General features: G+C 39.3%; 51 protein-coding genes, 2 rRNA genes and 1 pseudogene (2 of these 54 only partly in view). 7 read left to right on the top strand and 47 right to left on the bottom strand.

Going from position 1 to position 57,671, the window contains the following annotated elements:
- From IGI79_RS02640 to IGI79_RS02605, 8 genes are all read right to left on the bottom strand, one after another.
- Positions 1-370 carry the 5' end (the start) of a WxL domain-containing protein gene (locus IGI79_RS02640; RefSeq protein ID WP_438845689.1) on the bottom strand. 446 nt of this gene lie to the left of the window's left edge, so 370 of the gene's 816 nt are visible here — the first part of the coding sequence; its start codon is at positions 368-370; its stop codon lies beyond the left edge, outside the window.
- Positions 371-388: 18 nt separating this feature from the next.
- Positions 389-742, bottom strand: a complete 354-nt coding sequence (locus tag IGI79_RS02635) for an LPXTG cell wall anchor domain-containing protein (protein ID WP_438845688.1) — start codon at positions 740-742, stop codon at positions 389-391.
- 249 nt (positions 743-991) lie between these two features.
- Entirely contained in the window at positions 992-2,470 is a 1,479-nt protein-coding gene (locus IGI79_RS02630) for a helix-turn-helix domain-containing protein (protein WP_438845687.1), read from the bottom strand.
- Between the two features lie 561 nt (positions 2,471-3,031).
- Complete coding sequence (locus tag IGI79_RS02625; RefSeq protein WP_438845686.1) at positions 3,032-5,362, bottom strand: WxL domain-containing protein; 2,331 nt, start codon at positions 5,360-5,362, stop codon at positions 3,032-3,034.
- 23 nt (positions 5,363-5,385) lie between these two features.
- Positions 5,386-6,441 carry a DUF916 and DUF3324 domain-containing protein gene (locus IGI79_RS02620; RefSeq protein ID WP_019723491.1) on the bottom strand — a complete coding sequence of 352 codons (1,056 nt, stop codon included), beginning with the start codon at positions 6,439-6,441 and terminating at the stop codon, positions 5,386-5,388.
- Positions 6,442-6,527: 86 nt separating this feature from the next.
- Positions 6,528-7,379, bottom strand: a complete 852-nt coding sequence (locus IGI79_RS02615) for a WxL domain-containing protein (protein ID WP_066025195.1) — start codon at positions 7,377-7,379, stop codon at positions 6,528-6,530.
- 31 nt (positions 7,380-7,410) lie between these two features.
- Complete coding sequence (locus IGI79_RS02610; RefSeq protein ID WP_019723489.1) at positions 7,411-7,728, bottom strand: hypothetical protein; 318 nt, start codon at positions 7,726-7,728, stop codon at positions 7,411-7,413.
- A gap of 270 nt (positions 7,729-7,998) precedes the next feature.
- Positions 7,999-9,486 carry a helix-turn-helix domain-containing protein gene (locus tag IGI79_RS02605; protein WP_019723488.1) on the bottom strand — a complete coding sequence of 496 codons (1,488 nt, stop codon included), beginning with the start codon at positions 9,484-9,486 and terminating at the stop codon, positions 7,999-8,001.
- A gap of 215 nt (positions 9,487-9,701) precedes the next feature.
- Between IGI79_RS02605 and IGI79_RS02600 the strand changes: the two genes are divergently transcribed.
- Positions 9,702-11,072: an aldehyde dehydrogenase gene (locus tag IGI79_RS02600; RefSeq protein WP_438845685.1), complete on the top strand. Its 1,371-nt coding sequence runs from the start codon at positions 9,702-9,704 to the stop codon at positions 11,070-11,072.
- A 221-nt stretch (positions 11,073-11,293) separates the two neighbouring features.
- On the opposite strand, the gene IGI79_RS02595 is transcribed toward IGI79_RS02600, so the two are convergent.
- The 19 genes from IGI79_RS02595 to pfkB form a co-directional block, all read right to left on the bottom strand.
- A complete protein-coding gene (locus IGI79_RS02595) occupies positions 11,294-11,881 on the bottom strand; it encodes a hypothetical protein (protein WP_195273868.1) in 588 nt (195 codons plus the stop codon).
- A 117-nt stretch (positions 11,882-11,998) separates the two neighbouring features.
- Positions 11,999-12,364 (bottom strand): LPXTG cell wall anchor domain-containing protein, encoded by a 366-nt coding sequence (locus tag IGI79_RS02590; RefSeq protein ID WP_195273870.1) that lies wholly within the window; start codon positions 12,362-12,364, stop codon positions 11,999-12,001.
- Between the two features lie 38 nt (positions 12,365-12,402).
- Entirely contained in the window at positions 12,403-12,906 is a 504-nt protein-coding gene (locus IGI79_RS02585) for a hypothetical protein (RefSeq protein ID WP_258082380.1), read from the bottom strand.
- 57 nt (positions 12,907-12,963) lie between these two features.
- Positions 12,964-15,036, bottom strand: coding sequence for a BspA family leucine-rich repeat surface protein (locus tag IGI79_RS02580; RefSeq protein ID WP_195273873.1), 2,073 nt, complete (start codon positions 15,034-15,036; stop codon positions 12,964-12,966).
- A gap of 624 nt (positions 15,037-15,660) precedes the next feature.
- Positions 15,661-16,467: a tyrosine-protein phosphatase gene (locus tag IGI79_RS02575; RefSeq protein ID WP_438845684.1), complete on the bottom strand. Its 807-nt coding sequence runs from the start codon at positions 16,465-16,467 to the stop codon at positions 15,661-15,663.
- Positions 16,468-17,436 carry a dimethylarginine dimethylaminohydrolase family protein gene (locus tag IGI79_RS02570; protein ID WP_438845683.1) on the bottom strand — a complete coding sequence of 323 codons (969 nt, stop codon included), beginning with the start codon at positions 17,434-17,436 and terminating at the stop codon, positions 16,468-16,470.
- A 32-nt stretch (positions 17,437-17,468) separates the two neighbouring features.
- Positions 17,469-17,753 carry a hypothetical protein gene (locus IGI79_RS02565; protein WP_019723651.1) on the bottom strand — a complete coding sequence of 95 codons (285 nt, stop codon included), beginning with the start codon at positions 17,751-17,753 and terminating at the stop codon, positions 17,469-17,471.
- Positions 17,754-18,034: 281 nt separating this feature from the next.
- A complete protein-coding gene (locus IGI79_RS02560; RefSeq protein ID WP_438845682.1) occupies positions 18,035-19,465 on the bottom strand; it encodes a glycoside hydrolase family 1 protein in 1,431 nt (476 codons plus the stop codon).
- 176 nt (positions 19,466-19,641) lie between these two features.
- Positions 19,642-20,043, bottom strand: a complete 402-nt coding sequence (locus tag IGI79_RS02555) for a PTS sugar transporter subunit IIA (protein ID WP_438845681.1) — start codon at positions 20,041-20,043, stop codon at positions 19,642-19,644.
- A gap of 13 nt (positions 20,044-20,056) precedes the next feature.
- Complete coding sequence (locus IGI79_RS02550; protein WP_019723647.1) at positions 20,057-20,866, bottom strand: PTS system mannose/fructose/sorbose family transporter subunit IID; 810 nt, start codon at positions 20,864-20,866, stop codon at positions 20,057-20,059.
- Complete coding sequence (locus tag IGI79_RS02545; protein ID WP_104775560.1) at positions 20,853-21,743, bottom strand: PTS mannose/fructose/sorbose/N-acetylgalactosamine transporter subunit IIC; 891 nt, start codon at positions 21,741-21,743, stop codon at positions 20,853-20,855. The genes IGI79_RS02550 and IGI79_RS02545 overlap by 14 nt, the downstream gene beginning before the upstream one ends.
- 13 nt (positions 21,744-21,756) lie before the next feature.
- Entirely contained in the window at positions 21,757-22,236 is a 480-nt protein-coding gene (locus IGI79_RS02540) for a PTS system mannose/fructose/N-acetylgalactosamine-transporter subunit IIB (RefSeq protein WP_019724290.1), read from the bottom strand.
- A gap of 57 nt (positions 22,237-22,293) precedes the next feature.
- On the bottom strand, positions 22,294-23,271 hold the full coding sequence (lacD, locus tag IGI79_RS02535) for a tagatose-bisphosphate aldolase (protein WP_104775580.1): 978 nt from the start codon (positions 23,269-23,271) through the stop codon (positions 22,294-22,296).
- Between the two features lie 20 nt (positions 23,272-23,291).
- Positions 23,292-24,470: an SIS domain-containing protein gene (locus IGI79_RS02530; protein ID WP_066025205.1), complete on the bottom strand. Its 1,179-nt coding sequence runs from the start codon at positions 24,468-24,470 to the stop codon at positions 23,292-23,294.
- Between the two features lies 1 nt (position 24,471).
- Positions 24,472-25,215: a GntR family transcriptional regulator gene (locus IGI79_RS02525; protein WP_023519107.1), complete on the bottom strand. Its 744-nt coding sequence runs from the start codon at positions 25,213-25,215 to the stop codon at positions 24,472-24,474.
- 375 nt (positions 25,216-25,590) lie between these two features.
- The gene (gene lacD, locus IGI79_RS02520) at positions 25,591-26,574 is read right to left on the bottom strand and encodes a tagatose-bisphosphate aldolase (RefSeq protein ID WP_104775558.1); all 984 of its coding nucleotides are present in this window, start codon (positions 26,572-26,574) and stop codon (positions 25,591-25,593) included.
- Positions 26,571-27,026 carry a fructose PTS transporter subunit IIA gene (locus tag IGI79_RS02515; RefSeq protein WP_019723852.1) on the bottom strand — a complete coding sequence of 152 codons (456 nt, stop codon included), beginning with the start codon at positions 27,024-27,026 and terminating at the stop codon, positions 26,571-26,573. The genes lacD (IGI79_RS02520) and IGI79_RS02515 overlap by 4 nt, the downstream gene beginning before the upstream one ends.
- A gap of 19 nt (positions 27,027-27,045) precedes the next feature.
- A complete protein-coding gene (locus IGI79_RS02510; protein WP_438845680.1) occupies positions 27,046-28,437 on the bottom strand; it encodes a PTS fructose transporter subunit IIC in 1,392 nt (463 codons plus the stop codon).
- Positions 28,437-29,369 (bottom strand): 1-phosphofructokinase, encoded by a 933-nt coding sequence (gene pfkB, locus IGI79_RS02505; protein WP_019723854.1) that lies wholly within the window; start codon positions 29,367-29,369, stop codon positions 28,437-28,439. Before pfkB ends, IGI79_RS02510 begins: the two co-directional genes overlap by 1 nt.
- A gap of 155 nt (positions 29,370-29,524) precedes the next feature.
- Between pfkB and IGI79_RS02500 the strand changes: the two genes are divergently transcribed.
- Positions 29,525-30,277 carry a MurR/RpiR family transcriptional regulator gene (locus tag IGI79_RS02500; protein ID WP_104775557.1) on the top strand — a complete coding sequence of 251 codons (753 nt, stop codon included), beginning with the start codon at positions 29,525-29,527 and terminating at the stop codon, positions 30,275-30,277.
- Between the two features lie 129 nt (positions 30,278-30,406).
- Here IGI79_RS02500 and IGI79_RS02495 read toward each other — a convergent pair whose 3' ends face one another.
- From IGI79_RS02495 to IGI79_RS02415, 17 genes and pseudogenes are all read right to left on the bottom strand, one after another.
- Entirely contained in the window at positions 30,407-30,673 is a 267-nt protein-coding gene (locus IGI79_RS02495; RefSeq protein ID WP_019723856.1) for a hypothetical protein, read from the bottom strand.
- 383 nt (positions 30,674-31,056) lie between these two features.
- Entirely contained in the window at positions 31,057-31,338 is a 282-nt protein-coding gene (locus IGI79_RS02490) for a hypothetical protein (protein WP_010736319.1), read from the bottom strand.
- Positions 31,339-31,627: 289 nt separating this feature from the next.
- Positions 31,628-33,007, bottom strand: a complete 1,380-nt coding sequence (locus tag IGI79_RS02485) for an FAD-dependent oxidoreductase (protein WP_104775556.1) — start codon at positions 33,005-33,007, stop codon at positions 31,628-31,630.
- 120 nt (positions 33,008-33,127) lie between these two features.
- A complete protein-coding gene (locus IGI79_RS02480; protein WP_104775555.1) occupies positions 33,128-34,300 on the bottom strand; it encodes a pyridoxal phosphate-dependent aminotransferase in 1,173 nt (390 codons plus the stop codon).
- A 35-nt stretch (positions 34,301-34,335) separates the two neighbouring features.
- Positions 34,336-35,430 carry an amidohydrolase gene (locus IGI79_RS02475; protein WP_023519101.1) on the bottom strand — a complete coding sequence of 365 codons (1,095 nt, stop codon included), beginning with the start codon at positions 35,428-35,430 and terminating at the stop codon, positions 34,336-34,338.
- Entirely contained in the window at positions 35,390-36,739 is a 1,350-nt protein-coding gene (locus tag IGI79_RS02470; RefSeq protein ID WP_023519100.1) for an aspartate kinase, read from the bottom strand. Before IGI79_RS02470 ends, IGI79_RS02475 begins: the two co-directional genes overlap by 41 nt.
- Positions 36,736-37,731, bottom strand: coding sequence for an aspartate-semialdehyde dehydrogenase (locus IGI79_RS02465; protein WP_023519099.1), 996 nt, complete (start codon positions 37,729-37,731; stop codon positions 36,736-36,738). Before IGI79_RS02465 ends, IGI79_RS02470 begins: the two co-directional genes overlap by 4 nt.
- A gap of 20 nt (positions 37,732-37,751) precedes the next feature.
- Positions 37,752-38,447, bottom strand: coding sequence for a 2,3,4,5-tetrahydropyridine-2,6-dicarboxylate N-acetyltransferase (gene dapD, locus IGI79_RS02460; RefSeq protein ID WP_019723553.1), 696 nt, complete (start codon positions 38,445-38,447; stop codon positions 37,752-37,754).
- A 1-nt stretch (position 38,448) separates the two neighbouring features.
- Positions 38,449-39,168, bottom strand: a complete 720-nt coding sequence (gene dapB, locus IGI79_RS02455; RefSeq protein WP_019723554.1) for a 4-hydroxy-tetrahydrodipicolinate reductase — start codon at positions 39,166-39,168, stop codon at positions 38,449-38,451.
- Complete coding sequence (gene dapA / locus IGI79_RS02450; RefSeq protein WP_019723555.1) at positions 39,165-40,046, bottom strand: 4-hydroxy-tetrahydrodipicolinate synthase; 882 nt, start codon at positions 40,044-40,046, stop codon at positions 39,165-39,167. Before dapA ends, dapB begins: the two co-directional genes overlap by 4 nt.
- Positions 40,043-40,849, bottom strand: a complete 807-nt coding sequence (gene dapF / locus IGI79_RS02445) for a diaminopimelate epimerase (RefSeq protein ID WP_019723556.1) — start codon at positions 40,847-40,849, stop codon at positions 40,043-40,045. Before dapF ends, dapA begins: the two co-directional genes overlap by 4 nt.
- Positions 40,836-42,092 carry a diaminopimelate decarboxylase gene (gene lysA / locus IGI79_RS02440; RefSeq protein ID WP_019723557.1) on the bottom strand — a complete coding sequence of 419 codons (1,257 nt, stop codon included), beginning with the start codon at positions 42,090-42,092 and terminating at the stop codon, positions 40,836-40,838. Before lysA ends, dapF begins: the two co-directional genes overlap by 14 nt.
- Positions 42,093-42,366: 274 nt before the next feature.
- Positions 42,367-43,008 carry a PAQR family membrane homeostasis protein TrhA gene (gene trhA / locus IGI79_RS02435; protein ID WP_010736330.1) on the bottom strand — a complete coding sequence of 214 codons (642 nt, stop codon included), beginning with the start codon at positions 43,006-43,008 and terminating at the stop codon, positions 42,367-42,369.
- Positions 43,009-43,099: 91 nt separating this feature from the next.
- Positions 43,100-43,944 (bottom strand): annotated as a pseudogene (locus tag IGI79_RS02430) (class C sortase).
- A gap of 39 nt (positions 43,945-43,983) precedes the next feature.
- Positions 43,984-45,852, bottom strand: a complete 1,869-nt coding sequence (locus IGI79_RS02425; RefSeq protein WP_438845679.1) for a SpaH/EbpB family LPXTG-anchored major pilin — start codon at positions 45,850-45,852, stop codon at positions 43,984-43,986.
- Positions 45,849-47,201 (bottom strand): isopeptide-forming domain-containing fimbrial protein, encoded by a 1,353-nt coding sequence (locus IGI79_RS02420; protein ID WP_023519095.1) that lies wholly within the window; start codon positions 47,199-47,201, stop codon positions 45,849-45,851. Before IGI79_RS02420 ends, IGI79_RS02425 begins: the two co-directional genes overlap by 4 nt.
- Positions 47,198-50,644 (bottom strand): vWA domain-containing protein, encoded by a 3,447-nt coding sequence (locus tag IGI79_RS02415; protein WP_065096266.1) that lies wholly within the window; start codon positions 50,642-50,644, stop codon positions 47,198-47,200. The genes IGI79_RS02420 and IGI79_RS02415 overlap by 4 nt, the downstream gene beginning before the upstream one ends.
- 354 nt (positions 50,645-50,998) lie before the next feature.
- On the opposite strand from IGI79_RS02415, the gene IGI79_RS02410 reads away from it, so the two are divergent.
- Entirely contained in the window at positions 50,999-52,495 is a 1,497-nt protein-coding gene (locus IGI79_RS02410; RefSeq protein WP_104775553.1) for a helix-turn-helix domain-containing protein, read from the top strand.
- Between the two features lie 62 nt (positions 52,496-52,557).
- Here the strand turns inward: IGI79_RS02410 and efp are convergent, their stop codons facing one another.
- Entirely contained in the window at positions 52,558-53,118 is a 561-nt protein-coding gene (gene efp / locus IGI79_RS02405; RefSeq protein ID WP_104775552.1) for an elongation factor P, read from the bottom strand.
- 375 nt (positions 53,119-53,493) lie between these two features.
- Here efp and IGI79_RS02400 point away from each other — a divergent pair, with 375 nt between their 5' ends.
- The 4 genes from IGI79_RS02400 (at position 53,494) to IGI79_RS02385 (ending at position 56,986) form a co-directional block, all read left to right on the top strand.
- Positions 53,494-54,411, top strand: coding sequence for a PLP-dependent cysteine synthase family protein (locus IGI79_RS02400; RefSeq protein WP_104775551.1), 918 nt, complete (start codon positions 53,494-53,496; stop codon positions 54,409-54,411).
- 48 nt (positions 54,412-54,459) lie between these two features.
- A complete protein-coding gene (locus tag IGI79_RS02395; protein ID WP_104775550.1) occupies positions 54,460-55,608 on the top strand; it encodes a cystathionine gamma-synthase in 1,149 nt (382 codons plus the stop codon).
- Between the two features lie 151 nt (positions 55,609-55,759).
- Complete coding sequence (locus IGI79_RS02390; RefSeq protein WP_010736339.1) at positions 55,760-56,218, top strand: S-ribosylhomocysteine lyase; 459 nt, start codon at positions 55,760-55,762, stop codon at positions 56,216-56,218.
- Between the two features lie 297 nt (positions 56,219-56,515).
- Positions 56,516-56,986: a glutathione peroxidase gene (locus IGI79_RS02385; RefSeq protein ID WP_104775549.1), complete on the top strand. Its 471-nt coding sequence runs from the start codon at positions 56,516-56,518 to the stop codon at positions 56,984-56,986.
- A gap of 224 nt (positions 56,987-57,210) precedes the next feature.
- Here IGI79_RS02385 and rrf read toward each other — a convergent pair.
- Both rrf and IGI79_RS02375 read right to left on the bottom strand, forming a co-directional pair.
- Positions 57,211-57,326: ribosomal RNA gene (gene rrf / locus IGI79_RS02380) — 5S ribosomal RNA — on the bottom strand.
- An 89-nt stretch (positions 57,327-57,415) separates the two neighbouring features.
- A 23S ribosomal RNA gene (locus IGI79_RS02375) occupies positions 57,416-57,671 on the bottom strand (it continues 2,659 nt past the right edge of the window).

Here is a 57,671-nt window from a genome sequence, read left to right as displayed (position 1 = left end):
TGACATACGGAACTTTGTTTTCTTCACCAGTTGTTCCCTTTTTTTGTTGTTTTTCTGCAATCATGTTGTACGTTTGATCTTGATTCGAGATGACTTGTGAACCGAAATTCATCGTGACAGCTTTCATGATCGATAAAGGCCCAGTTGTTCCTGGCACTTCAGGCTCAATCTCGACATCTGGTTCTTTTACTGGTGGAACAACGACTAGCTCTTCATCTTCATTTGGTGTAAATTCAATCGTTCCATTAGTTGTTACATTACGTACTTCTTTTGATGTGTCTGTGGAACCATCTTCTGCAAATACAGTCATACCTCCGGCAAAAACTGTTGATGATAAGGCTGCAATTGTTGCTAATCTAACTAATTTCATTTATACACGTCCTACTTTCTATGATTGTTTTTTCTTTTTGTGTTTCCAAAACCAAAAACTAAGTGTCATTATCACAAGAAAAACCCCTAAAATTATCCAACTACTCATTTGTTGTGCATTCGTTTTTGGCAATCTTCTGTGACTGGCATCTCTCTCCTCTGACGGTTGTTGAGCGATTTCTTTTGGGAAATCTGGTTTGATTTCAACTTCTGGAGCTGGTACTGGATCTCCAGGCATTTCATACATGCCTGTAAAACCGACTGTCCCCTCTGTTTCAACCGATCGAACCTCTGTCCCGTATACAACCAAAGGTGCATAACATTGAATAAGTAACATACTCAGGCTTAGTATGTATTTTTTTTTACGATTCATTTCCCTCCTCCTATAACCTTTCTTACATAATAGTAATTATCATTACTTTCTGCATAAATAAGATTAACGTAGCGCAAAAAGAAAAGAAATTCATATTTTTCACTAACTAGTGAAGTGGCTTGTTCCCACTTTCACTATGTGATTTTGATAGATTCGCTCTTTTATTTGCACAACAAAAAATCGATGAAGAACCGCGGAGATCAGTTAATCTCTTTAGTTACTTCATCGATTAATGTCGTTTTTTGCTTATTACAGCATACTATTGAGTAACGGATTCAACTGAGTAAAAATGTTGACCCAATCATTTCTATTAGGGACTCGATTGATCAACAAATAGTCCTTGTTCAACTGGTAATCCAATAAATAAGGACGATAATTCGTTACGATCAAATCAACATGCTCAACATTCAAACGTTCTTCTGTCAATTCATGTAACGGAACAAACAGCACATGATGCTGCTTCGACAACAGTTGATTGGCTTGGACTTTGATCAACTGAACGAGTAAATGATTACCTTCCAAAAGAAACAACACTGTTTTCTTGGGTGAATAATAAGAGAACAAGATTTCTGTATACATCGTTAAACTTGCTATGATATCTTCTAAATATTTCTCTGAGAAAGACAGCAATGGTTGATTTTTTTGAATAAATTGTCGATTTTTCTCATAGGCTAAACCATAGAGATCTTTGATGATAATAATTTCTTCACTTAATAATTTATTCAGTATTGGTGCCATTTCATTATTGATTTTCCTCCCCAGAAAAAAGGCAGAAAGAAAGGTGGATAATATAGGATTAGTCTTCCGGTCGATGTTGAATAATTGGAAGTAAGATTCAATCACTAGATCTATTTCAGACCACTGATTATACTTTTCCAAAAAGACAGTCTCGTGCTCGATATTATCAATCGTTCGTTTGCTGATTATAATCAGAAAAAGCCAAATGATTTCATCTTGGTGGATCGAAATACCATACTCCTTTTTGATCAGTGGAATCAATTCAGACATCAATAAAAAATCTGTCTCATTGCTAAAATCAATCTCTTTTATCTTACGAGGTAAAGAGATGATATGCCCATTCTTATTTCTGATCATCGTGATATACAAACAGTAATAAAATCCTGTGACCATGATCCCTGTTCCTATCTCATACTTACCAAGACGCTCACCTAGCTTATTTAAAAACATCTGGTGGATACTTTCTGGAGGATAGACCGTATACGGTGTTGGTTCTCCTTCATAAAAAAAATCAAAAAAAAACTTGCGGATATTCTCTTCTTTTCCCACAAGATCCACTGGTTTTAAGCTAAGTGAAAGCTGATATTCTTTTAAAAGCTCTTTGATTTGAGCGACTGATCGTAGCATCGTACTTTCTGAATAATTATAGCGATCAGCTAATTCTCCGACAGATACTAGCTCTCCATAAAAAATGTCACTGATAATTTCAAACCAAATCTCCGATTGTAACAATGCTTCTTTGTCTTCATGATACAGTCGTCGATTTTTTTCTTTAAAAAAATAGCCCGTCGTGTTTGACTCAAAAATCGCACTCTTCTCAAAATAGGTTTTCAGTTCACTGACATCTTTTAGAATCGTGCGTTTAGAAACACCTAGTTGCTGCGACAGGCCAACGATTGTAAATATATTTTGTTGCTCGATTACATTTAAGATACGCATCCACCTCTCCGTAATCGTGTTCGTGATAAACTTTAGCTGTAATTCTCGCATTTTAGCACCCCATTTGTTTTTTATATCTATTCTTAAAAAAAATAGATTGTAAACATGTATAACAAAAATGATGGAGAAATACTAATAATAAATAAGTGAAAAATTGAAAAAATAACTGGATTAAATTTAAAAGCAAAAGCTATTTATAACTTTCGTACTCTTATTCCTATTTTTTAATAAACTACTGCATATCCATAACAAAAAACTTAGACCAACAGACTGGATTTATGACCTTTCGCTCAGTGGTTATCAACTTTTTATTTTTTAAGAACACGCTTTATTCATTAATTTTTAGTGTGCTTTCTTTTCTTATAGATGATTCTCTAACTTTTACAATCCCACACACAAAAAATTCCAATCACTTCAAACACTATGAATATTGGGGGAGTTTCCACCTATTTTATGCCTTCAAGATCCTTTATACAAAAAAAACGATCAACAAATAATTTAAACTCTGTTTAAAATAACAGAAAAATTATTTGTTGATCATTTAATTAATTTTCTTAAAAATCAAACTGATTTTATTGATTTTATTTTGTGAAGGCAAAAAGAGTATATTCCCTATTGGTCAGGTACACTGCTCAATTCCCAGACAAGTTTTGTCGAATAACTTGTCGTTTCTGGATTCACACCTGCCGGCACATGTAAACCTACGCTTTCTCCCATAGTCTCCAAATCACCAAAGCGATAGATCCATGTTCCAGTACCGGTTCCGCCTGCTGCTTTCAGTAGCACACTCCTTGTATTCGTAATGAGTTCCTGACGCTCATTTTGCTGGATTGTTGGAGCGATACCTCCTTGTGCTGTCGCAAGTGCTTGATTGTCCAAATTGATCGTAGCTCCTATCAATTCATTACCGGTTGGATTGACAAATTGCCCACTCTGAGTAACGGCTAGTTGCCAACCATTTCGTAAATGTTCTGGGCGACGGTCGCTTATTTGAACATAGTTTGGGCGCTCTTCTTCCGTTGCTTCCACCCCTTGGTCGTTTAAGAGACGCTGAGGTTTCGCATAGTACAAACGATCTTGCGTTGATATAAATTGTTGACCAAAATCAAAGCTGGAAACAAAATCAATACTCAAAGCACCTTGTTCTTCTGGCAATTCTGGCGGGTTCTCTGGATGAACTTCCTGATCTGGATTGATCGGATCAACTGGATGAACAGGATCATAGGAATCAATTTCTTCTTCGTAAACATAAGTAACTGTTTGTTCTGTTTTCATAAACACACCAGAAGTATTGTGTGGTACTTCATTCAATACCCATCCTGCTATTTCCTTTGGTTGTGTCACATAACTTTCACCAATCGGACCAGTGAGCGTTTCTGTTTCGGCTAATTCGTTGTGGTACACATCTACATGTCTGACTGTTACTGTTCCTTCTATGACAGGAGGTGGAACCCAGCCTGAACCAGATCCGTTAAAAACTAACCCTGTATATTCGGAATTATGAAATGTTTGTAAATATCGTTCCGTGAAATCATCGGGATCTGCTTGACCACGGATGACCTGTTCACCATCAACACCGCCAAGCTCTACATCAACTTGATGCCACGAATTAATCGCATTCGTTCTATAGTTAGTCATGGAAAAACGATTCGCTTTTATCAAGATTCGGCTAGTAGCAGCTAATTGTACCGGTTTGATATTCCTTGAAACAATCTCTCCCTGAATAGCGTTACTGTAACCAATATCCAATACGCCACCTGCGCGAATGGAAATGGCAGGCACATTTGCGAATCTAGTATTCGTTACACTAGTAGAACCGACCAACCTAACATTTTTTCCAGAAATCATAGGCTGTGTTCCACTAAAAGCATCAACAATACACATTTGAATGATCACTAATCCATCTCCGGTGTGGCTAATAATTGGATTGCTACGACTACTCGCTAAACGTTGGACATATAAGCCGGTTACAGTCAACGTCGCATTTCCACTCATCTCCATATTTGTGGAAGAATCCTGAAATCCTAGATGTCCGCCAGTTGCAGGTGCTTTACTAAGATGAATGGATGAATTTCTTGTATTCAAAGAATCTCCTAAAATCGAGCTAGAAAAAATGATATTTCCCGATTGATAGATCTCTGTCGTCCTAAAATTATTCCATGCACTCCTAAACTGACTCCAATTTCTTACATTACTAGTTGAGCGATTTTGTGGATCTCTTGTTTCTTCCAGTATTCGTTGCTCTTCCTCACTTATAAGTGATTCAGGAATCGTATGGTATGCTTCTTGAACGCTGATTGGTTGGATAATGTTTTCTTCTTTATGTGCTATTTTTTCGATCGTTGATTCTTGCGTTTCCGATTCGTTCTCAGGTACAGTATCTTCTTCATTTACTACATCTACAGTTGATTCAGCAATTTCTATGTGTGATTCTTCAACGACAACATAAAAATGATCCGCATCATAATCTAAGGTGATAAAGTACGCACCGGCAGTTACAAAAGCAACTTGCAACGTGAAAGTTGTTTGTTCCTGCGCTGTATGCACATGCCAATAGTCACCGTGAGAATGTACCAATCTTATGCCTTCTGCCAGTTGGTCTTCTAAAATTTCCCCTTCTGGTGGAAGACGTAGTAAGACATGATCGGCAGGTAATTTACTCGTAAAGGTCAGAAGAAATGCTTGATCCACAGTGGAGGAAAACGTCTGTGCTTCAAAAGAAAATTGTTGAATTTCTGGTATTTCTGGTAGACTTTCGTTCAATTGACTGAGATTACCCAAATAGTCTTTTTCCAATAATCTCTCGTGGGATAATTCTTCAGATGCTTGCTGGACAATGCTTTTTTGTACCGCATAGACTGTCCCAGTAGATGACAGAAGTACTTGAATTAACATGATAGATGTACTCAAAAGAGCGAGTTGTTTTCTTAAATTTAATCCCATTCACCCTTGCTCCTTCTCACGAATCATACAGTCTTGTGATTCGTTCTTTTTTGTTTTAAATATAGCCAAACAGTTAGCACTAGTAATAAAAGAATCACTATGATCCCCCCAATCATCCACCAGTTGATACTCGTATCGATCGTGACATCTGCACGATTCAATGCTTGGGCTTCATCCGCTTCGATAATAAATGTTTCTTCCCATGACCATTCTTCTTTTCCTGCAGTTGCCCTTAGCTTTAAAAGATATTCGCCACTTTGAAATCGATCCCCTTCTAGTGAAATTGGAAAATTAAAATTCGAATTTGGCGCCATTTGCATTTGTTCTTGTTGTGCTTCATAAAGAGGCTCCTCTTCGCCTACTTTATGAACCGTTGCTTCCACTGCTAACTGATTGACAAATGTCGGCATGAAATTTTGCAGATTCGCACTAATGACGTTCCGGTAGTTCAATTGATCTGCAAAGACATCGAGCAATGCCAAATCTGGCTGCACCGAGGAACGATCGTTACTAGCTAAAACGGCTACTACATAGACAAATTCATTTTGGATAGCTACACCTTCTTGTTCGATTGGTGTTTGTTCCTCTTCCGGTGTCACTTCCTCGATTCTTAATCCGCCAGCTAAAAAACCTTCAACCGATTCTGCTGGCATATGTAGTTCTAAAGTGATTGTTTTTGTTTCTTTTCCTGCAAGTATGATCGGCTCAGGTGTCTCGATCAGCGTATCCATTCCATACTTTAAAGAAGAATCCGCTTCATCGGCATTTTTCCCATATTCGACGACCCCCAAGACATTTGTAAATGCCGTATGCGGTGTGATCTGAATAATGGCTTCTTCTTCTCGAATATTTTGTAATTTCAAGCGAAGGGTGTGCGTACTTCCAGGTTGCCCTTGTATGTCAAAATAGTTCAGTTTTCCTTCAACTTGGCTTTCTGGAAACTCCGGTGTCACATAGAAATTCAATTCTCCTTCTTCGGCACCTACGGAGGGCGAAAACCAAAGCAAAGATAAAAGCAACAACAGAGTAATCGACCATTTCTTTTTTGTTTTAGCTAGTATACGAATCGTATTTGGCATTCATTTGCTTCCTTTCTTTCATAAAAGTAGCGCTACAAAACGATGTAACGCTACCTCTCACCTTGCACAATAAATATTGTTGTTCCTTAAACTGTTTCAGTCTCTTCATCTGGTTCATTATCTGGTAATGCAGATAACTCCCAAGTTAATGTTGAACGGTACGTCGCCGCATCTTTCGCTGTTGAACCCGGAACAGATAAGACAATTGACTCATTTCTAACTGCTGCATCACCTTCAGCCTCATGTTGCGCCATCAAATCTTCTTGATTCCCCCAAACCACAGAAGAAGTTCCAGCTCCTTTTGTTTCAGCCGCTTGCATCACTGGCACAGCACCTACTCCTGGAAGTAAAGTTAAGCCATTCGCATGGGCAACTGGTGCATTTGATTGGTTGTTTCCACGATAGTCGATTCTTGGATCGTTCAATGAAATTTGGGCTCCTGTCAATGTTCCGTTTTGAGTTCCTGATGTGAAGTCACTTAAACTAACACTCAAATCCCAGCCAGCATTCGTTCCACGAGTGTCTTGGACTTGTGCAAAACTGACATAAGGTACTTTGTTCTCGTCGCCTTCTGTTCCTTCAAGCTGTTGCATTTCTGCTAACATGCTATATTCACGATCTTGGTTTGAAATCACTTGTGAACCGAAGTTCATTGTTGGTACATAAGCAATCGTCAATGGTCCTTTGTTGTCTCCATCTGGTCCTGGAGCCGGTGGGATTTCTACCCCTGGATTATCTTCCGGTGGAGAAACTTCCGTATCATCTCCTTCGCCGTCTTCGTCAACTGCAGTAAAGCCAATCTCTGCATCTGTGATTGCATTTCGTACTTCTTTGCTTTCAACTTTTTCTTCTTCTGTCTCTTCCGCAAAAATTGTTACGCCTCCAGCTAAAATCGACGTTGTTAATGCTGCAACAGTTGCTAAATGGATAAATTTCATGTGATAATTTCCTACTTTCATTTTCTATTTTTTATTTTTTTGACGTCCGCCAGTATAAGAGAAAGCCTACTATACCTAGACCAAGCCACCGATAAACATCCTTTATCACTGTGTTGGTTTTTGGCAAATTCGTATGGTTATCTACATTCTGATCATTTTCAATATCGATAGGTCTTGCAATGTAATCAGGTGAAGGATCAGGTGCCCCGATTGGCTGATAAATGCCACTAAAACTGACTGAACCTTCCGTTGTTGATTCTTTGACTTCTGAACCATACATAGTATGTGGTGCATGGATAAGTACCACGAACATACTTATAATAAGCAAGTGTGGCTTGATTTTTTTCATATCCCTCCCCCTTAAATTTACTATCAAAAACGATTGATTCCATGAATCGACAAGTTGTAAGAAGATAAGTTGCTATCTCTTTCTTACATGTTATAGATTACCTTGACTAAAAATTAAATAAAAATCGCAATTTTCATAAAAACGTGAAATTTGGAAAAAACACTTACTAAAATAAAAAAAAAGACATTAGCTTTTCGCTATGTCCTAAACTTGAATAAATACTATTAATTTTTTTGATTTATGCACTCATAGACTCTTGCTAAAAAACAACTAGTATATTTCACTCGTCATTCTATCTATAAAGGGGTTTATTTGATCAAGTACTCGTTCCCAATCTTTGCTGTCAGGGATCGGATTCATCAAAATCGGCTCTTTTTTCAATACATAGTCAAATAGATAGGGTCGATAATTGGTAACTACAAGATCAACATGTTCAGACTCTAGTCGCTCTTTTGTCAATCCTTTGAGTGGCATAAATATCACCTGATGCTGATTTCCTAACATTCGTGTTGCTTTTAGACGAATCGACTGGACAACTAAATAATCCCCTTCAATCAAAAATAAAATAGTTCTTACTGGCTGATAATAGTGAATCAGTAAATCAATATAAAGCGTAAAACTGTTGACGATATCCTCAAAATAGGAATCAGCTAATCCTAATCTTTTCTGATTCTTTCTTAAAAACCTGTCATTTTCTAGATAAGTTTCACTATAATTCTTTTTAACCATTTCACGTTCTTCAAACAACTCTTTATTTAGTTCCGGACAAATCGCTTCATTGATTCGCCGAGCGACAAGATAAGCACTCAAAAAAGCTTCTAAAAGTTCACGATTCCAACTATCATATTTATCGGAAGAAAAATAATTCTTTGCGACATTGCTGATTTCAGGCCATTGATTGAAACGCTCATAAAAAAGCTTTTCATGTTGTATCTCATCGATTGGTCGATTACACAAAATATAAAGATGGATCCACGAAACTTCCTCTTTAGGTAAACAAACACCATATTCTTTCTCTATCAGTGGTACCAAAGAGTAAAGCAATTGAAAATCATTTTCTTTTTGATTGATCTCTTTGATCCAATTCGGTAAAGAAATAAAGTGGTTTTGCTGTACTCTGACCATCGTGATATACAAGACATAATAAAAGGCAGTGACCGTCATCCCACTTCCTAATTCAATCTCTTCGAAGTGACTTTTCAGTTCTTGAAGAATCATCTGATGTAAGCCTTCGGGTGGCCGGATAGTATGGGGATTGTGTTCTCCGCCATAATAAAAATCAAAAAAGAATTTTCTAATACTGCCTTCATCCCCAACGATCGTCACAGGATTTAAGTTTAGCGTCAGTCCATAATCATTCAACGAAGATTGAAGTTGAGCCAAAAAACGACGTAAGGTACTTTCTGCATAGTTATAGTCATAGGCTAAGTCACCCACATTTCTCAATTCCCCATAAAAGATATTTCCAATGATCTCAAATAGCACTTCATTTTCTAACAATTGCTCTTTTCTTTCTTTATAAAGCAAGCGATCCACTTCTTCGAAACGGTGGCCATTTCTTCCAGAATGAAACGATGCACTTTTTCCAAAGTGATCTTTTAACGCTTGGATATCTTTGATCAGCGTTCTTTGTGTAATATTTAACTGTTCTGAAAGATGAATAAGGGTAAACGCATGTTCACGTTCAATCAGATTAAGTATTCGTACCCAACGCACGGTCACTGGATTCGTAATGAAGCCTATCTGGAATTCTCTCATAATATGGACTCCTCTTCATTGATATGGATGGCGAAAAAATGTTCACTGTTATTATTTTTATAGCAGAGTTCAGCGAAAAATACTAGTCAAACAACATACGACAAGCAAATCGAGAATGTCGAACCAAAAACAAAACAATTTGACAAGTACAAATTTATACCCGTATGATTGACCTATATCAACGGTTGCCAAACCAATCATAAAGGAGAATTCAAGTGATCAATCAACTTTTAAGAGAGCAACAACACTTTTTTGAAACAGGACAAACAAAATCGATCGACTTTCGTTTGGCACAATTAGCGAAATTGAAACAAGGGATGAGAGAAATCGAGATTGAATTAACACAAGCTTTGTTCAAAGATCTGCGAAAACCAGCACATGAAGCATACGTGACTGAAATTGGGGTCGTCTATCAAAGCATTTCTATGATGATCAAAAAATTGAAGAAATACGCCAAACGTCAACCCGTTCATACACCGATCTATATGTGGGGAAAAAGCTATCTGGATTATGAGCCTTACGGACAAGTTTTGATCATCGCACCTTTCAATTACCCTTTTCATTTAGCTATTGAACCACTGATTGGGGCGATTGCTGCGGGGAATACGGTTATCTTGAAGCCCAGTGAATTAGCGCCTAATGTGTCCAACGTTTTGACAAAGCTGGTCCGTTCGATTTTTCCCAAAGAATACATCACCACTGTTGAAGGTGGTGTGGATGTAACGACTGAATTACTTGCACAAAGATTCGACTATATTTTCTTCACTGGTAGCGTTCCTGTCGGAAAGATCGTGATGCAAGCTGCTGCCAAACACTTGACTCCTGTCACTTTAGAATTAGGCGGAAAAAGTCCCGCAGTCGTGGATGATACCGCAAATCTAAAAGTAGCAGCAAAGCGCATCGTTTGGGGAAAATTGCAGAACAACGGACAAACTTGTATTGCACCAGATTATGTTTTAGTATCCCGCAAGCGAAAAGAAGCATTGATCAAAGAAATGATTATTGCTATCAAAGAATTTTATGGTTCTGATATCAGAAATAACACCGATTATGGTCGGATCATCAATGATCGGCATTTTATGCGACTCAACAAGTTGTTGGAAACGGATCAGTCATTCGTCGTCGCTGGTGGTGAAACGAATCGGGAGGACTTATTCATTGAACCGACTTTGATCGATCTCCCTTCCCATGAAGCAGCAAGTATGCAAGAAGAAATCTTTGGTCCGATTTTACCAATCTTGTCATTCGATACGGTCACTGATGCAATCGCTCAAATCAAATACTATGACAAACCATTGGCATTGTATCTTTTTACAACCTCTACTATGAATAAAGAGAGAATCATGTCTGAGATTTCATCAGGTAATGTCACCGTCAATGATGTCCTCAAGCATGTTGCCAACCATCATTTGCCTTTCGGTGGAGTTGGAGAATCTGGTATTGGTAACTATCATGGCAAGTATAGTTTCTTGACCTTCTCTCATCAAAAAGGAGTGTATGAAAATAGAACGAAATTCAATGTTCCTGGACTATTCCCACCTTATAATGAGCGTACATTGAAATTACTGAAGCGAATACTCAAATAGAAATCCTATAGTTATAGAGCAAACAAAAAGAGCAAGTAATGGCTATCTTCCATTCGCTTGCTCTTTTATGCTGTATTCTTAGGTTTAAAAAAGTGCCTTTTTCATCCGTCCGTTATCTCAACTTCAATAGGATACAACTTCTATAAATAAATCTTCCCCCAGAAGTATTATCTATCCCCTTCGATAAGATGACAGATTCATTGCTACACGTCAAACTAGTTTTATGGTGTTGGTACTACTGCTTGGAATTGTAAAACCATGTCAAATGTCGGTGTGATCACATCTGCAATATTTGAGTTAGGGATCGCTGTTCCTACAAATCCGAACTCTTTAGTAGGTGCTGTTCCACCTTCAGCTACATTCTTCGTTAATGACATGAAGGATGCTGGCGCACTTAGAGCTGATCCACTTGTAACAATTCGTACGTTGTCGGATTGATCTTCTACATCTAACTCTAACACACTTAAGCTAGATAAGTTAGTCGGGTTAGCTAAACTTGTGATATTGATATTTACATCCCAAGCCGAGTTGTTTGTAACACTGTAAACGGGTGATTGGACCTCTGTATGACCAGAAGCACCAGTTGTGAAGAAGACTGCTGATGTTGGTACAGTCACGTTGATCATTTCATCTGGATTTGTCGGTGGGTTTACCCCTGGATCAACGGTATTATCTAAACCAACACGTCCTGTAACTGGAATATTTCCATTTGGTTCTCCGTTAAAAGTTGTCGCAGCGACAGAAGATGCCCCTCCTAATAATGCTCCGATCATTGCTGCAGTTCCTACTAATCTCATTTGCTTTTTCATTCTTTCATCCTCTTTCCTTTGATTTGTTTTCTATCATGCGCCAAAACACATCATGCGCATAATGTAACAGCTTCTTATTCATTGAATTGCTTATTGTAGCTAATCCCGTCTGTTGAATTATTTTTTTATTGCATCACTATCACGCTTCGAAAAAAGTAATAAGATACTTATCAGCATTAAAATAGCACCTACATATTTTATCCAATTAGATAAAATGCTACCTGTTTTTGGTAGATTTACTCCGGCTTTTAAAGGCCGAGACATTCGATTAGGAAATCTTGACGTATCTACAACTAAAATATCCTTTTTATTTCCTTCATTTTCTGGCGTAACAGATTCTGCTGGTGGACTTTGATGACCGATTTTCCCTTCTACTCGTTTAAAAAAGGCTTGGTTTTCAGCACTATAAGTAATTTCTGCTAAGCTACCCCCCACAAATAATACAAACCCTACGACGATTAGAAGCTGTTTCATTATGCGCATGATGATGTTTCCCTCCTTGTTAACCATTCATACAGTTCTCAATTTTGAACAATAATCGAGAGTTCTGCTTCTGTGATTCCTTGTCTCTCATTGGTCTCTGGATCATAAATATTGACGCGAGCAATCGCGACGTATTCCCCTTTTTCAAGTGGCTTATCCAACTTTGCCCCAACTATTTGTTGGTTTGGATGAATCGATCCTGATGAATAAATCACTTCATCACTATCTGCTAGTGTGATATCCACAGCAATTGGATATACATTTGTTCCTGGGTTCACGATTTCGATCGATCCTGTTGCTTCGCCGTTTTCAAAAGTCGCTGTAGGTGCGATTTGCAACGTAAAATAATTGGCATCGGCAATTTCCTGGGCACGCTCTGCTATCTCGATGTCACTTGCGTCTCTTAATCCTGGTAAGAGATCTGCACTTACCATTGGTACTGGTTCCTCTGCTCTAGTTGAAAGGTATAAAAAGACGCCCCCGATGATCAAAAGAAACACCCCCAACACAATCCATTTCTTTTGATTATTTTTCTTTTCCACTGACTCTCCCCCTTCCCTCCGGAAATCATTTGTTTTGTTTTTCATTTCTAAATTACTTTATGGATTAGGAATGAATCGTAAAACCATCGTGAAGGTTGGCTCCACCTGCATGATATCTGCTGGAAGACGATTCGCAGTTCCTGTGAAAGTAAAAGTATTCCATGCTTCTGTACCTACTTCAAACAACCGATTTTCTTGAGCAACTGGTGCCCCTTCACGAATAAATGGGCTGGCTTGTCCCTCTCCAAGCACATTCAACTCATTGACGATCTCCATTTTATTTAAATCGGTTGCTGTGACGACATTGACGTAAATATTGAATGGTGACTCGTTATGGATATCATATTCTGGAGAAATGATTTCCTCGTGATTTGAACTCGCCGTCGTGCTAAATACTGCCGATAACGGGAGTCGCACAGTCATCAATGGTTCTAACTCTTCAAATGCTGCAACGATCCGTGCTTCTTCTATCCCCATCGTAAATATGGTCGTGGCATCATTCACTTGATCGATCGTCCCATCTCCACGTTCGATACGCCAATGAGAAAAACGCCACCCTGCATCCGGTATTGCGCTGATTTCCAATGTTTCACCAATCAAAAGCCTCGTTGGATTCTCAGGAGTAACGTTACCTGCCCCTTCACTCTCAATCGTCAATAAGAATGATCTCGGCTGCCAAACCCACGTATCCGCCATCGTGCGGCCATCATAATTTGCCATCAACGCTGCGCTGGTAAAGATAAATTCACCTTCTGGTTTAGTTGCCGTTCCTTGCCCGATATTCTGCCAGTTTGCATGATGCGTCGCAGTTTCTGATAACCCTGGCAAACTTGCGTTACTGTGAAAAGAGAACGCTTCTCCAAGTGTTAGTTGTTCTAATGCCGTCTGTGAAAACATCCAATGCATAGTCGTCACATTTCCTGTATCAAAACTCGAGAGATCAAGTTCCCTTAAACTTCGATTGTCAAAAAACATATAATCCATACGAGTAACATTTCTTGTATCAAAATGGGTGACATCTACTTCCTTTAATTTCGGCATAAACATGAACAAACCACCCATACTAATGACATTACTCGTGTTAAAATTAGTCACGTCGATTTCTGTCAGTTCGTTCATTCCCAGAAACATGCCGGTCATAGATGTCACGTTGCTCGTATCAAAATTGGTGACATCTAGTTCAACTAGATTTCTCATATAACTAAACATATTATTCATTTCCAACACATTCTGAGTATCAAAGTGGCTGATATCTAGTTCTTGTAAATTTCCCATAAACCCAAACATCCAGGTCATATCCGTTACATTACTCGTGTCAAAACTTGAGAGATCTAATTTCACCAAACTCTCCATTCGATAAAACAGACTGTTCATATTCGTTACATTTCTTGTATCAAAATGACTCACATCTATTTCTCTTAAATTGCGCATCTGGGTAAACATACGTTCCATATTTGTTACTTGACTCGTATCTAAATACTCCATTCCTTCAATTGTTTGGACATTTCGTAAATTCTCAAAAAATCCTTGGTTATGTTCCCCCTGCTCAGCATTCGATAAGACACTATTTCTTGTTCCAATCAAACTTCCCCGTAATTCGATCCTGCCCGTGATGACGATGCTGTTGATCATTTGTTGATTCGCGGACGAATGATTAAAATAATCCTTCGCTTCATAGCGACCACCAACATTATTTTCCTCATCGAAGATGCCAGAACCTAGAGTCAGTGTCCCAGAAGTATCGACTGTCCATGGAATCGTTCCTAGTTGACCAGATTCAACGACTGCAGGATCAAACCCTTCAGTCTCATTAACAAACTCTTCTACATCGCTTTGTTCAATAGTCAACTCAGGCGCTTCTATAAGTTCAGTACTTATCTCCGCTCCCTCATAGGGCCAATCATTTTCAATTTCTTCAAATTGAGAAAACTCTGCTGTTCCGTTTTCTTGCGGAATATCATTAAAATAGAACACATCCTCTTTTAAGACCAATTCCTCATTGCTATGTGCTTCTGGTGATTCCTCCGATTCTACGTGAACCGCGATTACTTGCCCAATTGGCAAAAGCATCATCATCATCACAACATTGAAAATCAAAAGTTGTTTTTTCCACAAACCTTTCTTTCTCATGTAGCCACCCACCCTAACTCTATATAAGTGAAAGAATTTGTCATTAATAGCTTATAGTCTACTCAACAAAACAATATATCTTAATCACGTATCTAACCTCTCAGCTATTAATAAAAAAGCTCTTTCTTTCTCAATAATATATCACCTCATTTATTTTTAATCCATTTATTATTTTTCTCTAATTTAGAAAAAATACTGTACTCATGCATGTTTCCTTGATATAAAAGAATGATTAAGTGAAAATAAAATAACATTTAAAAAATATAATAATATCTCAAACCCTTAATCATAATAAACTAATAACAAAAATTCCATCACACTAAAAAACAAAAAAACACATCTTTATAATCATTGATACAATGTTATGAATAAACTGACATCCACTTCAATCCCCCTAAAAAAAAATTTATTCTGCAAAGCAAACTAAAAAAATTGGTTTTATCATCAATTACTAATAAAACGAATCACTTTTCACCTGTTCTTTTGATTATCGGAAGACAAAAAAAACTGACCTAATTTCTTAGATCAGCAAGTCTATCGATACAGTTGATTATAAATGGTTGGTTTCTTACAATTTTTAAAAAAATCAATGTTTAAATTTTTGAAGTAATGAAAAATAGCAACTCAACCTTTAAGAAATTGATTATTCATTGCCTGTAAACTTAATTGGTCGATAGCTAAGGCTTGTTTCAAATAGGTTTGAATCGACCCATATTCCTGTTCTACCACTTGATAAAAACGGTCCAAGTAACTGCTGTCCACATTCAACGCAACATCTAAAGCAGCTAGATTTCCCTCATTCAAGTGGACTTTTTTTGCTTGCGCCAAAATCAACGCATTTTCTTTTTTACGTAGTTCATTCGTACGTAAATAATCGACATAGATTGCCTTGCGAGGAACGTCTAATGACTCTAATATTAGCAAGGCTGCGATTCCCGTTCGATCTTTCCCAGCAAAACAATGGAATAAAAGACTTTCCTCTTGATCCAAAGTAAGTACTTCTTGGAAGAAACGAGCATACCCTTTCTGCGAAGTCGGATTCAATGCGATATCTTCATATATTTTTGTCATATAGTTCGTGGCTTTTTTAGGTGAGCCGATTTTCACAAAATCTTCCAGCCCAGCGCCTTCGTCTGCCACATCTTTCATGATGTCGATATGGATATATTTCGTCTGTGGAACAGTTTTATCTGGTCGAGCCTGAATTTCATCTTCGCCGCGTAAATCAACGATTTTACTTAAACGATAGGTGGTTTCTAAATGTCTAGCATCTTCTTCTGTCAAACTAGATAGTTCACCTGAACGCAAGAAAACATTTGTTAAAACTTCTTTGCCATTTCTATTTTTGATGCCACCGATATCGCGAAAATTTGTGATTTTTACCATTTCTGCAATGACCTTCCTTTTCCCATATTTTAGGATCGTTTCCACTTAGTTCCTCAGAAGCGGTTGCGTACTGCATCTGAAAGAACCACCAAAGATCCTTGTCAATTTATAGTCAATATACTCGACTGTGATTCCTCGTTTCTCTAATTCTTCACCAATAAAAGTAAATTCTGGATCTGTGATATACGTTGTCTCGTTGATCGGTAGTCCGTTCGTCGCCAATCGAGAGGCTTGTGCTAAAGACACCTCTACCCGATCCCAATGGCTTAACTGTTCTGGGATACCATTGAGGAACGCTTCTTCACACACGATCATCAATCCATCTTTGACAAGGCTTAATGCACAATCTAAATGCAAGATCGTCGGATGAAGTGGCACTTCGATCACTTCATAGCCAAATCGTTTGACTAGATTTCTTAACCATTCAATACCACGAGTATTGGATGCTAACCCTGAGTTACCTGCAAAAATCGTTTTTCCTAATACTAAAACGTCTCCACCTTCTAAGAAAGGCCCTTGTTCTGAATCGATGCCTTGCGAAATATCCGGTTTAGGAATAGAAAAATACAAGCAGTCATTCTCATTTGATTCATTCATGAGTAGCTCACGAATGGGTAGGATCTCATTTCTACGATGTGGAAGTTTCAATGAACCTTCAATCAATAGATCACCGATCGTAAAAAAGGGATCTCGGGTGAAAAAGTTACTGTAGCCATACTCTAGTCCTAGTTCTTTTTCAAAAGAAGTCAACTTTCTTGGTAAAAGGACTTCTACCTCATGTTTTTCTAGTACTTTTTGTAAATTCTTCCGTTCGACTTCCCAAGCTTTTTGTTGTTCTGGGAAAGCTTCACTAAAGTCTTTGCCTATCACTTCAGGCCCACTAAATAATTCATGGTTTTCTTCTGTCAAGAAATCGACACCGGTTAATTCTTTCGTAGGAAAGCCAAATTCAGACTGTGCTAAAACGACTCGTTTTAGCGGTGCAAACTCGCTTTTCACAAAAATATGATCCATCGTTTCTGCTCCTCCTCGATTTGTTCGAAGCTTTACAGGAAATAACATGCGAAACCAACCAAAAATATTAAAACAATCAAAGCAATCATTGGTTCGACCCATGTTTTTTTCGAAGAAAGAAAGACATTTTTCTTATTTTTTACAAATCCCCAACCAAACTCTCTAGGGAGTTGTACTTCTAATATCATCCCACCTGATAAAGGAAAGAGTGCCACTTTATATCTGGATTTTGCAAACAAAAACAATGACATAAAATAAAGACCGAACTGGATGATTTTGATCAATCGAATGATTTGGATATTTTTGATTTTTCTCACTATTTCTCTCCTTCTATCCTAGCGGTTATCGTCTAACAATAACACCCTTTCTCTTTTTCTTAGGATATTTTTTAATTATTTGGTTAAAAGAACGTCCTATTCTGTTACCTCTACTCCCCAACCTCCACTATCTGCCAGAAGCAACTTTTTTTACTATAACATGAGTTGACTTCGTCTAGATCAAACCGATCATAATCGTTGGTTTTGGACTCATAACCTACAAAATCTCTCACTAAATAGCCCACATCCAGTCGATTGGAGGTGGGCTATTTTCTACCGAATTATTTCATTTCTACGCTTTCACCATTTGTCGCAATCACTTTTTGATACCAGTAAAATGATTTTTTAGGCGAGCGAGCCAGCGCTCCGTTGCCCTCGTCATCTCGATCGACATAGATAAAGCCGTATCGTTTACTCATTTCACCAGTTCCTGCACTGATCAAATCAATACAGCCCCAAGAAGTATAACCAATCAAGTCCACGCCATCATCGATTGCTTTCCCCATTTCTTGGATATGTTGAGCGAGATAATCGATCCGGTAGTCATCGTGGATCGAGCCATCTGGTTCAATTTTATCGACAGCCCCGAGTCCATTTTCTACGACCATCACTGGGATTTCATAGCGAGAATAGATTTGATTCAAGGTATATCGCAGCCCGACCGCATCAACTTGCCAGCCCCATTCGCTTGTTTCAAGATACTCATTAGCCACCCCGCCAAATAAATTGCCGCCACTTTTATCTGACCGAGTATTTAAATCATCTGCAATACACGTACTCATGTAATAACTGAACGTATAATAATCGACAACGCCTTCCTTCAAGAGTGCCAAATCCTCTTCTGTGATGTCCACTTCGATTTTTTCTTTTTCAAAGTAGCGTTTCATGTAATAAGGATAGGCTCCTTTGACTTGGACATCGCCACAGAAATAATTTAACCGGTCATTCATTTGTTGCGTCTTCAATACATCTAATGGATGACATGTTTTAGGATACATCGTGATATACGCCAACATACAGCCGATCTGAAAATCAGGATTGATTTTATGTCCAGCAATCACCGTTCGAGCAGAAGCAAGAAAGACATTGTGTAAGGCTTGATATTTTTCTGTTTCCGTATAAGTTCGATTAAATAATCCATTGATTTGTTTGCCATGTTCTAAGACACCAAAATTGATTTCATTGAAGGTCAACCAGTATTTCACTTTGCTTTTGTAGCGTTCAAAAAGTGTCGTTGCGTAACGTTCGTAATACTCGATCGTTCGTTTGTCTAAAAATCCGTCATACGTTTTTCCCAAATGAAACGGTAACTCAAAATGTGAGATCGTCACGATCGGTTCGATCCCATATTTATGTAGCTCATCAAACACTGCATCATAAAATTTCAAGCCTTCTTCATTTGGCTGCTCTTCGTCACCATTAGGAAAAATCCGTGTCCACGCAATCGATAAACGATAGGCTTTAAAGCCCATTTCCGCAAATAATGCGATATCTTCTTTGTAGCGATGATAAAAATCAATCGCTGTATGGCTCGGATAGTAATGATTGGTTTCATCGATCACCAAATCAAAGGTACGTCGTTTCCCCATCTCACGATTGCCTGCACGATTGTGATCGCTGATCGAATCTCCTTTGCCATTGACAGCCCATGCTCCTTCACATTGATTTGCCGCTGTTGCGCCACCCCATAAAAAATTCTTCGGAAAACTCATCAGTCATTGCCCCTTTTCAGTTTGATATGATAGCCTTACTGTTATTTTATTATTGAGTATAAAAAAAGACCCAATCAACCACCCAAAAAGGCCGTTGATCAGGTCTAGCTTAACTGAATAATCACTATCCTATCTAAAAAGATACTATTTTTTGTAAACGTTGTCAAACATTGATTTTATTCGTCTTCCTCAGCCAATACAGCAATCACTTGATTCACATCCAGAATATTCTCTGCACCAGAACGAACATATTCAGGCGGTGTTCCGACCATTTGACTATTGATAAACTCGATGACCATTGGCATATTCATGCCTGCATATAATTCGATTGCTTCGCCTTCCATGATCAATTGGACAATACTATTGGCTGGCGTCCCGCCCATCAAATCACAAAAGACAACATAGTCTTCCAATGAAGAAACCACCGCAAGAAATTTTTCTTTGAAATCCTCTGTTCCTTCTTCTGGCAATAAAGGTACTGTATGAATATGAGCTTGCGGTCCCATGATCATTTCGGTACTTGCCTTTAATCCTTCACAAAGTTGTCCGTGACTGACAAGAACTAACTGTTTGCTCATTTTCAACACTCTCCTATTTTGAGATCACACCTAAAGCGGATAAAACGACACAGATGATCAAGACGATAAAAATCGCTCTTGTGGATGTCATATTCTTTTTGCCTAATAACCAATAGACACCGCCAACGATCGCGGCTGGTAATAATTTAGGTAGAATCATGTCAATATTATTTTGCATGTTCATCGTCACATCACCAATGCTCGGCGCCCAGGAAACTTTCACATTCACCATTGTAGCAACTAATGCACCGACCATAAACACCCCTAACAAGGTTGCGGCATCTGTGAGGGCTGTTAATCGTGATTGCATCGTGGTCACTAAAGAAATCCCTTCTTTGTAAGCAAATTGCAATTGTTTCCATCGAAAGACCATGACTGCGATTTGGGCAACGATCCAGATAAAAATACCCGCGGGGTTCCCATTGATCGCCATATTGGCTGCTAGTGCCCCAAAAATGGTCGGAATCAATGCGGCGAAAATGGAATCGCCAATCGCGGCGAAAGGTCCCATCAATCCAGCCTTCATCCCAGAAACAGTTTCTTTTGAGGCAATACCTTCTTTTTCTTCGATCGCTAAATCGATTCCAGTAATGATCGTATTGAAAAAGTTTGAGGTATTGAAAAACTGTGTATGAGTCTTCATGATTTCTTTTAATTCTGGCGTATCATCCCCATAGATTTTTCGGAGTTGTGGCAAAATCGTATAGAGATAACCTGAACCTTGCATCCGCTCATAATTCCAGCCTAATTGAAAGGTCAACAAGCTCCTGCGGTTGATTTGTGTAAAGTCTTCTTTCGTTAACTTATAATTAGATTTCGTCATCTTCGATTTCTCCTTCCTCAGAGGTTGTATGAGAACTAGCGACTTGCTGGTTCTCCGTTCGTTGATTGTTTTTATAGCTGATCGCTGCTAAAGAGAAACCGATCATTGCTACTGCCAACATCGGTAGTGAATTGAAGGCTGCCGGTAAATCTTTGACGACACTTGCGACACTCGTGCCAAGCAACTGGACATTTGAGAACAACGTTGCTAATAAGGCAGTGATCGTAAAACCTAAAATCAGATAAGGAAAATGTTTCTTGACTGGTAAATAGCGTAGTAAAATAGCAAAACCAACTGCTGGTAAAACGGCTCCTGCGACAGATAAGCCATCTCCTAACCATTTCAAATCGCCATTTAGCACAGCAACGACGTTTTCAACGAGTCCGCCACCAAATGCTAAGGCTAAAAAGACGGGGATCAAACGTGACAAGGACCAAGGAAGAGCACCTAATAAATAATTGCGTTCAATTGCTTTATAATTCATTGTTTCGACATGTTGGTCGATACGATGAGCGAAGTACGTATTCGCAAATCGAGCTAAAATATCCAATTGGATCATTAAACTAGCGACAGGAACTGCAATAGCCGCAATTGCCTGTTCTGGATTCATCCCTAATGAGATAGAAAAAGCAGTTGCTAGTATCGTTCCGGAGTTTGCATCGATCCTTGAAGCACCGCCAAATGTCCCAACACCTAGAACGGTCAATTGCATACTACCACCGATGATCAATCCAGCTTGTAAATCCCCCATGACTAATCCGGTGAACAAACCGGCAAAAACGGGGGCACTCATTGAGGAATAAATTTGTAGTTCATCTAAAATCTGATAACCTGCATATAAAGATAATAATAAGATTTGCCACCATTGAATGGACATCTACTTAACCCCCTTATTTATTCAAAAGACTCATAAAATCTTCTGACTTATCACTTGGTACCATTTGTGCGGTCAAATGGACCCCACGCGCATGTAACTGTTTGAAATCCTCAATATCCTTTTCCACCACATTGATCGATTTGGTGATTGATCTGGTTTCATTTGTCTGAGACATATTCCCTACATTGACTTCCTTGATCGGCACGCCTCGTTCAACAAGTTTCAATAATCGATCAGGTTTTTTTGCGACGATCAGTAAGCGTTGGGAGTCATATTTCCCAGCGAGAATATTCTCTGCGGCTTTTTCAATCGGTAAGACACTTAACTTTACTCCTGCTGGTGTGGCTAATTTCAAGCCACTTTTTTCTACTGTATTCATTGCGACCTCATCATCTACAACTAATATCCGAGTAATCGACAACTTCGTTACCCAAAGATTCGCGACTTGTCCATGGATCAAACGTCCATCGATTCTTACACCAATAATTGCCATTGTTCATTCTCCTTTACAAATAAATTGTTCATTCTCAAACTAAAGGTAACGCTTACATTATTCGCCTGTTTTTTGATACCAAGGTGTCGCTGTCTGATTGATTACTTGATTCAAGTTCTCAATATTCTGTCTACCTTGTGTCCGTAACCATTTGACGGCTCCTTCTTTCCCAGCATCTACATAAGCTTTGACGCCATCTTTCCAAGTCGCTCTTCCGCACAAGACACCATTGAAAGTGGAACCTGACTCATGAGCAAAGACTAACGTTTGTTGGAATAGTTCAGAAGATACACCAGCACTCAAGAAAATAAATGGTAAATGCGTCGCCTCGCTTTGCGCCTTGAAAAAGTCAGCTGCTTCTTTTCGACTATAGACGATTTCCTTGTCACCAAAACCTTCGACAAAGTTCATATTGACTGGTACTTCGACTTTCAAAACATCTACTTGGTAACGAGGCTTTGAAAATTCTCTCATCATTTCAACCACTTTATGCGGTTTGACCTTTGCATACTCAGATGAAGCGCTATCATTTATTCCTGCATCATAAGAAAGCAGTTCTAAATAAAACGGTCGATCCTCTCCTGCACATTCACTTCCTAGACGTTCAATAAAGACGTGTTTCAAATGATTGATTTTTGGATCTTCATCAACGTCATAATAAAGTAAAAATTTCACTGCATCTGCTTGTTCTTCTTTTAATCTCAAGGAAGACCAGTCTCCTAATAGATCCGGTAACCGTCCAGGAGTCGATACGTCATATCCCGTTTTTTCATACGCCAAGAGCAAACCAGCGGATTGATCACGTACTTTGGCAGCGGGTAAACCATATTCAGGATCTAATAAAATAGCTGAAGCATAGGGCGTCAACTCACTAGAAACCAACGCTTTGAACTCAATCAATTGTTCATCTGTGGGTGTTTCTCCTAAAGCCGACAGCATTTTCTTCAATGCTCCCCGCTGATCGATTGCTAATGCACTGATGATGCCGTCTTTTGTTGCTAATTGTTCCATCGCTTTTTTCTTATTTGGTGTCATCATTTTTATTGACCTCCTTGTTATTCATGTTGGTACTCATGGATCGTCACACCTTTGACTACTCGATTCACCGTTCCTGTCGGTGAAGGTGTGTCAGGCGTATTACCAACTTTGATCGACATCTGAAGAGCAATGATTTGTGCGGTCAAAATCATCACTACGGATAGATAGGCATCAGGTAATTCTAGCGCGACTGGTTCTAGGAAAAAGTTTGCTCCAGAAAAGTCTCTTTGCGTCGATTGAGCAATGGCTAACACCTTTGCAGCAATCGCATTGCCATTGATTTCTTCCAAAATATCTAAATCATAGTTGCGTGTGTACGCTTGGTTCGTCACAAACCCGATCACTAAAGTTTGCTCATTGACAAAGGATTTTGGTCCATGACGAAAGCCCATCGAAGAATCAAAGATCGTCGCGATTTTTCCAGCAGTCAACTCTAAGATTTTCAACTGTGCTTCCCTTGTGGCACCAGCCAAGCTACCTGAGCCAAGATATGCGACCCGATTGAATGGTACTGCTAACACTTGGATCAGTTCTTGCTCTCTTTTCAGAACATCTTTGCCGATATGACTCAAGGAAGTGACATACTTTTGTTTTGTTTCTTGGCTCGCTTGATCAAACAGCCAAAGGGCACTCAATAACATACAAGTAAAACTACCTGTCATGGCAAAACCAGCATCATTTGCTTTTTTTGGCATCAACAACAAGAAATGTTGCGATTGTTCACGTGCGACTTGTGCTAATTGTCCTTCTTCTGCACACGTAATCGCTAAATGGAACAACGTATCCACGACTTGATCGGCGATTTTGACCGCTGCCAGACTTTCCGGACTATTGCCACTTCTAGCAAACGAAATCAATAACGTGGGTTGATCAGGAAACAAATACTCTCTTGGAGCAGCAACAATATCGGTCGTACCAAAACTATGAAAAGCAAATCGTTTGGTATCTCCATGCTCATTCAAATAAGGAACAAGCGTATCGCCTACATATTGAGAAGAGCCTGCACCGGTAAAGATGACTTGGATTTGTTGCTTGTTTGCCTGTTTTTCAAGTGCATCAAAGAAAAGGGCTAATTCATTTTTCTTCTCTTCTAAGATTTCCACAACCTCTTCCCACAGATCTGGTTGTTGTTTGATTTCTTCTGTAGTGATCCTTGCACCTATTTTTTCTAATTCATCCTTCGACAGTTCAAACATATTATTTTCCTCCTAGATTACTCCGAACATGACGGATCTTATAATGGAATTGGTCTGCTCTTGCGACACTATCTGTGTATTCGATGATCTCGTTTTTGCTATTGAAGGTCGTCCGTTTCAAATGTAAAATTGGTGCCCCATCGCATATATGCAGTAATTCGGCATCATTTGCGTAAACAATGCTGGCATAGAATTCTTCTTCTGCCACTTGGACATGTTGATCAAAATCTTCCAGAAAAACATCATACAAAGGCTTGCTTTCCAAAATCGGCAAATCAAGGCCAAGAAACAGTTTTGCTGGTAAATAAGACCGTTCAACCATCAAAGGGACATCATCCGCTAAACGTAGTCGCTTGATTTTGAAGATTGCTTCTCCTAGATTGAGATTCAATCGTTCAGCCAACTGCTTTGTCGCTGCTTGTTTTTCAAAAGCTAAAATAATCGTTTTCGGTGTACGCCCCAATGCCAACATTTCTTCTGTGAAGCTGTAAGCACCTGCTAAACTCGCTGCTTGATGCGATAAGTCACTGACAAACGTTCCTTTTCCATGTTTTTTATAAATATAGCCAAGTGTTTCTAATTCCTGCAATGCCAATCGAACCGTCGTCCGACTCACACCATAGTACAGACATAACTCCCTCTCAGACAGCAATTTATCGTGAGGGATCATTTCTGCCTCAATTCGTTTCTTTAGTACATCAACTAGTTGATAATATAACGGTTTCCCTTTACGAGAATTTTCCATTTCTTTACCCCTTCCAACTGGTTATAACCACAAGACAATCGTAAAGTAATAATAACTACCTGTCAACATAAAAATTACTTAAAAACCGCTATATAACAACGTTTTCATTAACTATATATAAAAACATTTTAAATACCTCGAAAATACCACTTAAAATAAAAAAACAGCATAAACCTCATAAAAAGCAGCATAAGGCTTAGCCTTAAAAAGCTTGTTTATCCTAGAAAATTTATAAAATAATGAACAAATCCAACGGTTCTTTTTCTTGCATTCCGCTAAATTCCAATGAAAAATAACAAAAAAAAGAAACACTTCATTACCCACGTCTAGGCGCTCAAAGTGTTTCTCTTTTGCTATTTCAAGATGACTAACCAACTAGCGACTAATCTTATTTTGCCAAGAAGAAGCTGTCTTCCTCAATACTCCATTTAATTCCTCAATGTTGTTTCTCCCTTGTTCAGCTAGCCATTTTATTGCCGCCTGTCTTCCTTGATCCACAAAAGGTGCCACACCATCTGCCCATGTAGCTCGCCCACATAAAACGCCATTGAACGAAGAGCCAGCGCTTTTGGCAAAATGCAACGTTTCTTGGAATCCTTCGGCACTGACACCTGCACTCAGAAAAATAAACGGTAAGTCAGTGGCTTGGCTTTGCTCGATAAACAAAGCGGATGCTTCTTGCTTGGAATAAATGATTTCTTTTCCAAAACCTTCAACATAAGTCATATTGACAGGTACTTCTACCTTCAAGACATCTACGTTGAACCTCGGCTCTGAGAAAATCTTCATCATTTCAATGACTTTTTTCGGTTTGATCATGGCATATTCTTTGGAGGTCGTATCTGGGATCGTTGCATCATAAGATAGCAATTCTAAAAAGAAAGGAAGATCTTCCGCCAGACATTCTGAACCGATTCTTTCTACATATGCCTGTTTCCGTTCATTGATTTCTTCGCTTTCGTCTACATCATAGTAAAGCAAGAATTTGCAGCCATCTGCTCCAGCTTCCTTTAGTCTTTTGGCTGACCAAAAAGCTAAGGTATCTGGCAAACGTCCAGGCATCGTTGTATCATATCCTGTTTTCTCATAAGCCAACAATAGTCCAGCTGTCTTGGCGCGTTTTTCGGCAGCGGGCAACCCATATTCTGGATCTAAAAGAATCGAAGAAGCAAAAGGTGTCAATTCTTCGGACACGAGTTCTTTGAAATGGATCAAATCATCCACTTTGACCTCCTCTTGATGTCTCGCCATCATTTTTTTCAATGCGCCTCTTTGGTCAATCGCTAAAGCCCCGATGATCCCGTCTGGATTACTCATGTTTACTAATGCTTGGTATTTCCCCTCTGATACTTTCCTCATTTTTTCAACATCCCTTCTAACTTAGAATCAATCAAGCCAACAATTTCTTCTTGAGTGGAAGCAGTGATAAATGCTTGTTTAAAGCCTTCATCCATCAACATTCGTGCCATTTGTGAAAGAAGCGCCAAATGACTGGTTCCTGCTTCTGCAGCTGGAATAAACAACGCAATCACATACTTGATCGGTTGACCGTCTAAACTATCCCAGTTGACTGCATTCGTTAATTTCAAAATAATGATCGTTGGTTCTTCTATACTTTCACTTTTCGCATGAGGGATCGCAAAGCCATCCATCATACCAGTCGTTCCTTCTGCTTCGCGTTGTTTCAAGCCGATTTCGACCGCCTGTTCATTGGTCGCTTTTCCTACCTCAACGATTTTTGTTGAAAGAAACGCAAACACCGCGTCACGAGTATTCGCCGCCACATTGGTATAAACAAATAAATTTTCCATCAAATGAATCCTCTCCCTTTCACACACTCAGTGACTTTCTTTTTTGTACCAAGCCTAGTAGTACTCCCCCTACAATAGAACCAGCAAGAATCGCAAGAACCCACAGTAAGCCATGCGTCACTACTGGTAAAACGAGAAATCCGCCATGGGGTGCTGGTACTTGCACGCGAAAGAAATAGGTCAATACAGCGGCGATCGACGAACCAAGCATCATGATTGGCAAAACACGAAGCGGATCTTTTGCCGCAAAAGGAATAGCACCTTCCGTAATATGTGTTGAGCCTAGAATGAAATTCACTAGACCAGCATTCTTTTCGTTTGGCTCGAAGTATTTCCCAAAAAGCAAGACCGCAAAGCCAGTAATCAACGGCGGAGCAATACAGGCTGCAGAAACTCCCGCCATAAAGCTAGTATTTCCTTGTGCTAACAGGGCAGTTCCAGTAACGTAGGCTGCTTTATTGATCGGCCCACCCATATCGAATGCGCACATACAACCGACGATCACCCCTAATACTAAAGGACTTGAGTTTTCAAACCCTGCTAGAAAATCCATCATTTCTTCATTGATACTAGCCATCGGTCCTGAAATGACTGTCATGATCAATCCAGTAATCAACACCCCTAGTACGGGATATAAGAAAATTGCTTTTAAACCATCTAGTGTTTTAGGCAAAGGTTGTAACGCTTTTATTAATCCCAACACCACATATCCTGCCAAGAAACCTGAGATAATCCCACCTAAAAAACCTGTACCACCATCTGAGGCAATCAATCCGCCGACAAACCCAACAACCAATCCAGGACGTTTTGCAATTCCTTCAGCAATAAACGCGGAAAGGACCGGCACCATCATACTCATCGCAAAACCACCGATTCGATTCAAACTCGCAGCAAATTCATTGTATTGCGCATTGGCAGGATCGGCAGAATAAATTCCCCATAAAAAAGAAATGGCGATCAAGACTCCCCCACTGACCACAAAAGGCAACATGTGGGAAACACCATTCATCAAGTTCTTATAGATGCTGTGACCAACACTCTGTTGTGCATGTTGTTTTTCCTTATCTCCTTCTGCCATTTCGATTTTTTCAGAAATCACTCCTTCACCGTTCAAAGCCGCAGCAATCAATTGATCGGCTTCTTTGATCCCTTTCGAAACAGAAACATCAATGATCCTTTTCCCGGCAAATCTTTCAGGCTGAACATCTTTATCCGCCGCAATAATCACTGCTTCCGCTTCAATGATTTCTTGATCTGTCAAACGATTTTCTATCCCTACTTGCCCATGGGTCTCCACCTTGATCGAAATGCCTTTTTTCTTTGCTGCCTGTTCCAGTGCTTCTTGTGCCATATACGTGTGGGCAATACCTGTGGGACAACCAGTTGCAGCAATTAATCGATACTTAGCCATTATTTGAATTCCTCCTTATGAATGGTGATTTCTTTTTTCAACTCTGCGACATCTGTAAAATCAGTCAATCCTTTTTGAAACGCAGTCGAGCTACCCGCAGCTAAACTGTCCTTGAAACAATCCGCACTATTTTCTTCTTTGATCAATCCTGCCAGAAAAGTGGCTAGGAGTGTATCCCCGGCACAAGCGGTATTAACGACTTTTCCTTGCGGGGCGTTTCCTGTCAAACAATAATTTTCGTTCACATAGATCCCACCCGCTCCACCTAATGACAGCAATACATTTTGTGCACCTGCGGCTAATAGTTTCTTGCAATAGTTTACATATTCCGTTTCTGCTATTTCTTCATCAAACCATTCTGCCAATTCCTGCTCATTCGGTTTCAGTAAAAATGGTTGATACTTTAGACATCGTTTAACGATTTTAGCACTCGTATCTAAGATCAAGCGCACTTGATTCTCATGACAGATTTTACTGATCATTACTAAGATTTCTTCTGGTACCCCTCTTGGCAGACTCCCAGAAACACAAAGATAATCTCCAGCTGACAAATGACTGATTGTCTCAAGCAATTCTTCCATCGCTAACTGGTCGATTTCTGGTCCACGATTGACCAACTTGTATTCACTTGATTCCTCATTCACTTGTGTAAATACGTTGATGCGAGTCATTCCGGGTATAGAAACAAAATGAGCGTCGATCCCTTCCTTCGTCAAGCATTCCTCAATATAAGCCCCAGTAAATCCTCCGCTAAAGCCCAACGCAGTATTTGGTATCCCGAGTTTTTTTAAAATCAATGAAACATTGACACCTTTCCCATTTGCTTGGATATCATCATCGATTGAGCGGTTCACAACATTCGGTTTGAGTCGTTCCACTTCAATAAACAGATCAATCGCCAGATTCATCGTACATGTATATACGTTAGCCACCTGTATCCCTCCTCACGTTATCTACAGTATGACCTGTTTTTGGATGTACATGTTTTCTAAATAAGCGGAATTTTAGGTAAATGTTTACAAAATAAAACTCATCCGAGTAAGGGTTTACATCAGTGGTAGAATAAAAAGAAAAGGGGGAGGACTAAATGGAACCTAAATTAAGCGAGGCAGAATATTTTTTATGGGAATACATGATGAATCACATCCAAGAAATCCCAAATCTCTCGATTATCAAACTAAGCGAACGAGCCAACGTATCCACTACGACTATTGTTCGTACCATGAAGAAAAAAGGGTACGAAGGTTATACTTCTTTTAAGCACCATTTAAAGGAAAAAAAGAATACCACCATCAATTTTGCTACGGTCGATAAAGTAGATGAAGAAATAAAAACCTCCATTCTAAAAAACGAACAGGAAGTCGTGCGTACCATCAATCTATTGGATACAGGGGTAATCGAAGATGCGATTCAAAAAATCTGGAGTTCACAAAGAATCATTATCTTTGCCAGAGGATTTTCAGAAATGATTGGAGAAGAAATACAAACAAAATTCCAACTACTCGATAAGTATTGTGTCCTTCATACCGATCCAAATATCATCAAAACCGTTAGTCGCAAATTGCACAAAAAAGATGTCGTTCTTTTTATTTCCTTAAACGGTGAAACAGAAGAACTCGTAGCAGCAGCGGAGAATTGCTACCGCGAGGAAATCAGTTCGATCCTGATCACCGCATCACGGGAAAGTCGCTTGAACCGATTAGCAGAATTATCTTTGATCGGCTTCAAATCCGAAATCTCTTTTTTCCCTGAATATGAAGTCCGCTCTCGCCTGCCACTTTCTGTGATTGCGCGGATCTTGCTGGATTCGTATGCGATACGGGTGAAGAAGGGGGATTGAGGAACAAGTATAAGAAGCATCAATCACCGAAAATGTGAAGTTTTTTCGGTGATTGGTGCTTCTTTACGAAAGAGTTCATTCAATTTTATTTACGTTTGATTCATGACGTTCATCTACATTCATGTCTTGTCATAATGCCAAAACAAAACAAATAATCGAAACTACAACTGTCAAAACAAATTCAACCTTCACTTCCGTTCCATATGTTTGATTCGGTAGATAGATGGCTTTTCGTTCCGATTGATAAGGAATTTTAGGGCGGTTGGGTTGAGCAGACTCAATAAGTATTGATAATAAAATCAGTGTGAAGTAAATAGTATTTTGCTGGGCCGCAAAATAAATACTTGAAGCTAATAAAATTAAACTAGTCCCTTTGAGTATTCTAGCGTAGGTCATTGTTATCTCTCCATTCTATTCTTCTTTTATTTGTAGATTTTCTGTCCTGTTTTCTAACTATTTTCTATTATTTTTATACCTCCATGAGGTTGTGACAGAAGTGTCTAGCTCCGAGAAATAAGCCGAGAAAAACGAAAATTGTTCTTCAAATTTTTGAATTTCTCGGCTTATTTCTGAAGGAGTTACTTCTGGAACACCGTTTATTAAGTTTAAGGTTAGAAACAAAAATGAATTTTATTTTTGTTCCCAATCACTAGATAGGAGGTGAGAACAATTATTTGACTCACTCGGTTCACCTTCTCTAAAATTCTCATACGATCGATACTTTTATGTATTCATTTTTATTACTAACTAAATAGATGTGGTTCAAATTATTCCTGTTACTAAAAATGATACAATTCTAATTCCAAAATGGAGCAAATCATAAGAACTAAAATCGTGGGAATCAGCGCAAACACCACTTCCGTTCTAGATGTTTGATTCGGTAGATAGATTGAATTTTTTCCCGATTTGTAAGGAGTTTTAGGTTGCTCGGATTGGGTATATTCAATAAATAGTGATAGCATAATCAGTATGGTATAGATCGTATTTTTCATTGCAGCAAAATAGATGCTTAGCGCCAATAAAACCAGTTGGATTATTTTGAATATTCGAATGTAGGTCATCTTTCATCTCTCCATTCTATGTATAAATAGTAACCGATCCCTCTCTACAAATATATATACGTAAAGCACTAAAATATTACTTTAACAAATTAAAATAACTTCCATCTTAATCATATCAAAAAATATCAAAAAAAATTATTACATTCCTAAAAAGCTGTTTTAACAGCATAATCGTCAACATTTCCCTTCAACCCAAACAACTCTTACGAATAAATAAAAAAACGGAACAACAGGCTGAATGTTTCCATCCACCTGTTATTCCGTATTTACTATTACTTAAATTTAGTTTTTACTCCACAAATGGCTCTTCACCTAGTGCTTGTTGTGCCGCTAAGTTTAGTAAGCTCCATTGACGGTCGTGTCCTGGTTGGAAGAAGAAATCTGCTTCTGCCAAGTCTTCGATCGTTAATTTTTGTTGGATTGCTAGTGCTAAGACATTGCCTTGTGCAGTGATGTCCTTCGTTGATAAAACAGCGCCACCTAGCAATTGGTGCGTAAATGGATCATAGGCTAATTGTACAGCTGCTTTTCCGTTCCCAAATTCTTCTGGTACGAATTTTGGACGGATCGTATCTTCATAGAAGGCTGTTTTGATGGCTACGCCAGCGCGATCAGCTGTGAAGCTGTTCAAGCCACTTGCAGCAAAATGATAGTCAAACACACGTAACGCAGATGAGCCGACTAAGCCACCAAATGGTTTGCTTGGTGTTTGTTCAAATAAGTGTTGAACGACATAGCGTGCTTCTCGACGTGCAACTGTTGCTAATGCGATCGGCACTTTTTTGCCTGCTGGGATCGAATAAGCAAGTGTTGCATCTCCTACTGCATAAACATCAGGTAAGTTTGTTTGTAGGTATTCATCTGTGATGATCCAGCCACGTTCATCTAAATCAACGATGCCTTTCAACCATTCGGTATTCGGTTTGACACCGGCAGCTTGGATGATCAAATCTGTTTCGATCGTGCCACTGTCTGTTTCGATGGCTGCGACTTTACCGTCACCTGTGAAGGCTTTGATATTCACGCCAGTTTTGATGTTCATGCCTTTTTCTTTTAAGTGCGCTTCTAAGATATCTGTCATTTCCTTATCTAAGTAAGTACCTAAAGGACGATCGATCATATCTAATAACGTTACTTCTTTCCCTGCATTCAAGAAAACTTCTGCTGCTTCGATCCCGATGTAACCTGAACCGATCACAGCTACTTTTTTCACTGCTGGGTCTGTCATGCGTTCTTTGATTTTCGTTGCCCAATTATAGCCACGCATCAAATATACATTTTCTAAGTCTGTTCCTGGAACAGGTAGTGAGTTTGGTTTGACACCTGAACTCAAGATCAATTTATCGTAAGCATACTCTTCCGTATGTCCATCTTCTTTACGTGTAACTGTTACTGTTTTTTTATCTGCATTGATTGTCTTAACTTCGTGGTTATTTAAAATCCCCACATTTGGTTGTGGAAAGTTTTCCGGTCTGAAATTACGGACATCATTCACACTAGTGACTTGATCCTCTAAATATAATTCCATGCCGCATGACATAAATGAAACATAGTCGCCTGCTTCAAACAAGGTGATATCCACATTTTCTCCGTATCTAGATAGTAATTCTAAAATGGATTGATGCCCTCCATGTGATGCACCGACAATAATTACTTTCGTTTTTTCCATTGACAAAACCCTCCTCATAACAATTGTTTAGAATCATTCTAAACAATTTCACGATATCATTCTAAGAATGATAATGCAAATGAAAAGGCTTGCCTAAAAATTTTATTCGTTATTTTAATATTATTGTTTTAATTGTGCTAAAAATGTGCCGATACGTTTACACGCTTCTTGTAGGTCATCCATCCCACTTGCATAAGAGATTCGGATAAATCCTTCACCTTCCGGTCCAAAAGCTGAGCCAGGGATACAGGCAACCTTACCTTGTTCTGCGAGTGCTAAACAAAAGTCCCACGAATTCATCTGGATGGTTTCTGGTAAGCGACAGAACAAATAAAACGCACCATCAGGTTGAGAGATTTGAAAGCCTAATTCCGTAAGTTGCGGCAATAGATAATCTCGGCGTTCGACGTAGCGGGCCTTCATTTTTTCCCCTTCGTCCATACTCGTTGTCAAGGCTTCGACCGCAGCTTTTTGAGAAATCGTTGTGGCAGAAGTAACTAAATATTGGTGGACCTTGATCAATTCATCGATCACTGGTTTTTGAGCAAAGAGAAACCCAATGCGCCAACCAGTCATGGCATGAGATTTAGAGAGTCCATTCACGACGATCGTTTGTTCAGGCAAGTACGTAGCCATCGAGACATGATCTCCCACGTAGTTCAACTCCGAGTAAACTTCGTCACTGATGACAAAGACTGGGTGCTGGCTTAAAACTTCTGCAAGTTTGCTCATTTGCTCCGCAGATAACAATGTTCCCGTTGGATTACTTGGGTAATTCAAAATCACTGCTTTGATTTCGTCTCCGTATTTGGCAAACGCCTCTTCTAGTTGTTCTGGCTGACAAATAAAGCCAGTGTCTGATGTATCGATCGTGATCAATTCGGCGCCTGCTAGATCAACAATTGGTTGATAGCCGGGATATGCAGGTGCTGGGATCAATACTTTATCCCCTTCTTCTAAGACCGCTAATAAAGCTGTCGCGATCGCTTCTGTGGCACCGATCGTTGTTAGTACTTCCGTTTGCGGATCATAAGAAAGACCGTAACGTTCTTTTTGGAAGAAACAAGCTGCTTCACATAATTCTGGTAAACCTCTCATCCCGGTATAATGAGAATAGTTTTCTTTGATGGCTGTGATCCCTGTTTCTTTGACTGCTTCAGGTGTTGAAAAATCTGGCTCACCTAATGTCAATTTGATGATGCCCGGAATGCTTGAGATTTGCTGATCGAACATACGGATCTGCGAGACTTCGATTTTAGCCAGCCTTGGATTAAAACGATGGTGTAGATTCATAGACTTCTCCCCTTTTGGTTACTATCCTTATTTTTTCAGAAAAGTTCCTCGGTGTAAAGGATTGTTTGGTACCATTCCAATCCTTTTTCTAAAACAGCCATGTCGAAATCAAAGGTGGCATCATGCAGGGCTGGTGTATCACCTACACCTAAGAAGAAAAAGACACAAGGATAGTGTTCCGTATAAACACCAAAATCTTCTGCTTGTAAGACAGGCTCAGCCAACTCATGTAATAACTCTGAGTGGGCAAGTGCTGCATACAACTGTTCATCGTTACGTACAGCAGGATACCCATCGTTATAACGAAATGAGATTTTCGCTGGGGAAGTTTGTTGGAATTCTTTTGCTAGTCGTGCTAGTTGCATCTTTAAGTCCGTTTGGGTCTTACGACTGTATGAACGAATGCTGCCTGAGATCACGACTTCATTGGCTAAGACATTGCGGATCGTCCCACCTGTAATCTGACCAAATTTCAAGAGATGTTCAAGGTTTTCTGGCAGAGATTCATCAAAGTCATAGACTTGTTTCATAAAACGCACAGCTGCTTCTAGACTGTCGATGCCTTGACTGCTTGAGGCGATATGCGCAGATCTGCCTTGGACGATGATATCTGTTTCACTACTTTGCGCCATCAACGCACCTGGTCGTGAAAATACTTTTCCTTCTGGCAAGCCTGGCCATAAATGAAAACCAAAGATTGCCTGTACCTTGTAATGTTCCAACCACCCAGAACGGATCACACTATCTGCCCCGCCAGCAATTTCTTCTGAGGGTTGAAAAATCAAGACGATATTGTGCCGCATCTCTTGACGGTGCGTAGCAATATAATCGGTCAATCCTAAGAGCATTGCCATATGACCATCATGTCCGCAGGCGTGCATGAATCCTGGGTGTGTAGACGCAAAAGGTAACCCTGTGGCTTCAGTGATGGGCAACGCGTCGATATCTGTCCGAAAAGCAATCGTTGTGTCTTGTTGCTGATCAAAATAAACCAACAAGCCTGTCTCATCGATTTCATGGATCACGCCACCACAGTTTTTGATTTGTTCGTAAAGGTATTCTTTCGTTTTAAATTCATGAAAGCCAAGTTCAGGAATTTGATGTAACGCCATTCGGTGTGTTGCCAACATGTCGCCTCACCATCCCTTCATAGATTCCTTTTACCACGGTTTCATATTGTGTATTGGGTACGCCGATGATCAAATTCAACTCTTGCGCACCTTGCGATAAAATCGAGGTCCTGATTTCTAACTCATTCAAAATCGATAATACTTTTCCAGAAAGTCCAATTGGTTCCTTATGTGGGCCACCTACAACAGAAATCAAAGCCAAGTCTTCGATGATCTCGATTTCCTCTACGCCTAATTCCTCACGTAATTCTTTCGTGATCAAAAACAATTTATCCATGATCAATTCCGCCGAAACGACGACACCGATATTATCGATGCCAGAGGGGATATGCTCGATCGAGATGCCATGTTTTGCAAAAATACTCATGGCTTTCCAAATAAAACCGATCTCGTCTGACATATGTCGTTTGAACAAGGTGATTGAAAGAAAGTCTTTTCTTCCTGCAATCCCCGTCAATCCATTTTCTTTTTCGACTTCATGATTTGAGATTTTTGTTCCATGATCATTCGGTCGATTCGTATTTTTGATTTGGATCGGGATATCAGCTTCTTGTACAGGAAAAATCGCGGATTCATGCAAGACATTGGCACCCATATAAGCCATTTCTCGTAATTCACGGAAAGAGATCTCTTCAATGACTTTCGGTGAGTCAATGATTCTTGGGTCTGCCATCATGATGCCTGAAACATCCGTCCAATTTTCATAAAGATCTGCCTGTAAGGCACTTGCTAAAACGGAGCCGGTAATATCACTGCCCCCACGACCAAGTAATTTTTCTTTTCCTGCTGGGTTGGCACCATAAAATCCTGGGACGATCAACTTTTGGTGTTTCTGGTACATCTCGCGTACTGCTTGCTCTGTACGCGGAAAGTCGATGCCTCCTTCATAATCAAAGTAGATCAGCTCACTTGCGTCTGCAAAGGTATACCCTAAATATTCCGCCATCAATTGCGCAGTCAGATACTCCCCACGACTGACTAAATAATCGATCGTCACTTTTTCCTGTTTTAGATGTGTTTCGATCGTGGTTAATTCTTTTTCAATCGGAAAGTCGAGTGACAGAAGATCCCTAACTTGAATAAAACGTTGTGTGATCCGTTCCCATAGTGGCGTCCAATCAACCTTATGTTGAAGATACGCATGGATCAAATAGAGTAAATCGGTCACTTTATCGTCTTCATCGGTTCTTTTTCCTAAAGCGGAAACGACAACGACTTCTCGATTAGGATCAGCTAACACGATCTCACGGACTTTACGGAACTGTTCTTCATGAGACATCGAGCTTCCACCAAATTTTGCGACTTTCATGAAAGGACCTCCTCTTGTAGAAGCGCCAAAGCAATTTGCACCGCGTTAGCCGCAGCGCCTTTGCGAATATTGTCAGCCACGGTGTAAAAGAGTAAGCCATTTTCAACAGAGAGGTCGCGACGAATACGCCCAACGTATACTTGGTCTGTGCCTCTTGCTAATGTACTTGTGGGATATTGGTGTTCTGCTAAGTTATCGACAACCAAAATCCCTGGAAACTGACTGAAGCAAGCACGGATTTGTTCCAATGAAAATTCCTTTTCTAACTCAACAGCAATCGAGACACCATGGCCATTTTCAATCGGTACACGGACACAAGTCGCAGATACAGGCAAATCTGGTTGATGCAAGATTTTTTTCGTTTCATTGATCATTTTTTGTTCTTCTTTGGTATACCCATTTTCCATTGGGCGATCGATTTCTGGAATGACCGTTTGACTGATGTCATGGGGATAAAAAGTTGCTGGTTCACCATTTTTTGTCGCCTGTAGATCAGCGATTCCCTGTTGCCCTGAACCTGAAACAGCTTGATACGTCGTGTAATTGACACGTGTCACACCAAAGGTATTCTGTAGTGCTTTCAGTGGTAACACGGACTGGATCGTCGAACAATTTGGGTTGGCAATCAATGGATCTAACGTATGATCCTCTAGATTTACTTCAGGGACGATCAACGGGATCGTAGGATCTTCTCGCCACGCTGAAGAATTATCGATGACTACTAAGCCGGCTTGACGTGCAATTGGGCCAAATGTTTGAGACACGGATGCTCCAGCTGAAAAAAGCGCCAAATCATACCCAGAAAAAGAAGTCTCAGTCAGTTCTTCGACAACATACTCTTTTCCCTTAAACACAGACAGACTCCCCGCAGAGCGTTTGGATGCTAAAAGCTTGAGTTTTCCTACTGGAAAATCGTACTCCTCTAATACTCTTAACATAGTTTGACCGACTAATCCCGTCGCTCCGACAATACAGGTATCTATTTCGCGCATGTTTTTCATCCTTTCTTTGTCTACAATTCTCTTAGTGCTGCAATCAATGCGGTATTTTCTTTGGTTTGATCATCTTTTATTTTTAATACACGTGCCGGTGTACCACCAACGACCGTCTCAGGGGCAACGTCTTCTAAAACGACTGCACCTGCTGCGACGACTGCATTCTTTCCAACACGAACGCCTTCGACGATCACTGCATTCGCACCAACTAATACACCATCTTCGATCACTACTGGTTGAGCGGAAGCTGGCTCGATGACTCCAGCTAACACAGCTCCAGCACCGATATGACAATTCTTACCGACAGTCGCACGTCCGCCTAGGATTGCTCCCATATCGATCATGCTATGATCCCCGATCTCAGCACCGATGTTGATCACAGCGCCCATCATGATCACTGCTTGATCGCCGATGGTCACTTGATCACGAATGACAGCGCCTGGTTCGATGCGAGCGTTGATGTCTTTGACATCCAGTAAAGGAACTGCACTGTTTCTAGCAGTTTGTTCTAGTTCGATCGCTAAGATTTTTTCCGCTTCTTTTTCTAGTACCGGCGCGATGTCTTTGTAATCTCCAAAAACGATTGGACTATGCACTTCACCAAATACTTTCGCATTCGGAAACTCGACAGGTTCTGATACATTTAAATAAACTTTGACTGGGGTCTTTTTTTCTGCTGTTTGAATAAAACGAATGATTTCTTGTGCATTCAACTTAGGCTCCTCCTCTAGGTTCAAATAAATCTTCTAATTGATATGAACCGGCTGACTGCTCGGCCAACCAGATACTTGCTTGAACTGCCCCTTCTGCAAAAATTCGATTTGAAAAGGCTTCGTGCTTCACTGAAAGAACTTCATCTTTGGTTGCAAAAAGGACTTCATGTTCTCCTGGAAAAGAGCCTGCACGTAGGCTATGGACACCGATTTGTTGGTCTTCTCGTGATTTGTCCGCCCATTGATAGACAGGCGTCAGCTCTCGAACAGATTGTAGTGTTTCTACTAAGCGCTTGGCTGTGCCAGAAGGTGCGTCTTTTTTTTGGCTGTGGTGTTTTTCGATTAATTCGATCTGCCAGCTGGCTAAGTCTTTAGCTGCTTGTTTGATCAAGCGATTCATCACCATGATCCCTAATGAAAAATTAGCACTGTAGAGTACAGGGATCGTTTGAGCTGCTTGGGCGATTTCAGCAAATTGCTCTTCGGTATAGCCTGTTGTGCCAATCACCAGTGGGACTTGGTGAGCTTTGCTGTATCGCAAGATTTTATCCAAACCAGCTGGATGAGAAAAATCGATCATGACTGCTGGTGTCTGATCAAACGATAATTCCTCCGTTGCTTGTAAGGATTCGGTCAAACTCAATGGCTGATGTTGATATTCTTCGGTAACTTCTGCAATTCGCTTACCCATTTTTCCACTTCCGATGATCCCTATATTCATGTGCTTGCCCCTCCGTTTTCTGTTAACAGTGCGATAAGTTGTTGCTTTTTCTCCTCGCCTAATTCAATCAGTGGTAGTCTTAATGGTCCAGCAGGTAAGCCTAAATGATTCATTGCTGCTTTCACTGGAATTGGATTGGTTTCACTGAATAAGGCATTGATCAACGCTAAATGAGTCAATTGTTTTTCTTTTGCTGAAGGACTGTTTCCGTTTAAGTAATCATGAACTACTTCATGGACTACTTTTGGCTGGATATTTGCCCAAACACTGATCACACCGATACCACCAATACTTAGAATAGGTAAAATCAAATCATCATTGCCACTGTATAGTGCAAATGATTCATCAATCAGTTGCGCCACTTCCATTGTATAGGACATATCACCAGAGGCTTCCTTGATGCCGATGATTCGTGGATGCTTCGCTAGTTCTGTTAATACAGGTAACGAAATCGTCATCCCTGTTCGTGACGGTACGTTATATAAGATGATTGGTAGCGAGGAAGCGTCTGCGATCGCTTTAAAATGAGCCAGTAACCCTACATCACTCGTTTTATTATAGTAAGGGGTGATCACTAATAATTGGTCTGCCCCAAGTTCAGCAAAGCGTTGGACTTTCTTGACCGTTTTCGCCGTTGCATTTGATCCTGCACCAGCAATCACTGGGATACGTCCATTGACTTTTTCAACGGTGAATCGTACGATCTCTTCCTCTTCCTCCTCAGATAGTGTGGGTGATTCCCCAGTTGTTCCAAGGACCAGTAAGCCGTCTGTTTGTTCTTTCAGATGAAACGCAATCAGCTGCTCCAAGCCTAGATAATCCACTGCACCTGTTTCCGTCATTGGTGTCACTAACGCGACAATCGAACCTTTGATCATGCCTCTACCTCCAAATTTTTATGCCATTCATATGTGGCTGGTCCCGCCATCGTGATCGTTTTATCGCCAGAAATCAGTAAATCGCCTTGCTCTAAATGAATCGTCGCTTGTAAGCCGGAAAGGTAGCCTTGATCTCTTGCGACGACATACGCTGCACAACAACCTGTACCACAAGCTAGTGTCCAACCGACCCCACGTTCATACGTGCGGACGATCAATTCTTCTTCATTGACAGATTGGACAAAATTGACGTTTGTTTTTTCTTTGAATAAGGGATGATGGCAGAGTTTTTCTCCAGTCTCTTTGGTTAATTCAGCCAACGCATCTTCAACAAAAACAACTGTATGGATCGTCCCCATGAATAAACTAGTCAGCTCTACCTTTCGCTCATCAATCGTCAGCGTTTGTTTGATGATAGGTGTTGATTGCGCTACGCCTACTTTCTCTGGTCGGTAGTCCGGCGAACCCATGTCGACTGTGCAATAAAAAGGCTTTCGTGAATGGATTGTCACATGGATCATCCCAGCAAGCGTTTTGACCGCAAATTGTGGCGCTTCAAGTAATTGTTGATCGCTGACATAATTGGCAAAACAACGGATACCATTGCCACACATCGGCGCACGGCTACCGTCTTTATTGTAGTAGATCATTTCTAAAGGTTCGGTTTTAACAGCAATCAATCCATCCGTATCGTAAGCCGTGGGTGCACATAAGCTTTGAGCCAAATGACTATAGTCGATCGTTTCATCGTAATCTAAGAGAATAAAATCATTGCCACAACCATTATATTTATAAATCTGCATAGACTTCTCCTCTCAATAGATCCGCATAAGTTTGCCGACGCACGACTTCTCTCGACACGCCATCTTTGACAAAAACAACTGCTGGTCGCAGTGCACGATTGTAATTGCTACTCATCGAATATCCGTAGGCGCCTGTGGCATACACTGCCAGAAGATCACCTGGCTCTGCAGGAGGCAACTGTGTTTCTTGGATCACCACGTCTCCTGATTCACACATTTTTCCGGCAACTGTCACTTTTTCTGTTTTTTCAATGTCTAGTTTATTTGCCAAATCACAGGTATATTCAGCTTGATAAAGTGCCGGTCGAATATTATCTGTCATCCCACCATCCACAAAATAATATTTCTTGTGAGGTGTTTCTTTGATATAGCCGACTGTATAAAGTGTTGTTCCGGCTTCACCAACGATACTTCTCCCAGGTTCAATCAATAAGCGATCGATCGTTAAGTTTCTGTCAGCTAGCGTCTGCTCTGTGTGTGTAACCAGATGTTTGACTGATTCTGCAATTGGTAAAGGTGTGTCCGCTTCGGTATAACGGATACCAAAGCCCCCTCCCAGATTTAAAGAAAGCGGTTGTTGAAAATCTTCAAGGTAGGTAACCAGCTGGTCGATCTCAGCCAGCCAAGCAGTCATATCAAAGATTTGTGAGCCGATGTGGGCATGAAAGCCTTCCAATCTAAGAAATTCACTTTGTTGGATACGTGCAATCGCTTGTTGGCAAACATCGCTATCGTAAAGCATGCCGAATTTTGAATCGATATGTGCGGTGACGATGTATTCATGGGTATGTGCTTCGATCCCTACGTTCAATCGCAACATGATCTGTAGCTTTTTCTGATATTCTCGGCTTAACTCTTCCAAGACTTCGACTTCCATCCCATTATCTGCAACAAAATGGCGTATATCATTTTCAATGGCATATCTTAATTCATCAATCGTTTTGTTGTTGCCATGGAAATAAATATCTTCTAAAGGAAATCCAGCTTGTAACGCGGTATAAATCTCCCCACCACTTACGACATCTAGACCTAACCCTTGTTCAGCAATTAGATGGAGTAATTCTACCGTTTGAAAGGCTTTAGACGCATACAAGATCTTTGTTTGAAAAGAATCAGAATCAAAGTTCAGCTTAAACGACTTTATCGTTTCTTCCATCTTTTTTTCATCATACACATATAGGGGTGTTTGATATTCATTTGCTAATTGACTCACTGGAATTTCGCCGATCGTTAATTCTGTCATTCTCTTTTCCCTCTTTTCAAAAAATTATTTTCTCATCAAATTGAAATATCCTTAGATTATAATTTGAATTTTATTTGAATAATATTAAACAAAATTGTTTGAATTGTCTAGTTTAAATCGCTATTTTCAGCAAAAATGTTTAATTTTTCAATTTTATTGTATACAGAAAACAAAAAATAAAAAACCACTATTTATTTTCACATAATTCTCTTAGAAATAGACAAAAAAACTGACCAATAAATTGGTCAGTTTTTTGAATCATATTTTCCTTAAATCAATTACTTACATAGATTGCTAAAAACATCAACGCTGCACCTAACATGACAAATAGATGCCAAATCACATGGGTGAATCGTCTGCTTTTCATGCTATAAAATAGTGATCCCACAGAATAGGCGATTCCTCCGCCAACTAGCAGTAGCAAGCCAGTCAAATCGATATTCTGATAGAGCTTAGGTAGCACAACGATGATTGCCCACCCCATCACATTGTAAATGATCGTTGAAACTTTTGATACCTTGTTTGTCTTTGTTAAAGTCAAACATTTATAGATGATGCCAATCACTGCTGTCGCCCAAATAACACTTAGCAAAACTAGTCCTGTCGTTCCTTGCACGACTAGCAGACAAAATGGCGTGTAGGTTCCAGCAATCAAAAGGTAGATCGAACAATGATCAAATACCTGAAATACTTTTTTTGCTTTCGTAAAAATCAAACTATGAAATAACGTAGAAGAAAAGAATAGCAGAAAAAGAGAACTACCATAAATCGCAAAAGCGACATAATCTAAGGTTGTATGGGCGCGATCCATCAGCAAATTGAAGCAAAGCAGACTTAACAAAGCTGCAATCCCATGGGTCACCGCATTTAATACTTCATTGACGATTTGGTACTTTCGGCTAAATTCTATCTCCATCTTGATCCACTCCATTTCGTTTGTTCAATTTCATTATACATGAAAGATGTTCTGTTTACAAAAACTTTATCATCTAGTTTCCGAAACTATATTATTTTTTAATAACTTTTGTAAAATATTTTATCATCATGATAAGAAATAGCAACAAAAACACACTGATCAAGCCATTTACGAGTAAAAATGCAGTACGCTTCGCCCGTTTCACTTTTTCTAACGATTCTTTTATTTCTTCTGGTTCAACAGCGACCCTGTGTCCGCGTACTAATAAACGGTGACTGTTGACCATATACGGAGTACAAGTAACCAGTGTGACTAAATCTTGATTTTCTTGGATTTGTAGCGCTTCTGTTTCTGTCGGTGCTACGGTTTTAATCTGATCGACTTGATACGCAAGATACTGTCCATTGATTTCAATATAAAAGTGATCTTCTATTTTTAATTGAGGTAAATCTGTAAACAATTTTGCTTGCGGCAAGCCTCGGTGGCTGGAAAGTACCGCATGTGTCGATTTGCCTCCGATCGGGTATGAGGTGCCCTCGAGCAGACAAGCGCCTTTTTCCAATAGTTTCGTCGTTGTTTGATCAAAAATCGGTAAGCTGACATTGATTTTGGGGATCGTCAAAACACCAACGGTATGTGATTCGATATACGATTTCTGAGATTTTTGATCATTTTTTTTTTCTTGGAAAATGGGTCTGCTTCTGGCATCGCTACGTTTGATGCCAGTTGTTCATTTTTTTTGATCATCCGCTTTTGTAATTCAGCAAGTTCTGTCGCATGTTCAGACTTTGCCTTTTTTTGATAATTTTTGATGATCTGCTGGTCGAGATAATTATTCAACGTATCACTGACAAAAGGATACGCCAAGCTGAGGACACCGATAAAAAATACCGAGAACATGATTAGATCTAACAGACGCCATTTTTTTTGTTTCATTTTATTCTCCTCAGCGAGTCACTTGTTCTTCATTTGATACTATTTAACTTTTGGTCGTTTTAGCCAGTATGCACCCACGATTGTCAGTAAAACCACACCTAAGAAAATGTACAATGAAATGCCTTTGCCACCAGTTGCTGGTAATGTCCCTTTGTGTTTGTTTGGTACTTTCTCTGGTGCAACCAATTCACCTGCAACAGCATAAGATTGCTGATCGACCTTAAACGCAATTCGTTCAGTTAGTTTCACATAATTGTTTGGTGCTTTTGTTTCTTCTAAATAATACGTACCATAAGACAAGCCTGTGATATCCACTAATCCATCACTTGTTGTCGTGAAAATCGTTGCTTCTTCCTGTGAAGTCGTCCACGCTACTGCTTTTGTTACTGGATCAATGATCAAATATTTCGCTGTTGCTTCATCTTGATCACGTACCACAAACGAAGCGTCTGCTAATGGTTTGATATCAGCTACTGTTCCATCTACTTTAATGAATCGTTTCCCACCTGTCAGTACTTCCACAGTTGGTGGTGTTTGATCTGTCATATGTCCAGTATCAACATTTGCTTCGTTGTTATAGCCTTGGGTTGGTTCTGCTAACTGATTCAAATGCATGTAATAAACAAAACTCAACGTACCACCTGGAGTCAATGAAGGAATATAAGTTGGTTCAATCGTTACTGTGAAGCCGTTTGTTTGTTCAGTTACGTGGTAATTTGTTGAATCAATGATCGTTTCACCATCGTAAAGTGCATAACCTGTTTCTCCCGTTGATTGGTTCATGAATGTTAAAGCTGGATCATGTGTATCAATCAATTTGAAGGTGGTATATTTATTGTTTGATCCTTCTTTATCCGCGATCCCAAGAGGAATATTGACGCTGATCTCATAATTGATCGGTTCTCCGATTGCTACGTCTTGCCCATCTAATTGCGGCGTTTCTTTTTCTACTTTCGTCGTATCATTTTTCACTATAAGTTCAACTGGCGTTTGGCTACCAACAACAATTGTGAATGGTGTCTTCGTTTGCTCAGTGATCATCGCTGCATTTTCAGGTGCTTTTACTTCTTCTAACACATATTCGCCAACTTCTAATCCAGTAATGAGCATTTGACCTTTCTCTGCTTCATTTTCAGCAACGTCCTCTTCACCGATTTCATAGCTTTTGCCAGTCACAAAGTGTTTTGCTTTAGATTTATCAGTTGTCCATGTATACATTCCTTGTGCTACACCTTGCAAATATTTGGCAACACCTGCATCTTCTTTCACAATGACAAATTCCGCACCGTTTAGTGCTTCACCTTCTGCTGAACCTACTTTTTTGACCTTCAGCGTTCCTTCATTTTCCACGACATTTTTAGGATATAAATGAACTACGTCTAGTTCTTCTGTCCCATATTGATATGAACCGTCGGATTGTTTGATCAGTTCATATACTGGAAATGCCACAACCATATTTGCAGCAGCTGTTACTCCTGATTTTGCTTCTTCTTCAATCACATAAACTGCATCTTTTCCAGCTTGTTTTTTTGGCAATGCTAAAGAAAGATCCCCCTGAGCGTCTGTGGTACCAGAAAGAAGAGCTGTGCCAGAAGTCTGTGATTGGACGATCGCTTTTGCTTCTTCAATCGTCGCGCCATTTTTTCTTGCTTCAGCAAATGATTCGGTGACATCATACACATGGAACGTCACATCTGCCAACCCTTGATAGTTGTTGAATTCAGTCATTTCTTTCCCTGTATTTTGGATCTCTTGTTGTGGGAAATCTAACATTTTCTTTTTGTGGATCACCAATTGTGCATCCATTCCTTCAGCAAACACTTGTGGATTAGGAAGTAATGCCACCAGTGTAAGTAGTGATGAAATAAGACATAGTAATACTTTTTTGAAATTTTTTCTATTCTTCATTCTTCTTTACTCCTGTTCTTTTGATAAATAATGAAACTACCTATGATCGATATGCCACCAATCATACCAACACTTATTTTTTCGTCAGTTGTTTTTGGAAAAAGAAAACTCGTTTCTTGTTTCTGATTAGTGATTTTCAAAGGTTCACTAGGTTGTCCATTGATGGCATATGACATACTTTTTACGACAAACGAGACAGCATAAGGATTTCTTTTATACCCTTTTGGTGCTTTGATTTCTTCAAGTAAATATTCTCCGTCTGCTAAGCCATTGATGGAAAATAAGCCATTTCGATCAGAAGTCAGCGTTATTGCATCTCTTGCTCGTTTTTTCCAGCAATATTTTCCATCTTTCAAATGCAGGTATTCTTCCTGTTGGTTTTTGATCATAAACATTGCATCTTCTAGCACCTGTTGTTCCTTATCTTTTGTAACTTTTTGAAACCACTTCCCTCCTGTTCGAATACGTGTACTTCGTGACAATGATGCTGTTCCGATATCTAATGTCGCTTGATTGATGATCGATTGATCAGCGATTGCATCTTGTCGTAAACGCATCTGATAGTTGATCCTCACTGTTTTACCTGCCAGATCTTGCAAGTCTTGACCGTTAAACGCAATACTGAATCCTTGACTATGGCTATGAAACGTCAGATTTTCCAAGCGTTTTTCTTCACTATGGACTTTGAGCGATTCAGTTAGCAACTCCAACTCTTTCGTCGCACTGTCAGTGACTACACATGTTTCTTCAGTTGCTATTCCATTTGGAAACTGGATATCCAATTGATAGTAGATCTTTTCACCAATCGAATAAGTGTTTTTTTCCTCTACAAGCTTTTTTTCAAAGACGATCGCAGATGGCTCTTGGTTCATTTTAGGATAGAGATGAATTGCCTTTTGTGGGTGATCATATGAATCATAAAGAGGCAAAACCACGACTACATTTTGTGATCCTACAAACGCATCTGCTATGTGAGTGGTTTCGTTCACTAAATAAACGTTACCTATTTGATTCGTTGACTCACGTAGATCAAAGATTGCTACATCTTCTCCATCATTGTTCGACTTCACCAGTTTTTCCATTAGAAAAGAACCTGCTGAAGTACCTTGTCGCGCAATGATTTGTTGTGTTTCTTCGACAGTAAATCCTTTTTTACGTAATTGATAAAATGATTTTGTCACATCGTAAACCGCAAAACTCGCTTTATGAGATTCCGTTTGTTTATCTGATGAGGGTTGCGTAGTATGGACAATCAACTGGACCATCTCTTGTGTTTGGGCGATACACGTTTTGGCACCACCAACTAACAGAAAAGGCAACAACAGCAAGAACCAATAATACTTGGTCAACTTGAAATGCCTCCTCGTCTCATCCCCCTTAAATAAACGACAAATGAAACAATCGCAAGGATACCTAATAATAGGAAGCCAAGTCGGCCAGATCCTCCGGTTTCAGGCAGTGGGATCAATGCCTGATTGGTGATGACCAAATGGATTTGGTTGTTCGTATGATCAGTTTGTAACTGTATTTCTGATGGTTCACCATCTACAGTTACTTTTCCATCCGTTTGGATAACGATCTGTACGGGTTGCTCTAACCCCAGATAACCTTCTGGTGTTTTGATTTCCTCCAACGTGTACTCACCCGGTTTTAGGTTCTCAAAAACAAATGTATCAGTTGCTTTATCGTCGTTTGGTAATTCAACCTGTCCATCTGAACCGGATAGTCGGAAGACTGCCCCTTTTAACACCTGTCCTGTATCCGTTTGCTTTAGGACTGTTAAATCAAAAGGTTTGATTTGATTCATATGCGTCAATGTCCAAACGGTATCTTCCTCTACATTTTCTCCGTCATAGAGAATCGTACCGTAAGGGTCAACTTTAAATTCATAGTTTCCTGGAATCGTATCGTAACCAAGCGGTCCTGCTGTTTCTACTAAGCGATATTCACCCGCTTTTTGTATCACGAATTCTGCCAATCCTGATGACGCGGTAACTTCCTCTTTCAGTGTATGATAGGTTCCTGTTTCTCCTTTTATTTGTAAAGCAAAAGTTGCTCCTGCCAGATTGATTTTTTGTTTGTCCTTTTCGGTATATTTTCTTATGGCTATCGGAAGGTCTGCAAATGGATTCTCAATCGTCAATTGGATCACTTGATCAGTGACTGTAGCTTGTTGTTTGTCCACTGTTACTTCCCCATTGTCAGAAATAGCAATTTCCCACGCCTGCTTTTCCGATTTTTCATGTCCAGCAGGTGCACTGATTTCTGTCAATGTATAAGATTTTCCTTTTTCAAGGCGTGTGCCTTCTGGCAATGAATAGGTACCATCCTCATGGTCGATCAGCTGAATCTCCTGACCTTCAATCGTTAGTTGAAACACTGCTCCTTTTAGGAGATGGTCAGCTGACGAAGTTTTCTTGGTTATTTTTAAATCTAAAGGAACAAATTGTTTTTTATTTTTCCAAGTCGTTGCGTTGACTTTTTCTGATTGATATCCTGGTACATCTAACTCATTCACCGCTTCATAGTGAAATTCTTGCCCTTGATTGTTGTGTTTTGGCAAGCTGAGGGTTTCACGAGACGCTTCACTGGACGCTAGAAGTTTGGTGATATTGGTTCGCTCCCAAACATTGGTGTTCTCCTCTTCCGGTTTACTTAATTGTACATAGCCACTTTCCCAACTAGATGTTTCGGTGATTCCTGTTCGCTTGATTTCGTAAATCACTTTCTCTGGTCGAGTCGTCGTATCTTGATCAAATTCTTCCCATTCTTTGAAAAAATCAAGAGATACACCTGGTGCTTTGGCTGACGGCACACCGAATTTAGCAAGAACATCTGGGTTGCTCGTTGGTTGGAAGATTGTTTGCCCATTCATTTGATACCAAGTATCAGTCTCGAACATTTTGCTTTCTGTTTGGAGTCTCACTTGATAATGTAGTTGGATTTCTTGCCCTTTTTCTAAATAGATTTTATCGACGTTGATCGTTTGCCCATCAATAGAGAGAAGTGGCTCAATCGATAGAGGGGTTGTCCCTACACTTGTAACAGAAGCGCTGTCTGGTTGATAAACAAATGGATCAATGATTGGATCAGTGATTTTTCCATCAACGACTGTTCCAGAAAGCTGCACAGCTTTTTTGGCTAGATAATCAGCAATATCTGTAGACTCATTGGCAGATTCATAATATGCCGTGCCGTCTTCGCCAGTGGAAACCATCTTACGCATTCGACGTTCTACTTCCTCTTTCGTGATGCCTTCAGTTTCATCTCCTTGCAACTGTATACCCAAGCCATGGATCTCGATTCCTCGTTGTTTCAATGCCATTGCTTCACCAATCGTTGCTGTAAACGTTGAATTGATCCAACGCCATTGTGAATATTGGTCTCTAACAGGTACAAGATAAGGCGGGGAAATTTTTGAAGTATATTCGGGATGATCGACTTGATTGCTAAAAGTCGCGCCATAATAACTAACGTCCTCTTCAGTCACCACACTTGATACGTGATAGGAGCATGTCGGAACACCATCAGTCAAAAGAACGATCACCTTTTTGTGACCATTTTGTTCAGACAACATCTCGCCTGCCTGACGTAAACCATTTTGAGTAAACGTACCACCACTTGTTGAATCAGGTGTGGCTGCTTGGATTTCTTCCTTTACAGAATCAAATCCTGCAATCGGTATCGTTCGATTGTCGTAGCCTTCACTAGAAAAACCAACATAACCTAAATTGATTTTTTCCGTTACACCACTTTCTGATAAGGTATCGACAAATCGATCAATCCCATTCTTCACTTCAATAATACGATTGTCCTCATTCATACTGCCAGACCAGTCAACAACCAGAACGACATCTAAAGGAGGGATATTTTTTTGGGTATTTCCTCGAACATTCAGATACAAGTCAAACAATCCAGGAGTCGCTGTCTCTTTGGCAAATTTACGGATTGCGTAATCGGCTTCTTCTTTTTCCCCACCATATTCAATATAAGAATTGTTTTGATTGGTTGGGTCACCATCCCAATTCGTCAATCCATCCCATTGTGATTGACCATGACGATTCCCTTGATGATTTCGTACATTCTCGTCATTTTCCGGTTGCCACATCGCTTGCGGATAGGTTCCTTGCTCATCTGTGGTATATTCCGGTTCAATCGTCGCTAACCCTTTCGGTTTCAACTGTTCATTGAATAATTTTGGTTGTTCAAACGGACGATATTCGTTTTTAGCTATCGATGAATCATCCGACACCTCACTGTTTTCAGAAGAAGTCGTGGTTTCAGACGTTGGTTCACTCGTTTGTGCAGTTTCCTGATTCTCGTTATCTATAGAAAATGAAAAGGAAGCTGGGTCAGATAAAAGTAACTGACCCGTTTTTTCTTCTATCTGAATATTGAGTTGAAATTCTTTGCTCGTACTCGGCAATTCAATGGTCAATTCTTTTTCTTCAATGGCTTGAGAAAAATCACCTGCTAGCCATTTTCGTTGTTGCTCATCTGTGTATTCTTGATATTCCTGAGAAACATAAGAGGAAAGCAGATTCGTTTCAGGTGCATCTTTTGGATGTAACTGGAATAAAAATCTGTTTTCTTGTGTTTGCTCATTTAATCGATACACGACCGTTAGCTGACGATCTATTTTCCTAATACTTACTTTGCCATATTCATTATTTAAGACTTCAATGGTTGCCTCTTCATTAGCTGCCACAGTCTTTCCTTTTTGGAAATAGAAATAGGTGACGAAAAATAGAGAAAATAGACAGAAAACGATGAAATAATTTCGCTTCTTCATTTATGGATACCTCCTTAGAAAAACTTTAAAATTCAATTAGATAATATAAAAAAAAGAAAAAATTCACTAATCTTTCTAGTTCTCTTCTCTTTTGTCTCTAACTATTAAATTACAGTTATTTTAAGGAGCTTTAAATTTGATATAGTAAAACGAATACATTGAATGATTAGTTATTTAAAACCGATTTATTATTCTTTTCTCTCACAAAATATACTCATTGAGCAATAATTTTGAGACAAATTTTAAAAAAATATTTCTAAATCCGGTAGAGTTTTTTTAGAAAATTGAGACAAGTATTTACAAGGAAAAATAAATACGGTATTAATAATAAAAATATAAAAAGAAGGTGAAGAATTGATTGAAAAAATTTTATTAGATGACCATGCAAGAATGAAATTAAATGTGTATGGAAAGATAATGACCTTATGGCCGGGGGAATATAGTTTAGATCATGTACGAGAAAACTTAGATTTCTATTTCAGTCCGACCCGTTTCAAAAAAATCCTATGTGCTATACAAGATGATTTAGAACAATTTACTGATATTAAACTGTTACATACTAAAAACAAGTTATCCATTCCTGAACAACTTGTTCAATATACCCAATACCAACATTTCCTATCAACAGAAAGTGTTCCTTATAAATTATTAATCAGTCTTCTGACTGAACAAGATGAAGATCTTGCAGCTTTTTGCAATCGTCACTTTATCAGCCGCTCAACGTGTTTTCGGCAAACGAAAAAATTGGCTGAATATCTGAAGGAATACAATATCAACTTGAATTTATCGAATCTTACCTTATCTGGTTCTGAAACGCTGATTCGTATCATCTTTTTCAATTTCTTTTGGTTTGTTTCATTAGGGGAAAGTCTCGATAGCATTCCTTACAGCCAAGAAGTTCGCGCATTGATTTATAAGCACGAAGGTCCACAGCTCAAAAATAAGTTTGACTTAGGAAAAAAACAAGCCAGTCTCCATTGTCTGATTTGTTTGCTGAGGATCGAAAATGATCATTTTACGGATATCTATCGATTGTCGAGAGACTCCTTTATTCCCAGTAAAACAAACATTGACTTTTTTTACGACTTCTTCAAAATTGCGGATCTTCGTTTAGATATCTTAGAAGTAAACTCTTTGTTTTATTTGTTCTATTATTGGCCGTTCCTTACTTCTAATCAAGATATCCGTGTGCCGATCGTTCACCATTCCTATCAACAACCGAGTAATGAGATCAAAGCTATTTTAGAGGAATTTCAGGAGCATTGTCAGACATTTATCGGTACATTCCATTTTGAAAAAGAGCCCGCTTTACTTTTGAATCTCTATCTATCCATCGGTAACTTTAGCATGTTCAAACAAAAAATTCCTTTGACCACACTATTTATCTCTTCTTATATTCAAGATAAATATCCACTTTTACGTATCTTGACAATCAAAATCGAAGGATTTTGGAAAAAGGTGGCACAACGAAAAAACTACACATGGCTGAAATCATGTGTAAGTGAACTAGCCTTTCTACAAGCCTGTTTACTTTATCCATATTATTCAGAAATCGATGAAAACTATAAATTGAAAGTTGGGTTTGTCAACGTCTCTGAGCATCTGATTTCCGCAGAGATCATGAATTTAGGCAAGAAGATCCCCTTTGTAGATATCGAGCGACTCACACTTCCCATCACTGAAGAGTATGATTTTTTCATCTTGGGTTCCCCCTTATTGATCCCTGCTGGTCTTGATTCTTCTAAATATACAGTTCTTGATTTTTGTCATTATAGAGACTTTGAGACAAATCTGTATCAACGACTGTTAGAAGTCCACCATTTAAAGTTACAGACATTGTTTGCTAGTTGACTGATCAATGTAAAAAAAGCTTTTAAGCAAGATGCTTAAAAGCTTTTTTTGACTACACTCGATTATTTTGCACGTTTTACGTATGAACCTTCTGCCGTATTGATTTCTAATAATTCATCCGTTTCAATGAAGTCAGGAACATTGACTACTAGACCTGTTTCCATTGTTGCAGGTTTACCAGAACCAGTCACTGTCGCACCTTTGATCGATGGTTGCGTTTCAACGACACGTAAGACAACTGTAGTTGGTAATTGGACACCAATCACTTCGCTACCGAAGAATTGGATTTTTACTTCCATGTTTTCTAGGATAAATTTCATTTCATCTGCTACAGTTTCTACAGGGATCTCATATTGTTCGTATGTTTCTAGATCCATAAAGAATGCTGTATCATCCATTGTGTATAAGTATTGAACTGGCTTTGTGTCGATGTGTGCTTTTTCGAATTTTTCATCTGGTCTTAATGTTGTATCGTAAGTAGCACCAGTACGTACATCTTTCAGTTTCATACGCATCACAGTATTTCCTTTACCAGGTTTGTGATGGCTTGCATCAATTACTTTGATCAATTTTCCGTCTTGGACAAATGTCATTCCGGCTTTTAAATCGCTTGCTGAGATCATTATTTTTTGCTCCTTTTTTTCTTAATCATAATCACCCTTATTGTATCAGACAAACGTCTATAAAACTAGGAAATTATTGCTTTTCAAATGATAGTCTTTGACTTTCTTATTTTTTCATGCTATTTTTAATTAAATCATTATTGGAGGGATAAACATGGCAATCAATTACTTAAAACAATTGAAGTGTTGTTGTTGTATGGTGTATAAAAACAGCATACTGTTTGCCATGTCTATTAATTGCCCTTCATAGTTGAGTGAAAGTTCTCTTTCTGTAGTGAAAGTGTTTTCTTTCTTAGTCTTTCAATTTATGATCTTACGAGGAGCTGATTAAATAGTCAGCTCCTTTTTATTTTACTTTTTTGGAGGTTTGGATTCGTGATCATCTCATCAATTACTGAAGCAATCGGGCACACGCCTATCTATAAATTTACAGCGAAAGATTTTCCTATGCCAAAAGATTCCGTGATCTATGCAAAACTGGAATACTTGAATCCCGGAGGTAGTATCAAAGACCGTTTAGGTTTGTATTTATTGACTTCCGGTCTTGAGAGCGGAAAAATCGATCAAGAAACAACGATCATTGAGCCAACTGCTGGTAACACAGGGATTGGGTTAGGTCTGGCAGCTTTGAAATTCAATTTAAAAACAATTTTTGTCGTACCAGAAAAATTTAGTATAGAAAAACAAAAAATCATGCAGGCACTAGGCGCAAAAATCGTACACACTCCTACAGAAGAAGGAATCGTTGGTGCGATCGAAAAAAGTAAACAATTAGCTTCTGAGATCCCAAATAGTTATGTTCCCTTGCAGTTTGAAAACCCAGACAATCCAGCCACTTATTACCAAACATTGGGGCCCGAATTGTTTCAAGAATTGGAAGGTTCAATCAATAGCTTTGTTGCCGGTATTGGAAGTGGTGGTACATTTGCTGGAACAGCAAAATTTTTAAAAGAACGTTTACCTGAACTTCGCTTGATCGGTGTTGAGCCAGAAGGATCGATTTTGAATGGTGGACCTTCACATGGGCACGAGATTGAAGGCATCGGCGTTGAATTTGTTCCCCCCTTCCTGAATGATTTAGCAATTGATCAATTTGAAACTATTTCTGATGCGGAAGGATTTGCTTATACCCGTCAACTAGCAAAAGAACACGGATTATTGGTAGGCAGCTCAAGCGGAGCCGCTTTTGCCGCAGCCTTAAAAGAAGCGCAACGTTTACCGAACGGACAGTCTATCCTGACCATATTTCCAGATACGTCCGATCGTTACTTATCAAAAAATATTTATCTGTAAGCAACAGACGAAACGATAAACTCAATGAAAAAATTGGAGGAAATAATTATGCATATTCAAACAAAATTGATCCATGGTGGTATTAGTGAAGATCCGACAACCGGTGCAGTTAGCGTACCGATCTATCAAACATCGACTTACCGCCAAAATGCAGTTGGACAACCGAAAGAATACGAATATTCACGTTCAGGTAATCCAACACGTTTTGCTTTAGAAGAATTGATTGCAGACTTAGAAGGTGGCGTTCGTGGCTTTGCCTTTGCCTCAGGTCTAGCAGGAATCCATGCCGTCTTTTCCTTATTCCAATCTGGAGATCACATTCTCTTAGGAGATGACGTCTATGGTGGGACTTTCCGTTTATTTGATAATGTTCTTACAAAAAATGGGTTAGAGTATACAATTGTCGATACAAGTAATCTTGCACAGATTGAAGAAGCAATTCAAGACAATACAAAAGCTTTGTATCTAGAAACACCAAGTAATCCTCTACTTAAAATCACCAATTTGAAAGCAGGGGCAGCCATTGCAAAAAATCATGACTTATTAACGATCGTGGATAACACATTTGCTACACCTTACTTCCAAAAGCCTTTAGAATTAGGTGCTGATATTGTTTTACACAGTGGCACAAAATATCTAGGCGGGCATAGTGATGTCGTTGCTGGATTAGTTACGACAAACAACCAAGAGTTGGCGGATCAAATCGGTTACTATCAAAATGCGATCGGTAGCGTATTAGGTCCACAAGATAGTTGGTTGATGCAACGTGGGATCAAGACTCTTAGTGTGCGTATGGAAGAACATCAAAAAAATGCCTATGCTGTAGCTGAATTATTAGCGAACCATCCTGAAGTTGAAGCAGTCTATTACCCTGGTCTACCAACTCATAATAATCATGAAATTGCGAAACAACAGATGTCAGGTTATAGCGGAATGGTTTCCTTTACCTTGAAAAACGACGCAGATGCAATTCCTTTTGTAGAAGCCTTGCAACTATTTATCCTCGCTGAAAGCTTAGGTGGTGTCGAAAGTTTAGTGGAAATTCCTTCTGTGATGACTCATGCCTCTGTACCTAAAGAAAAACGCGAAAAAGCTGGAATCAAAGACGGATTGATTCGTTTATCTGTAGGAATTGAGTATGCCCAAGATCTTTTAGATGATTTGAACCAAGCCTTTACTCAATTGAAAAATCACTGATCCATTTTATCTACAAAGAATCGAAAAAAATCAGTCAGTTTTCTACACCTGACCTGCAATAAGTGTTAGAATTTAGATAAATCGACCCAATCTTTTTAGAGGATTTTCATTCCCCTAAAAAGAATCATCAGATAGTTAGGAGTAATTCAATATGAAAATGAATGTCGAAAGTTTTAATTTAGATCACCGTAAAGTAAAAGCCCCTTATGTTCGTGTAGCTGATCGCAAAAAAGGCGAGCATGGCGATTTGATCATCAAATATGATGTCCGTTTCAAACAGCCAAACAAAGAACACATGGATATGGCAGGTTTGCATTCTTTAGAACATTTAACTGCCGAAAACATCCGTAATCATGCAGATTATATTGTAGACTGGTCACCAATGGGATGCCAAACAGGCTTCTATCTTACTGTCATCAACCATGAAAATTACGACGATATTTTAGATGTTTTAGAAAAAACGATGGAAGATGTGCTACAAGCGACAGAAGTTCCAGCAAGTAACGAAATCCAATGTGGCTGGGCTGCAAACCATACGTTAGAAGGCGCACAAGCTTTAGCGCGTGAATTTTTAGCAAAACGTGATGAATGGTCAGACGTCGGAGTATAAACAGACCATACATTTATTTAAGCATAATAGAGATTGAGGAAAGTGACCTCCATCTCATAGTCATAAGCCGTAAAAGACAAAAGAACATGCCAAATCTTTGTCTTTTACGGCTTGTTTTGGTAAGTTATGAGAAAGACAAATTGGCGTGAACATTAAGAGAAAACTCAAACAATATCTCTTAGTTTTCCATTTTGGCTGATTATCGAAGGCGTTGACTTTCGCTCATCATGTATTTCAGTTTAGGGGACAACATCAGTAAGCCCTTATTATACATCAACAAATAGGAGGAAAAAACGAATGGATATCTATGATTTTAATGTCACATTAGAAGATGGGACAACTTACTCGTTGGACAAATACAAGGGGCACCCTATGATCATCGTTAATACTGCAACAAAATGTGGTTTGGCGCCACAATTTGAACAGTTGGAAGAACTTTATCAGACATATCAGGAAAAAGGTTTAGTGGTACTAGGATTTCCATCGAATCAATTCAAGCAAGAAGTAGCTTCTGCAAATGATGCTGCCGAAGCCTGTCGAACAACGTATGGCGTTACGTTCCCCATGCACCAACTAACGGTGATCAATGGCGGAGATGCTGATCCTCTATTTGATTATTTAAAAGAACAAGCACCAGGTACTTTGACATCTGCGATCAAATGGAATTTTACAAAATTCCTTATTGATAAGAACGGTCAAGTAATTGAACGTTTCGCGCCAAAAACTTCACCATTAAAAATGAAAGAAGCAATCGAAGCCATTCTTTAGTCAAGATGTAATAATTGGACAATCAACATTTTAGATTATTGGTCAAATGAAACTCATTTCTATTTAGAGAAAAAGCTTAGATCGACTTAAATAAAATACATGACCTTGAAAAAATTTTTTTTCAAGACCATGTATTTTTTTGACTAGAATACTGACAATAACTTTTGCTATTTCCAAAAAGTATACAAAAAAACAGCTGAACTTTCGTTCAACTGTTTTCGTTTGCGTGGCGGCGTCCTACTCTCACAAGGGGCAACCCCTCACTACAATCGGCGCTAAGAAGCTTAACTTCTGTGTTCGGCATGGTTACAGGTGTATCCTTCTCGCCATCGCCACCACACTTGGTGTTATCTATATTGAGTAAATCTTGTTCACTCAAAACTGGATTTGAAGTATTAGTAAGAAACTCTCCGAGTTTTTCATTTTATTTTGGTTAAGTCCTCGATCGATTAGTATCAGTCCGCTCCATACATCACTGTACTTCCACTCCTGACCTATCTACCTGATCATCTCTCAGGGATCTTACTTTCTTAAAGAAATGGGAAATCTCATCTTGAGGTGGGCTTCACACTTAGATGCTTTCAGCGTTTATCCCTTCCCTACATAGCTACCCAGCAATGCCCTTGGCAGAACAACTGGTACACCAGCGGTAAGTCCATCCCGGTCCTCTCGTACTAAGGACAGC

It is taken from the genome of Enterococcus sp. AZ084 (assembly GCF_051714905.1).
Classification (GTDB): Bacteria; Bacillota; Bacilli; order Lactobacillales; family Enterococcaceae; genus Enterococcus_B; species Enterococcus_B pernyi.
This window is presented reverse-complemented; position numbering and strand designations above follow the sequence as displayed.

What these genes read in the sequence shown, in the direction of transcription:
- IGI79_RS02635 (WP_438845688.1), bottom strand. Translation starts at nt 742, where the DNA reads ATGAATCGTAAAAAAAAATACATACTAAGCCTGAGTATGTTACTTATT.
- IGI79_RS02630 (WP_438845687.1), bottom strand. Translation starts at nt 2,470, where the DNA reads ATGCGAGAATTACAGCTAAAGTTTATCACGAACACGATTACGGAGAGG.
- IGI79_RS02625 (WP_438845686.1), bottom strand. Translation starts at nt 5,362, where the DNA reads ATGGGATTAAATTTAAGAAAACAACTCGCTCTTTTGAGTACATCTATC.
- IGI79_RS02620 (WP_019723491.1), bottom strand. Translation starts at nt 6,441, where the DNA reads ATGCCAAATACGATTCGTATACTAGCTAAAACAAAAAAGAAATGGTCG.
- IGI79_RS02615 (WP_066025195.1), bottom strand. Translation starts at nt 7,379, where the DNA reads ATGAAATTTATCCATTTAGCAACTGTTGCAGCATTAACAACGTCGATT.
- IGI79_RS02610 (WP_019723489.1), bottom strand. Translation starts at nt 7,728, where the DNA reads ATGAAAAAAATCAAGCCACACTTGCTTATTATAAGTATGTTCGTGGTA.
- IGI79_RS02605 (WP_019723488.1), bottom strand. Translation starts at nt 9,486, where the DNA reads ATGAGAGAATTCCAGATAGGCTTCATTACGAATCCAGTGACCGTGCGT.
- IGI79_RS02595 (WP_195273868.1), bottom strand. Translation starts at nt 11,881, where the DNA reads ATGAAAAAGCAAATGAGATTAGTAGGAACTGCAGCAATGATCGGAGCA.
- IGI79_RS02590 (WP_195273870.1), bottom strand. Translation starts at nt 12,364, where the DNA reads ATGCGCATAATGAAACAGCTTCTAATCGTCGTAGGGTTTGTATTATTT.
- IGI79_RS02580 (WP_195273873.1), bottom strand. Translation starts at nt 15,036, where the DNA reads ATGAGAAAGAAAGGTTTGTGGAAAAAACAACTTTTGATTTTCAATGTT.
- IGI79_RS02570 (WP_438845683.1), bottom strand. Translation starts at nt 17,436, where the DNA reads ATGGATCATATTTTTGTGAAAAGCGAGTTTGCACCGCTAAAACGAGTC.
- IGI79_RS02560 (WP_438845682.1), bottom strand. Translation starts at nt 19,465, where the DNA reads ATGAGTTTTCCGAAGAATTTTTTATGGGGTGGCGCAACAGCGGCAAAT.
- IGI79_RS02555 (WP_438845681.1), bottom strand. Translation starts at nt 20,043, where the DNA reads ATGAGCAAACAGTTAGTTCTTGTCAGTCACGGACAACTTTGTGAAGGA.
- IGI79_RS02550 (WP_019723647.1), bottom strand. Translation starts at nt 20,866, where the DNA reads ATGACGAAATCTAATTATAAGTTAACGAAAGAAGACTTTACACAAATC.
- IGI79_RS02545 (WP_104775560.1), bottom strand. Translation starts at nt 21,743, where the DNA reads ATGTCCATTCAATGGTGGCAAATCTTATTATTATCTTTATATGCAGGT.
- IGI79_RS02540 (WP_019724290.1), bottom strand. Translation starts at nt 22,236, where the DNA reads ATGGCAATTATTGGTGTAAGAATCGATGGACGTTTGATCCATGGACAA.
- lacD (WP_104775580.1), bottom strand. Translation starts at nt 23,271, where the DNA reads ATGACACCAAATAAGAAAAAAGCGATGGAACAATTAGCAACAAAAGAC.
- IGI79_RS02530 (WP_066025205.1), bottom strand. Translation starts at nt 24,470, where the DNA reads ATGTTTGAACTGTCGAAGGATGAATTAGAAAAAATAGGTGCAAGGATC.
- IGI79_RS02525 (WP_023519107.1), bottom strand. Translation starts at nt 25,215, where the DNA reads ATGGAAAATTCTCGTAAAGGGAAACCGTTATATTATCAACTAGTTGAT.
- lacD (WP_104775558.1), bottom strand. Translation starts at nt 26,574, where the DNA reads ATGAGGAAAGTATCAGAGGGGAAATACCAAGCATTAGTAAACATGAGT.
- IGI79_RS02515 (WP_019723852.1), bottom strand. Translation starts at nt 27,026, where the DNA reads ATGGAAAATTTATTTGTTTATACCAATGTGGCGGCGAATACTCGTGAC.
- IGI79_RS02510 (WP_438845680.1), bottom strand. Translation starts at nt 28,437, where the DNA reads ATGGCTAAGTATCGATTAATTGCTGCAACTGGTTGTCCCACAGGTATT.
- IGI79_RS02500 (WP_104775557.1), top strand. Translation starts at nt 29,525, where the DNA reads ATGGAACCTAAATTAAGCGAGGCAGAATATTTTTTATGGGAATACATG.
- IGI79_RS02495 (WP_019723856.1), bottom strand. Translation starts at nt 30,673, where the DNA reads ATGACCTACGCTAGAATACTCAAAGGGACTAGTTTAATTTTATTAGCT.
- IGI79_RS02490 (WP_010736319.1), bottom strand. Translation starts at nt 31,338, where the DNA reads ATGACCTACATTCGAATATTCAAAATAATCCAACTGGTTTTATTGGCG.
- IGI79_RS02485 (WP_104775556.1), bottom strand. Translation starts at nt 33,007, where the DNA reads ATGGAAAAAACGAAAGTAATTATTGTCGGTGCATCACATGGAGGGCAT.
- IGI79_RS02480 (WP_104775555.1), bottom strand. Translation starts at nt 34,300, where the DNA reads ATGAATCTACACCATCGTTTTAATCCAAGGCTGGCTAAAATCGAAGTC.
- IGI79_RS02475 (WP_023519101.1), bottom strand. Translation starts at nt 35,430, where the DNA reads ATGTTGGCAACACACCGAATGGCGTTACATCAAATTCCTGAACTTGGC.
- IGI79_RS02470 (WP_023519100.1), bottom strand. Translation starts at nt 36,739, where the DNA reads ATGAAAGTCGCAAAATTTGGTGGAAGCTCGATGTCTCATGAAGAACAG.
- IGI79_RS02465 (WP_023519099.1), bottom strand. Translation starts at nt 37,731, where the DNA reads ATGCGCGAAATAGATACCTGTATTGTCGGAGCGACGGGATTAGTCGGT.
- dapB (WP_019723554.1), bottom strand. Translation starts at nt 39,168, where the DNA reads ATGAATATAGGGATCATCGGAAGTGGAAAAATGGGTAAGCGAATTGCA.
- dapA (WP_019723555.1), bottom strand. Translation starts at nt 40,046, where the DNA reads ATGATCAAAGGTTCGATTGTCGCGTTAGTGACACCAATGACGGAAACA.
- dapF (WP_019723556.1), bottom strand. Translation starts at nt 40,849, where the DNA reads ATGCAGATTTATAAATATAATGGTTGTGGCAATGATTTTATTCTCTTA.
- lysA (WP_019723557.1), bottom strand. Translation starts at nt 42,092, where the DNA reads ATGACAGAATTAACGATCGGCGAAATTCCAGTGAGTCAATTAGCAAAT.
- trhA (WP_010736330.1), bottom strand. Translation starts at nt 43,008, where the DNA reads ATGGAGATAGAATTTAGCCGAAAGTACCAAATCGTCAATGAAGTATTA.
- IGI79_RS02425 (WP_438845679.1), bottom strand. Translation starts at nt 45,852, where the DNA reads ATGAAGAATAGAAAAAATTTCAAAAAAGTATTACTATGTCTTATTTCA.
- IGI79_RS02415 (WP_065096266.1), bottom strand. Translation starts at nt 50,644, where the DNA reads ATGAAGAAGCGAAATTATTTCATCGTTTTCTGTCTATTTTCTCTATTT.
- efp (WP_104775552.1), bottom strand. Translation starts at nt 53,118, where the DNA reads ATGATCTCAGCAAGCGATTTAAAAGCCGGAATGACATTTGTCCAAGAC.
- IGI79_RS02395 (WP_104775550.1), top strand. Translation starts at nt 54,460, where the DNA reads ATGCATATTCAAACAAAATTGATCCATGGTGGTATTAGTGAAGATCCG.
- IGI79_RS02390 (WP_010736339.1), top strand. Translation starts at nt 55,760, where the DNA reads ATGAAAATGAATGTCGAAAGTTTTAATTTAGATCACCGTAAAGTAAAA.
- IGI79_RS02385 (WP_104775549.1), top strand. Translation starts at nt 56,516, where the DNA reads ATGGATATCTATGATTTTAATGTCACATTAGAAGATGGGACAACTTAC.